We start from the raw sequence: 57,671 nt of genomic DNA on the forward strand, positions 1-57,671 counted from the left end.
ACTGAAGAGGATTATAAAAATTATAATTTTGAGAGCTTAAAACCTAACACAGAAAACGGTTACACAATAAATATATGAATAGTAGTTATAACTTAAATATTAATCAAGAAGAACTTTTAAAAAGTGTAACTGTAAAAATTATAACAACTTTTAAAGGGCAATCAAAAGAATCAGTAGGAACTGGTATTTTATATAAAACATCTAAAAAATGTGGAATAGATTATGTTATTACAGCACTACATTGTGTGTTTGGGAATAGAGAAATTGAAAATTTTCCAGATGAAAAAGATGTTTTAGAAATAAGCGTTTTAAGACAAAATGATGAGGGGCAAATTGATAATATTTTTGTAATAAGTAAAGATAGAATTATTCCACTTTATGATCACGATATTGCTATTTTATTAGTTGATTCTATTGCTGCCACAGAAGATATTAAAGAGTTTATTTTAGGTAATATTACTCAAAAAGGATATTTTAATTCATATGGATATCCGAGTTTTGCAAATGGAAATCCGGAAAGTTTTAATTTCAAAAGAAAAATAAATCCATCAAAAACGAAAGATTTCAAAGTAGAATGTTTTACAAATATGGTTGGTGAAGATTCGTATGAAAAAATTTCTGGATTTTCAGGCTCAGGATTGTTTTATAGTAATCGTTCTATTTTAGTGGGATTAATTACTCAAGTTACAGATGAAACAGGTTTTGCAAATTCATTTGTAGCAAAAAAATTAGATGCGAAAATTTTGAATTTGCATTTAGATAAATACAATTCTGAATTAGAAAAATTTAAATCTACTAATGATTTAGCTAAGATTGGAATAGATAATGACGGTTCAATAATAAATTTTGAATCTATTATTGTTAATGGTGTTGAACTTAACATTTGGCGTGCGATAAAAAGACTTAGGAATGATTTGAGAGATGATTGGTTTCAAGATCCTTTAAATTTTAGATTTATTCTATCTAAGAAATTCTTTTTGAAAAGGATTTCTGCCAGCCTTGATAATTCATTAATAAAGTATAAACCATCTGCTATTGCAAAACATTTTACTATTCCTAAATCTGGGTATTCGACAAGGCCATCTATAGAAGTTAGTTTTATTGATAGAATAATTTATCAGGCATATATTGATAAACTGGCAGAAAATCTTGACTTGGCATTGGACAGGAAAGTTTATTCTTTTAGATATAATACTGGTAAAGGAAATGATAAATATATGTTTCACTATTCTATTGAGCAATGGAAAAAATATATATATAAGACAAAATCTGTTTTAAATGAAGATCGACCATTTCTTGTTGTTGCTGACATAACTAACTTTTTTGAAAACATAAACATTAAATTGTTGTTTGATTATTTAGAAGAATTGGTCCACGATTATGATAGTAAAACATCTGAAAAAAAGAATAATTTATATAAGATTATTGAGAATTTAAAAGAATTAATAATCCATTGGAATGACAAGTTAGTTAATTCAGAATTTGGAATACCACAAAATAGAGACGCTTCTTCTTTTTTGGCAAATTTATTTTTGAATAAACTAGACAATATAATGATAGATTCAAATAATCATCTTTACTATTATAGATATATGGATGACATTAGAATTGTATGTAAAACAAAATCAGAAGCCATAAAAGCAATTTATGATTTGTCTGTAGCTATGAGAGATTTAGGTTTAAGCCTAAATTCATCGAAAACAAAAATCTTAAATTTTAATGAAGATTTGATTCCAATAGCAGAATATTTGCCGGAATCTTTGACTGAAATTGAACAAATAAATAGTCTTTTATCAACTAAAAGAAAAAGAGATGTGCAAAAGGCTGTACATATTACTTTTAGAATGTTTAAAAAAACAATTGATGATAAAAATGACGAAGAGAATTATCTTAAAAAGAGAAAATTAGGGTTTTGTATTGAGAAATTACATCAGTTTGCTAGAACTCCAGGCCTAAAGGATATTATAAATTTTAAAGAAGTTATTGACTATGTTTTGAAAGAATTAATAAATCAACCTTGGCTAACAACAAGTTTTATAAAACTTCTTAGAGCAATTGATAAAAGTTATTACGATGAAAGCACTTTTAAAGTTTTAGAGGATATAATTTTGGATAGATATAAAAACATTTATCAGGGACAAACTTATTATTTATGGATGTTTTTAAGTAATAATAACTTTAAATCTCAAAAACTGATTACTTATGCTACAAATATTATTAAAAGTACTAATCAAGAAAATCAGGCAGATACTGCCGGAGCATTTTTATATTTAGCATCAATTGATTGGAGAAAACACAAAACAACAATGCTTAAATCATTAAATACAGGTAACCTTTCTGATAATTATTTTATTCAAAGGAATGCTCTTATTGCTCTAAGAATGGTTAATCCAAAAGAGATTAAAGAAAACGTGATATTAGAAGATTTGAAAGATTTTCATGAAAAATTATACGGAGAGAGTAAAGAAGTTTTCGTTTCAGATTTACCTAGTCTTAAATATTCTGATATTATTAGAGATACCCCTAATTTAATTTCATTATAAATGGAAATAATTATTTTAAAGCATTTATTCTATTCAAAAGGTAAGAAAAATGTCTTCTATTACTGTAAAGAAATAAAAGGAGAAATAAAGACTTATAAAAATTTGGATTTTTTAAGAAATGGAGAAGAGTATAGTATAGTGTCGTTTGATTTTCCTAACATTATTGATGCAATAGAAATAAATGAAAAAATACATTTTGTTGATATTGAGCAAATAAAAAAACAAATTATAGGGCACTCTAAAAACGAGTTTGGAAAAAATGAGAAGCCATGGCATTTTTGGTATTTATTAAATCAACTTCATAAAAATGATAGTAGTGAAGAGATGGTCCAAAAATTAAATAAAGCAAGAAGAATATATTTTGGATTTAATGATGGTAATGACAATAAAGAAATTAAGGACATTTTTATTTTTTTGCTAAAATCAATTGAAGATTTATTTGTTACTATAAATCAAGATTTAATTGATAAAAATGAATTACAAAGGTATTTATTGATAGAAAAAAAAATGAATTCTATTTTATTAGAGAGAACAAAAAAAGGAATATCAATTGACACAACCCTAATTACTTCTCTAATACAAAATGTTAATGTTGAATATTATAATGTTAAGAATAGACTTCAATTAGATTACGGAATATTTTCAAAAACGGATTTTCAAAATATTAAGAAAGAAATAGGAGCAATTTTACCATTAGTGGTTGATACAATAGGTACTAATGAATATGCTCAAAAACTTAAATTTTATAAGGATGATTATGATTTGATTAATCTCTTATATAAAGAAAGAAGATTTTCCAGAAATAGAAATATATTAACGAGAATAGGTTCTCTTGACAATAAAAAAGTGTTTCCACAATTCCAGTATTTTGGGACAGTTACGAGTAGAATATTAGTAGATTCTCCTTCATTTCAACAGTTGAATAGGGAGTATAGGAAGGTAATTGTGCCAGAAGCGAATATGGAGTTGTTGTATATTGACTATTGTCAGTTTGAAGCTGGAATATTGGCTTCGGAGGCTAATGATTTAAAATTAATAGAAATGTATAATAACGAAGATATTTATACGCAGATGTATGAAGTTTTAAAAGATGTACCTAATATTTCTCGTGATAAATGTAAACAGCTTTTTTTTAGTTATTGTTATGGAATGAGTAAAGAAAATATTAAAAAAGAGACTGAAATTGATTTGGATATTTTTTTTAATAGTTTTCCTAATATTGAAAAATTTAATTTAGAACTAAAAGAAAGTTTTAAATTGAATGGATTTATCGAAACAACTGAAGGTAATAAGAGGTATAAAAATTTAGAGCAGAAGTATAATATTGAAGAGAACTGGTTAATTAGTCAAAGAATTCAAGGAAATGCTTCTTTAATATTAAAAAAAGCTATTGCAAAAGTTTATGAATTTGATAAAGAAATAGAATTTTTATTACCAATGCATGATGCTGTATTATATCAAATTCCAAAAGGAAAAAGAGATGAAAAAGTAAAAATATTAGAAACTTTCTATAAAGAGGCCTTTAAAGAAATTTGCCCGAAAATTAATCCTAAAGTAGATTTTAAGGATTTTTCAGAGTAAATAATATGCAGAGGAGAATAAAATGAATTGTTATAAGGAAAAACTAACCCACAATATTACCTTTATCTTTGTTTTAAACTTAAACTTAAAACGCAAAAGTTAAAAAGTAAGTTATTTCTTTCTTTTTAAAATAAAAGTATATCTTTGCGATGCAAAACAATCAAAGGAGAAATCCTTAAAACTTTTTTAAGTTAACATAAACGAATACCTCGTCATGGTGAAGGAACAGGAAACTGTCCTAAATCATTCCTTTGAATGTTTTGCACACCTAAAGCGAGGTATTCGCGCATCTAAAATTTTCTATTATGCAAAAAGAAAATCAAAAACCAACACATCGTGATGTAGTGCCATCCGTAATTAATTTCCTTTCAGATGAATTGTTTGAGGGAGATTACAAAGAACAGCCCCTGTATTTGCAGGAAATCTTCGAGCTCTTAATGCATACAGAGTTTGGCGACGATATCAATTTAAGGCAAAAAATCCTGAGCTGTTTAAGAACCAGCCGAAATCTGGCAGAAACGTTATCGCCATTTTCAGAGAAGCAGATTTATAAGGCTTGTAGTAGCAACCGTAAATTATTTCAATAAAAACTCAAATCCCGACAATAACCAATTGTCGGGATTTTTTGTTACAAAAAATATATTTTGGCTATATTTTGTTAAATTAATCTAAAATATAGTACATTTGTATCTGTAATTAATAATAGAAAAAATACATATGAAATATTCATCAAGCCAATTTTTTGAACCTTTAGCAGGAGATTTTCCAGCTAATAGCTCAGGATGCGTATGTATTTTTATGAAATTATGATTTAGTATTTAGAGTCAAACTCATCATAAAATAGAAAAGCGTCCTCATTGTAGGACGTTTTTTTTGTTTTGGAGCAATTTAAATTCGCTCAATATGCTAAGAAAGCCGTTTAAAATGATAAAGAAAACAAACCAGAACTAAAAAAACTAAAAAAATAATTGACCAAAATGTTTAATGATTAATAAAAATAGGAAGATATAGTCTTGGAAAGTAATCTAATGAGTAACAGTCATTTGATACAAAAGTGAGATCTGCACCAGTTTGTGGACAGGAATTCCTTTGTCTAAATTTTAAGCATAACTAATTGATAGTCAGAAAATTAATCTTAAAAAATATTTGGAAATATGAATTTTTCTATCATATCTTTGCCAAACAAAATTGAAACAAATTGAAATATCAATATCAATTGCAATTGCAATAAATAATAATAACAACAACAATTATAAAAAATAAATAAAATGAGTTTTAAATTATACATACACAACCCAGGATTAGTAGCCGCGACTTCGTTTCGTGAATGCTTTTACATGTCGGTGCATCAATATAGGCAATAGGATAGTTATATCGTATTTGTTATAGAAGCACCTTTAATTGGGTGCTTTTTTTGTGCCGGTCGTTTAGCCACAAAGGCACAAAGTCGCAAAGATTTTTAAGAAAAGATGAAAAGAAAACTTAGTGTCTTAGCGCCTTAGTGGCAAAAAAAAGTTTAATAATAAAAATTTAAGGATGAATCAAAAAATAGGACTTAGGTCAGACTATAGTGGTCAAACAGATAAAGTGGAATTTAGTGAGTTGCCATTTGCCTCGAGTAGAGAGGTGGATTTAGAACTTATTAACCTATGGAATGGAAAGGTGAATTTTAGGAAAATTATATATATCATTTAGAGATATTTCTCTGGTAAAGCAATGGTGCTTTTGAACTTGTATGATATTGGATTTCTTAGAAAAACCTTCAATTTCCTGAGATTCCCAAGAACTACAAAATCAAAATACCATGCAAAACAATACATTACAACAATATAAAAAAGCAATTAGAAAGAAATACGAGATAGAAAAGGAAGGTAAATACTTTGATTATTTGTACCAGCCTTCTCGTGGTAAACTTCGTGATTTGTGCTGGTTGATTTTCGAAAACAACCCAACCAAAGATGATTTGAATGTTTTCAGTAATCTTTTGGGTTTAGATTTCGATCACAGCAAAAAGAATAAATTTAAGGAGAAGAAAGATAAGTTTAGACCTATCGAGACTTTCTTTAAAGGTGAAACGGATCCATCAAACATTGACGCTATAAATATGGCTGCAATTTTGGTTGATTTTGAACCGCGTCCTTTCAAAAAGTTTTACGAAAATTCTAAAACAGAGGAAATAAAACCGGCTAAACGGATGGAGAAAGCTAAAGAGGTTCTCAAAAAGAAAAGAAGCGAAAAAAAAGAAAAGCTTGAAAAGAAAGCTAAGAAAAGAAGTTTCTTCCTAGATTTTAAAAACTTTTTCTTCTAGAAAAATAGAAATCATTTTGATAATTATAATGGCATTAGTCATTGAGGGATATACTCATAAATTAAAAACGGCTGTCAATTGACAGCCGTTTTCGTTTGGTTATATTATTCTGATTTATTAATTGTTTCCGTAGATTTTTCCGTAAAGATCTTTGTAAATTTCTTTAATAATTTTACGTTTCAATTTTAGAGTAGGAGTAAGCTGTCCGCCATCTATAGACCAAACATCTGGTGTAAGCTCAAAACGTTTTACTTGTTCCCAGTGTCCGAATTTTTTGTTGATGCTTTCCACTTCTTCGTCAATGCGTTTAATAACATCTGGATTAGCACTAATTTCTGCATCAGAACTTCCTAAAGTAATTTTATGGATTTTAGCCCATTCTTTTACAAATTCGAAGTTTGGCTGAATAAAAGCGCCTGGCATTTTTTCACCTTCACCAATAACCATAATCTGCTCAATAAAACGAGATTGTTTCATTGCATTTTCGATCATTTGCGGAGCAATATATTTACCGCCAGAAGTTTTAAACATTTCTTTTTTACGATCTGTAATTTTTAAGAAACCTTCGCTGTCAATTTCTCCAATATCTCCTGTATGGAAATAACCATCAATTACAGCTTCAGCAGTTTTTTCTGGGTCTTTATAGTAGCCTAACATTACGTTCGGACCTTTTAATAGAATCTCTCCGTCTTCGGCAATTTTCACTTCCACATTACGGATTGGTTTTCCAACAGTTCCAATTTTAAATCCTTTGTTTCTTTGATCGTTTACGGCAATTACTGGAGAAGTTTCAGTTAAACCGTAACCTTCCATAACCGGAATTTCTGCAGCAGCAAAAACTCTTGTTAAACGTGGCTGTAAAGCGGCACTTCCAGAAACCATTAAATCTAAATTTCCGCCCAAACCTTCTTTCCATTTACTGAAAATAAGCTTGCGGGCAATTTTTAACTGAAATTCATACCAAGCACCATTTGCCCCGTATGGTTCATATTTTAAACCTAAATCGATAGCCCAGAAAAACAGTTTTTTCTTGATACCTGTCAATTCAGCTCCTTTAGCATAAATTTTATCGTACACTTTTTCTAAAAGCCTTGGTACAGCAGTAATTACAGTTGGACGGACTTCTTTTAAGTTATCACTGATTTTATCAATAGATTCTCCAAAGTAAACTGAAACGCCATAATATTGATAGATGTACAAAATCATTCTTTCAAAAATATGGCAGATAGGCAAGAAGCTTAATGCTGTACTTTTTCCTGGATCAAACGGAATTCTTGGCGAACTGTCTAAAACATTTGACACAATATTTTTGTGCGAAAGCATAACGCCTTTTGGTCTTCCTGTTGTTCCAGAAGTATAAATAATAGTAGCTAAATCGTCTGTGTGGATGCTGTCTTTTCTAGCTTCAACTTCGCTTTGATTGCTGTCATCTTCGCCTAAAATCAATAAATCTGACCAGTGTTTACAGCCATCAATTTCATTAAAAGAATAAACTTCTTTTAATGAAGGTACATTGGCCTTAATTGCATTTACTTTCTCTAAAACTTCTTCATCAGAAACAAAGCAATAGATACTGCCACTGTGGTTTAAAATATATTCGTAATCTTCTTCTGCAATAGTTGGATAAATGGGAACATTCTGAGCACCAGTCTGCAAAATACCAATATCCATAATATTCCATTCGGTACGGTTATTTGAGCTTATTAAAGCAATTTTATCATCTTTCTGAACGCCCATACGCAATAATGCTCTCGAAATAGCATTTGCTTTTGCAATATATTCTTCACTGGATGTTTTTTCCCAGACTCCATTTTTTTTGGTTGCAAGAGCAACTGGAAGGTTGTAAGTTTCTTGTTGATAATAGGGAAAATCAAAAAGGCGTGTGATTGAAACCATGTTTAATATATTGAATTTTATCGCAAATTAAATAAAATTTAGGTATGATTTTTTATTTAATGAAATTTTATGGGAAAATTTATAGAGACTATTAAAAATCAACGAAAACGTTTTCTTTTTTGCGGTGAAATTTCCTAAAAATCAAGAAAAGTTTAATTTGGATTCTTTTTTTAATGCTTATTGTACGTTGTAATCGACATATTCTTTTACTCTTTCGCCCATCAAAAACATTTTTTTCTTGGCAAAATGAATAGAAAATTGAGAGTAGTACCATTCTTCACTATCGTTTGGTCTGTACCAAAACGTATAAGAGGCACTATTGAATCCTTCTTTAAATACAGGAACACCTTCTTCGTTACATTCTATTCCCCAATTGATTTTTTGTTTGCTTAAATCTTCGGCCTGAATAAAACCTGTTCCGTCTGGATTTAATACCGTTATAGGCTGTTTTTGATTTAAAGGTGCGTAAGTTCCAGGAACTGGATAACCGATAGTTGTGGTGATGTAGCGTTCTTTAGAATTGTGAATAATCTGATCTACGTGAACTTGTGAATGCGATGGTGTAACAGCAAAGAAGATGCTGAAAATAAAAAGTAATTTTAATAATTTCATTCGATGTAGGTTTAAGTGTTTTTGGGCCAAAAAAATCTAGTGGCTGATTTTTTGTTGGGCGAATATAATCCATTTTTTTTATAGAATGGAAGCTTAAAAATACAAGAATGAAATTTTTATGTTTTATTTATTTTAGATGAGTTTTTACTCTGTAGAAAACTGGTTTTCGAGTAGTTTTTCTTTAAAATCAGATCTGAAAGTATAAGCAAAAGTTACCATTAAAGCGCGTGTATCAGATTTATTGGTTCGATGATTGCTAAACAAAAGTGTATTGTTTTTATAACCGCTTTCTAAAGTGTTGAACATATCGGTTACAACCAAACCTAGTCGAGCATTTCCTTTTCCTAATTTTTGCTGAAATCCCATATCAACATTATAAATCGGAATTCTTTTTCCTTGCGGAGTTGCAACAGCCGAATTATAGTTGCCAATAATTTGAAGTTTTCCGCCTTTCCAAGGAACAAAATTATTAATGATTTTTCCGTACCAGCTAAAAGCACTGCTTACGACATCTTCGGCCTGTGGCAAATTGTCTGCATTAATGTTTTGCTGAAAAGCAGTTAAACTAATATTGGCATCATAAAAAGAAAATGGTTTAAGACTGAAAATTGTTTCTAAACCGTACGTAACAGTACTTCCAATGTTTTGTGGCTGAAGTAAAATTACACCATTGTCTAAAAGCTGTGCATATTGCCTAATGGCATCGGTTGCATTTCTGTAAAAAGCATTGGTCGAGAAAGAATAATTTTTCCAGTTTTTATTATAACTCATTTCGGCAATATGAATGATCTCTGGCTTTAAGTACGGATTTCCACCATGCGGATTCAGTGCATCTGTAATATCAATAAACGGATTTAAATCATCTAGATCAGGACGGTTAATTCGTTTGCTATATCCTAACTTTATAAATTCATCAGGTTTTAAATTCAATTGTATGGAAGCTGACGGAAAGAGTTTTAAGTAATTATTACTGAATCGATCGCTATTATTTTGCGTTGCTCCAGTATTGGAAACATTTTCGGCACGCAAACCTAAATTGTATTTCCATTTTGGATTTTCGCTATCACCAATGTAAGAATTCATCAAACCATAAACAGCGTTTATCTGTTCATTGAATTCAAAACTATTACTAGCTAACGGATTCACTACATAATCGCCATTAATCATATCGGCACTTTCAAAATCTGAATTGAAAAATCTGAAGGTTCCCTTGTAGCCTGTTTCTATAATTGATTTTTCTGAAATTGGAAAAGCGTAATTTACAATGGCATTCGAAATATTTTGATTTTCGTAATTATGTGTTCTCTGTAACAAAGCGTCACCAATCTGCTGCTGATATTCATCGTAATTATAAGTGTCAATATCGGTATTTTCTCTGTGTTTTCCGAAAGAAGATGTAATTGAAGTATTTAAACTTTTTCGGTCATCATCAAATTTACGATCATAAGTAAAGGCAAGTTCGCCAACTTTTGAACGTTCCAATTCCAAAGAATGTCTTTTATTGCTAGAGAAAAATGCATTAGAACTTGTATTTACCTGCGTGTATAAAGTTTCATCGTTGTCTTGAGTTTCAATATTTCCTAGTGCCTCAAAAGAAAAGCTGTTTTTTTCATTTGGAGAAAAGTCAATATTTAGTTTTAAGTTCTGAAGGCCTTCGGTTCTTTCATCATTTCTATTTTGATGAATATAATGTTCGTCATCAATGAAATAATTGGTTCTATCGGCATTTATTTTTTTTGTTCTTCCGGCAAAACGATTGTCGTATCCTAAACCAAAGTTCCATTTTTCAGTTTTATGGTTTAAAAGTACCGAACTATTCACTCTTCCTTTTGCGCCAAAACCCGCACCCAAAGCTACAGCGCCATTTGTACCGCTAAGATTGTTCTTTTTCAGTTTAATATTAATGATACCACTTTCAGCATTAGCATCGTATTTCGCCGTCGGATTGCTAATTACTTCGATACTTTCAATACTGCTCGCTGCAATCTGATCCATATTGGTAATAGCAGAATTTTTACCGTTTATCAAAATCATTGGAGATTTTCCTCTTAAGGTAATACCACCTTCAGCATCTACAGCAACTGTCGGAATACTTTTCAGCATATCAGTGGCGGTTCCGCCTGTTTGTGAAATATTCGAAACGGCATTAAAAATAAAGCCTTCGTTTGTTTTCTGAATTTGTTTTTTCTGAGATTTTACAACAACGTCATTGAGTAAATTGGCGTCATTTTGTAAAACGATAGTTCCAATAGAAATTGGACTTTCAGCAACTTTTATTTTTTGAGAAACCGTTTTAAAACCAATTAATTTAAGCTGAAGCTGATAGTTGCCAGACGGCACATTTTCTAAAGCAAAATTTCCCATAACATCGGTTACGGCATAACTGGCTACTTTAGTAGAATCGCTGGTATTTTTTAAAACCACATCGACAAACTCTACAGGAAGTTTCCCGTCGGTGACATTTCCTTTTATGGCTGTAGTTTTTTGTGCGAATGAAAATTGGCTTATAATAAATAAGAAAATCGGAAGGTATATTTTTTGGATCATATTTTTCATGAGACAAAGATATTTATCCGAAGGTTTATGCTCGCTTAAGCTGTCTTAAGATACCATTAAATTAATCTTAGAATAGTTTTAAATAGTTTTGTTAGCCAGGAATTACACGAATTTCCACGAATGCATTGTATGTAAAAGTTTGCCACAGATTAAAAGGATTCTCACAGATTTTTTTTTGACAATGAAAAAAAATCATTCTAATCCTTATAATCTGTGGCTTAAAAAAATCATTCGTGAAAATTCGTGAAATTCGTGGCTATAAAAAAAACGCCCGATAAATTCGGGCGTTTTAATAAAAATATATTTCTTAGTTTTTCTCAATCCATTTTCTCGCATTGACAAAAGCTTCGTGCCAAGGAGAAACCTCGTCATTTCTATCTTTTGGATAATGAGCCCAGTTCCATTGGAAAGTCGAACGCTCAATATGAGGCATCATAACCAAATGTCTTCCTGTTTTATCACACATCATTGCTGTGTTATAATCAGAGCCATTTGGGTTTGCAGGATAGCCTTCGTAAGCATATTTTGAAACAATATTGTATTGGTCTTCTGAATAAGGCAATTTGAACTTACCTTCTCCGTGAGAAACCCAAACTCCTAAAGTACTTCCAGCTAATGTAGATAACATAACCGAATTGTTTTCTTGAACTTTTACAGAAGTAAAGATACTTTCGTGTTTCTGGCTTTCGTTGTGGTGCATTTTTCCGTGAACTTCATGTTCTGGATTAATAACTTCTAATTCCATAAACAACTGGCAACCGTTACAGATTCCGACAGATAAAGTATCTTCTCTTTTGAAGAAATTATCTAAAGCAGTTTTTGCTTTTTCGTTGTATAAGAAAGCCCCAGCCCAGCCTTTAGCAGAACCTAAAACGTCAGAATTAGAGAATCCTCCAACTGCGCCGATAAACTGAATATCTTCAAGCGTTTCACGACCTGAAATTAAATCGGTCATGTGAACGTCTTTTACGTCAAATCCTGCTAAATACATTGCATTTGCCATTTCACGCTCAGAATTACTTCCTTTTTCACGAATAATAGCTGCTTTTGGTCTTGGTTTAGAATTGTCAATTTGTGGTTTCTTTCCTGTAAAATGTGCAGGGAAAGTATAGTTTAAAACCTGATTTTTATAGTTTTCAAAACGTGCCTGAGCTCTTCCGTTTTTAGATTGTTTTTGATCTAATAAATAAGAAGTTTCGAACCAAACGTCTCTGTAGGTTGGAATATCTAAATTCCAATTTCCAATTTCTAAAGTTGCAGTAGAAGTTACAGAACCAATTTTGAAGAATTCAATATTGTTTGCGTTTAATTTAGCTTCAACAGCTGCGTCAGATTTTGCTTGGAATACGATTCCAATGTTTTCTGCGAAAAGGATTTTCAACAAGTCTTTTTCAGCAAATGCAGAGAAATCAATTTTAGCTCCCAAATTCACATCAGCAAAACACAATTCTAATAAAGTAGTGATTAAACCACCGCTTCCGATATCGTGACCTGCTAAAATTTGGTTTTCACCGATTAATTCCTGAATGGTATTAAAAGCATTTTTGAAGAAAGAAGCGTCTTTAATTGTAGACGTTTCGTTTCCGATTGTGTTTCTAATTTGTGCAAAAGATGAACCTCCTAATTTGAAATCATCTTGAGACAAATTGATATAATAAATTGAATCTCCGTTTTTCTGTAAAACTGGTTCAACTACTTTTCTAATATCAGTACAGTTTCCAGCAGCTGAGATAATAACTGTTCCAGGTGCAATTACTTCGTCATTTGGATATTTTTGTTTCATCGAAAGTGAATCTTTTCCTGTCGGAATATTGATTCCCAATTCGATTGCAAAATCTGAACAACCTTGTACAGCATCATATAAACGAGCGTCTTCACCCTCATTTTTACACGCCCACATCCAGTTTGCAGATAATGAGATTCCTTTTAATTGATCTTTAATTGGAGCCCAGATAATGTTTGATAACGACTCAGCAATCGCATTTCTACTTCCTGCAACAGGATCAATCAAAGCGGCGATAGGAGCGTGCCCAATAGAAGTTGCAATACCTTCTTTTCCTAAATAATCTAGAGCCATAACTCCAACATTATTCAATGGCAATTGTAAAGGTCCAGCGTTTTGTTGTTTAGCCACTTTTCCTCCAACACAACGGTCTACTTTGTTCGTCAACCAGTCTTTTGAAGCAACAGCCTCTAAACGTAAAACGTCTTTTAAATAACTTTCGAAATCATTTGCTGAATAAGCAACATCAGCATATTTTCTGTCAACAGTTTTATCGGTCATAACCGTTTTTGGGGAACTTCCGAAGAAATCTTCTAAAGCATAATCCATCGGTTTTGAACCATTTGATTTTGATTCGAATGTAAAACGGTGATCTCCCGTTACATCTCCAACCTCATACATTGGTGAACGCTCTCTGTCAGCGATTCTTTGCAACGTATCAATATCTTTTTGACCAATAACCAATCCCATTCTTTCCTGAGATTCGTTACCAATAATTTCTTTTGCAGAAAGTGTTGGATCTCCAACTGGTAATTTATCCAAATCGATTAAACCTCCAGTTTCTTCCACCAATTCAGAAAGACAGTTTAAGTGTCCACCCGCACCGTGATCATGAATAGAAACAATTGGGTTATTGTCGCTTTCAACCAAGCCACGAATCGCGTTTGCAGCACGTTTTTGCATTTCTGGGTTTGAACGCTGAATTGCATTTAATTCGATTCCTGAACCGAAAGCTCCTGTATCTGCAGAAGAAACCGCAGCACCACCCATTCCGATTCTATAATTTTCTCCTCCAAGAATTACGATTTTATCGCCTTCTTTTGGTTTGTGTTTGATTGATTGGTCTAATTTTCCGTATCCAATTCCACCCGCTTGCATGATTACTTTGTCGTAACCAATTTTACGGTTTTCTTCTTCGTGTTCGAAAGTTAAAACAGAACCTGTAATAAGCGGTTGGCCAAATTTATTTCCGAAATCAGAAGCTCCGTTTGAAGCTTTGATCAAAATATCCATTGGAGTTTGGTACAACCATTTTCTTTCTTCAACTGCATTTTCCCATTTTCTGTCATCGTTCAAACGAGAATATGAAGTCATGTAAACTGCAGTTCCAGCTAATGGCAATGAACCTTGTCCACCTGCTAAACGGTCACGAATCTCTCCTCCAGAACCTGTTGCAGCTCCGTTGAAAGGCTCAACTGTTGTTGGGAAATTGTGTGTTTCGGCTTTTAATGAGATAACCGAATCAAATTCTTTTATTTCGTAAAAATCAGGTTTGTCTGCTGATTTTGGTGCAAATTGCTGCACTTTTGGTCCTTTTACAAAAGCAACGTTGTCTTTGTAAGCAGACACAATATCGTTAGGATTTTCCTGAGATGTTTTTTTGATTAATTTAAAAAGAGAAGTTTCTTTTTCTTCACCGTCAATCACAAAAGTTCCATTAAAGATTTTGTGACGGCAGTGTTCTGAATTCGCTTGCGAGAAAGCAAAAATTTCAGAATCAGTTAATTTTCTTCCTAGTTTCGTCGAAAGATTGTTTAAGTAATCTACTTCTTCTTCGCTTAAAGCTAAACCTTCTACTTTGTTGTAAGTTGCAATATCATCAATTTCCAAAATTGGTTCTGGTTGAATATTGATAGTGAAGATTTCTTGATCTAATTCGTTGAATTTTTGAGAAAGCATTGGATCAAAATCTTTAAAATCTTCCGTTGCAGGATGAAATTCTTCAATTCTGATAATGCCAGAAATTCCCATGTTTTGAGTAATTTCTACAGCATTTGTACTCCAAGGTGTGATCATAGTGGCGCGTGGACCAACAAAAAATCCTGTCAATGCAGATTTTTCGATCTTGTTTGCGTCGGCAAAAAGCCAGTTTAATTTTGAAATGTCTTGAGCTGAAATTTCGTTTTGCGTTTGTACTGCAAAAACAGTTTTGCTTTGGTTTTCAAAGAAATGGATCATTTGTGTAGTTTGTTGTATTGAGGTGCAAATTTAGTCAATCTAAACCGAAAAAAAAAGCAAGAATCTGAGCCTTTTTAATTATTTATTTTTCCACTTTTTTGCCCTGAAAATGCAATTTTTTTGCTAGTTGAAACATATGAAATTTAACATTTTTTGATCATCAAATTTTCGCTGTAAACTATTGTTGTTTTTCAAATTTGAATCAAAAAAGGACTTCTAGATAAGAAAGAGATTCTTAAAATTTAATTACAATTTTTTTTAAAGGAAATCCAATAAAATTGCAAGATTGAGGAAATTTAATCTCGCAAAGACGCAAAGTCGCAAAGTTTTTTTATTAAAAAAAAGAAAATTTTTTCTCATTTTATGTCATTTCGACGGAGGAGAAATCTCCACAAGTAGCTCCGCACAGAAAGTCGCCAATTTTTGTAGAGTTTCTTGCGGAGATTTCTCCTGCGTCGAAATGACAAACGGCATGGATACTTTGTCAAAATACTTTGCGTCTTTGCGAGCAAAATACACAAGCAAAATTCTAAAAAAAACTTTGCGCCTTAGCGCCTTCGTGGCAAAACCATTACTTTGGAAACTCCTGACTTTGATATGCGCCCAAATCTGGCGGCGAAGTTCTAGTAATTCCTAAAATATCTGTTGTAATGATATAAGCCTGATTCCCTTTCGCAAAAGCGGAAGAAGTTTTATCTATATTGAATTTGTTTTCAGAAGGTTTATAAAATTTTGGATTTTCGTTTAGAATAATATTGGTATAATGTTCTGTATCAGTTTTAAATTGATATAGTGGATTTGCTGATGAACTGCTGAATTTTAAAAGACAATTGTTTAATTGATAAACAAATGGCGCATTAGCATTTTTGTTTAAATTAAATTCGTTGGTATTTGAACCATAAATGATACAGTTGTTAAAAGTAGCCTGTGTCAGCGGATTGGTTTCTGGAGTTGCTCCTGCCAATGAGTTACTTAAGCTAACAGCAAATTGAGATGAAGATGACCAATTATTATTGAAAGTACAATGTGTAAACTTGTAATTTCCGCCATAAACACAAGACAAACTAGCCAAACCAGCGTAGTTAATTACTAAGTTTTCTCCGTTAATTTGAGTATTTTGAGCTAAAATTCCGTATTCAGCACAATTGTAAATCTGTGAGTTTTTAATTTGAATCGTGCTTGCTGTGTTTCTGACATCTAATCCGACAACAGCATTTTTCAGCGTTAAATTTTTGATCGAATGATTATTGCTTCCGTTTTCCAGAATAACCGATTTCCATTGTCCCGGAATATCAGAATAAAGAGATTCTAAACGATCGCCTTCAAAAATCACCTCATTTTCAAGTTTTTCGGTTGTCGATTTTGCGCCATTAATTTGTAAAGAAGCATTTTTGCCAACATACAATCCAGAATTGTTGTGAAAATGAACTCTGGAACCCGCTTCAAAAGTTACTGTTTTATTTTCTGGAACTCCCGCGTAACCGTAAATTACGTATGGTTTTTGTTTGGTAAAAAGAAGTTCGTTTCCGTTTGCAGGATCAGTTTCGCTTAAATAAAAACCGTCAACATCTTTACCGTCAATTTTGATTTTTTCTTTTGTACCGTCAGGATTTTGATTTGGATAAAGAAAAACAGCGTCCTGAATCAAAGTTACTAAAGCGACTTCTTGCAGATTCGCGCCGCTGTCAAATTGGATTTCATCGGTATAAAGAAAATCAGTCGGATTTGCGTCTGTAATATCTGCCGTAGTTTCGATAAAGATGTACAAACTATCTTTTGCTAAAAGCGTAACATCTTTGAAGATTTTTCCGTTGTTGCCGCTCATTCCGTCAACTGTCATGCGGTATTTTGAGCTCAAGCCTTTTTTAAATTGTACAATCGGAATCGAAATATCATTTTTACTTCTGTTGTAGACTTTTAATTGATAAGTGCTCGAACCGATATTTTTAAAAACGGTATCCAGATAAACGGTATCTTTTGAAAACTTCAAATCTCCAGTGCTGGCAACAGTATCAAAGTCAGTTCGGCAAGAACTGAATGCTAAAATTAAACCTAGAACAAAGATTGTAACGTATTGACGCATTTAAAAAGTTTTTTTTAGCCACAGATTAAGAGGATTAAAATGATTTTTTTTCCGCCATGACTCTACCGAGGGGACTGACGAAGTAATTACACAAATTTCCACGAATTAAATTGAAATAAAATTCGTGGAAATTTGTGTAATTCGTGGCAACATATTTTTTTAAATCCTTTTAATCTGTGTAATCTGTGGCAAAAAAATAACCAAAGATTAATATGTGATTGTTTTTGTAAAAATAGCAAAAAACTGACAAGTTCATAAATGATTTTTAATTTTAGAATCGGATTTTAGATTTATGTCTTATCTTTCTTTAATTTTACGATTTTAAAGTTTATTTGAATGAATTATACAAAAGAGCAGATTTTAGCGCGCTGTAATGAGTTTTCTAAAAACACATTGATGGAAACGCTGAAAATTGAATATATCGATGCAGGAGAAGATTTTTTAACTGCAAAAATGCCAGTAAATCCTAGTGTTCATCAGCCAATGGGATTACTTCATGGCGGTGCTTCAGTAGCTTTGGCAGAAAGTGTAGGAAGTGCGGCTTCTTTCTTTTTTATCAATCCGAAAGAGCAGGAGGTAAGAGGTATTGAAATCTCTGCAAATCACTTGAAAAGCATTCGCGAAGGTTATGTTTTTGGAACAGCCAGAATTATCCACAAAGGAAGAACCGTTCATTTGTGGGAAATCAAAATTACCGATGAAGCAGGAAATTTGGTTTCGCTTTGCAAATTGACGAACATGGTTTTGGACAGAAAGAAAAGTGAATAAATTATGAATCCATTTTTCTTAAAGATTAAAAGTCATAAAGAGCAAAACTTGCCTTTTGTACTTTATTCAAAACCCAATACTTCAAATCTTGTTGGGATTTTACAGCAGAATAATACTTTATTCACCGTTTCAGATTATAGTGAAAAAGGATTTGTTTTTGCTTCTTTTGATGAAAAACAATTGATTCTGATTCCAGAAAATGAATCTGAAATTATTACTTCTGAAAAAGAAACTACTTCATTTGAACCAATCGAAATTGACGATTTAAATTTTGACCCTGAAGCTAAATTTCAATATGAATATTTAGTTGCCCAAGGAATTCAGGCGATTAAAAATGAAGAATTCAAAAAAGTAGTTTTGTCGAGAAGTGAAGAAGTACCTTTGTCTGAATTTGATTTCATTGAAACTTTTCAGCATTTGGTTCAATTATATCCTGCAACTTTCTGTTATTGTTTTTTTCATCCAAAAATTGGACTTTGGATGGGTGCAACTCCAGAAAAACTTTTGAAGGCAAACGGAAATGTTTTTGAAACTATGGCTTTGGCAGGAACGCAGAAAGACAATCAAGAAACCGAAATTGTCTGGCAGCAAAAAGAAAAAGACGAACAGCAATTTGTGACTGATTTTATTGTAAAAAGACTTAGAGAATTTACGGCTTCGGTTGTAGTTTCTGAACCTTATAGTTTAAAAGCAGGATCGATCTGGCATATTAAAACAGATATCTCTGGAGTTTTGAAAGATAACTCAACTTTAGAAGAGGTTATTGATACGCTGCATCCAACACCCGCAGTTTGCGGACTTCCTAAAAAGAAATCGAAAGCATTTATTCTAGAAAATGAAAATTATGATAGAACTTTCTACACTGGTTTTTTGGGAGAGCTAAATAGCTCTTATGAGGGTAGCAATTCAAGTTCTGATTTATTTGTAAATTTACGATGCATGCAGATTCAAGAAAATAAAGCGATTTTATATTTGGGTTGTGGTATTACCAAAGAAAGTATTCCCGAAAAAGAATGGGAAGAAAGCGTCAATAAATCGATGACGATGAAAAGAGTTTTGAAGAAATAGTTTATAAATTGTTTCAAGTTTCAGGTTTCAAGTTTTAACATAATTTTAACCGCAAAGTTCGCAAAGATTTACGCTATGAACGCTATTTTTTTTGCGAACCTTGCGCTAAACCTTTGCGAACTTTGCGGTTAAAATTATGTTCAAAGTCAAGCAACTTGAAACTTGAAACCTGAAACAAAACAAACAAAAAACAAAAAGTAATGAAATTAGACATATTAGCCTTTGGCGCACATCCAGATGATGTAGAATTGGGTTGCGCGGGAACCATTTTAAAAGAAGTATCACTCGGTAAAAAAGTAGGTATTGTTGATTTAACTCGCGGTGAATTAGGAACGCGCGGAACAGCTGAAACGAGAGATCAAGAAGCAAAAGATGCTGCGAAGATTTTGGGAGTTCTTGTTAGAGAAAATTTAGCCATGCGTGATGGTTTTTTCGTTAATGACGAAAAACATCAGTTAGAAGTCATAAAAATGATTCGTAAATACAAACCTGAAATTGTTTTATGTAATGCAATTGACGATCGTCATATCGATCACGGAAAAGGAAGTAAACTGGTTTCTGATGCTTGCTTTTTATCTGGTTTGATGAAAATAGAAACTTCAATAGACGGAGTGCAACAAGAAGCGTGGAGACCAAAAGTGGTGTATCATTATATTCAGTGGAAAAATCTAGAACCAGACTTTGTTGTAGATATTACAGGATTCGAAGAAAAGAAAGTAGAAGCAATTATGGCATATAAAACACAATTTTACGATCCGAATTCAAGTGAACCTGCAACGCCAATTACAAGTAAAAACTTTTTTGAAAGTCTAAATTACCGTGCGCAGGACTTAGGAAGACTAGTTGGGAAAGATTTTGCAGAAGGTTTTACAGTTGAAAGATGTTTGGCAGTCAATAGCTTAGAAAATTTGATGTAATTTTTATGAAAATTTTTCATTTTTTTCTTTGTAGAACTCAACCTTTGTTCTATATTTGCACTCGCTAAGCAGAAAAATGGTGGTTGTAGCTCAGCTGGTTAGAGTAGCGGTTTGTGGTGCCGCGGGTCGCCGGTTCGAACCCGGTCAGCCACCCAGATTTAAAGCCTTGAAGAAATTCAAGGCTTTTTTTGTACGTTTAATTTTTTTGAACCATATAAGTTATATAAGTTCAGTTTAGATTAAGGCTGAATAATAAGGTTTAACAGAAGATTTAAATAAAGAAACTAATATTCAAACTATAGCCCGTGGTTTCAGCCACGGGATGCTAATAAAATAGATATAGAAATAAATCGTGATATGTGTTCCGCTCCAGCGGTTGAAACCGCTGGCTATGTTTTCTAATATGACCTCTAATTGATTTTTTATTGAAATATAACCAAAGTCTAAAATGACCTTATATCACTTATATGGTTTAAGAATAAAAAAAGCATGACGTTTACATCATGCTTTCTGGTGGTTATTATATTTGGTTTATGTATTATCGAATTTCTTCAAATGTAGTTCCTTGTTTAATATCGCCACTTTTAAAACCTTTGTTGAACCAATACATTCTTTGTTCTGAAGTTCCGTGTGTAAAAGAATCGGGAACAACATGTCCTTGCATTTTACTTTGAATAGCATCATCTCCAACAGCATTTGCGGCACTTAAGGCTTCTTCAATATCTCCAGTATCTAGATTGGCTTGGTTATAGTGTGCCCAAACCCCAGCATAAAAATCGGCTTGCAATTCTAATGCTACTGATAGTTTATTGGCTTCGGCTTCACTTTTTCCTTGTTGCATTTGACGCATTTTAGAAGAGGTTCCTAACAAAGTCTGAATGTGATGTCCAATTTCATGCGCAATTACATAAGCAATGGCAAAATCGCCTCCTTTTGCGCCAAATTTAGTTTTCAGTTCTTCAAAGAAATCCAAATCCATATACACTTTTCGATCGCCAGGACAGTAAAACGGCCCAGAAGCAGATGATGCGCCTCCGCAGGCTGTTTGTACAGCGCCTTTAAAAAGCACTAATTTTGGTTTTTCGTATGTCATGCCATTTTCGGCAAAAATTTTACTCCAGATATCCTCATTATCAGCCAAAACAACTCTCACAAAATTTCCCATTTCTTCGTCTTCTTTACTTAATGGAGCTGCAACTTCTGTCTGCTGACCTTGTCCGCCTTGCATCTGTTCAAGAATTGGTGCTATTTGCTGGCCAGTTTCACCACCAAAAACATTCAGAAGCAAAACAATGATCCCAATAACTCCTCCGCCAATTATCGCTTTTCCTCCGCCGGAAATAGATCTTCTGTCTTCGACATTATCACTTTGTCTTCTGCCTTGCCATTTCATATTGAATTGTTTTTTAATTTGTTAATTGAAAGGTTGTACGAATTTATAGATTTTTTATGATAAATTTTGAAATTGAATCGTTTATGTTTAGTTTTTAGTTGCAGTTTTCAGTCTCAGCTAAAAGTGAGCCACGACTTAAAACTAAAAATCATCCCAGCCATTTAATTAAAGCTTCTTCGACAATTCCTTTCATAATTGGTTTAGAGATATAATCATCCATTCCTGCAGAAAGACATTTGTTTCGTTCATCTTTTTCTGCGCCGGCGGTAACTGCAATTATTGGAACATCACGTCCTTTGGGAGTATTTCTAATGGCTTTTGCGGTTTCGTAACCATTCATAATTGGCATCTGAATATCCATGAAAATAAGGGTTGGATCTATTTTTTCAAATTGCTGAATGGCTTCGTAACCGTTTTCACACTCGACGATAAAAGCGTTCTTGTATAAATTTTTTATAATTGTTTTAAGAAGAAGCATATTTACCTTATTATCTTCAACAATTAGAAAAGTAATAGGATTGCCATTTGTTTGTGTCTTATAAGAATCTAAATCAATATTTAGATTTTTAAGTTCGACGTTGTATTTATCAGTGATACTTTGGTTGCTTGTTTTTAAATTTAAGTCGAAGAAGAAAGTGCTTCCTTCATCAATTTTACTTTCCAGTTGCAAACGGCTTTCCATTAAAGCAAGCAGCTGATTGGATATAGTTAAACCTAAGCCAGTTCCTCCAAATTTTCTTGTTGTAGAACTATCTTCCTGAGAAAAAGCTTTGAAAATTTTCTTTTGATTCTTTTCTAAAATACCAATTCCAGTATCTATTACAGCAAAACGGATAATACAGTTGTTGGTTTGCTTTTTTTCTAAAACAGAAACATTTAATTTGATCGAACCTTCAATCGTAAATTTGACGGCGTTAGAAAGCAGGTTAATCAAAATCTGTTTAATACGAACAATATCTGTCCAGATGTATTTTGGAACGTCTGGATCAATATTCAATTTAAGTTCCAGATTTTTTTTGTTGGATTCAAAAACAATTAAATCAAAGACTTGTCCTAGAACCTTTTTAATGTCATATAAATCAATAAACAATTCTAATTTCCCAGCTTCAATTTTAGAGAAATCTAAGATGTCATTTATAATTTCAAGAAGCGAATGAGCAGATTGGTTAATCGTGGTCATGTATTTTTCTTGAATTTCCTCCAAATCTGTTTTCATCAATAAGTGTGTAAAACCAATAATTCCGTTTAGTGGAGTTCTGATTTCGTGAGACATATTGGCTAAAAAGTCAGATTTTGATTTGCTAGCAGCTTCTGCCAGCTGTTTGGCTTTTATAGCATCTTCGATTTCTTTTTTGCTTGTAATGTCAAAATAAATTCCGCCGACAAATTCAATTTCGTCATCTCGTTTAATTACGTCTCCAAACTCTTCTATCCAAATAAACTCGCCACTTTTGCGCTTAATGCGGTATACATTATGCAGAGGCATTCCGTTTTGTAAATTATCAATTTGATTGTTAATTACTTCTTCTTTATCATCTGGATGTATTAACGAAAGAAAGGATAAGTTATTTTCAATAAACTCGGATTTTGAATATCCGGTTAGGCTTGTGACTTCATCGTTTAGGAATATTTTGGTCGAAAAAGCATCGAATTTGGATAAATAAACCGTTCCAGGTATATTGTTAGCAATCAGTTTGAATTTTTCTTCACTTTCGATAATTTTAGTTTCATTTCGGTTTCTTTCTAATGCAGACGAAATATTATTTGCCAATACCTGGAAGATGTTTATTTCATCTTCAGACCATTGTCTTTCTATTGTACAATCGTCGAAACCAATAAAACCAGTAAAAATATCATTTATGTAGAGCGGTAAAATTAAAATCGATTTAATTTCATTGTCAATAAGAAGTTTTTTAAAAAATCCTTCATTAAGATTTTCAGTTAAGGTGTTTAAGATTTTTCTCTGCGATGCAGCCTCGTAAATTTCCTTCAGATTTTCTTCAGTCATATTACGAAGTGGTGTCATCTGATGGATGACTCCTTCTCGCGACCATTTGTATTTTTGACTGACAGTATTGTAGATTGCATCTTTTTCGTAATAATACATATGATCTACTTTGGCTGCTTTTCCAATGATATCGTATGTCTCCTGAAACATCAGGTGAGTAGTTTTGCTAAGCAGGAATTTTTCGGTGCATAAAGAAAGTGCTGACAAAAGCTGGCTCTTAAGTTCTAGTTTTCTTTCTGCTTCTAAACGCATTTGAGAAGAAATGGCAAGCGAAATTACATCTGAAATAGTTCTCGCATAATTAATGTCTTCATTGTCCCATTCTCGTTTTTGTTCCGTATTTTCAAAACAAACAACTCCTGCTAGTTGTCCTGTTAAGAAAATCGGGACGTCCAGCATTGATTTTATATTGTTTTTTGTAAAGTAAAGTTTTTCAAATTCAGATGTTTCCAATTTATTAAAAACATCTGGAGCATTAATAATGGCTTTATTGTTTAGTGTTTCAAAGTAAATAGGATAGGACTCTTTGTTTAAAATGTTTTTGTCGCTTAAACTTTGGTTATCAAGGCTGAAAAGATTTTTGCAGCTAATTAAGTCACTATCGTATTTCCAGAAGCTTACGCGGTTGGCATGACTTATCGAAGCGGCTTCCTTTAATATTAAATCGATAATCGTGTTTAATTCGTCGTATTTGCTAAAGTCTGTAGTAGATAATTTTTTGGTCGAATTATTATAGGCTTCAATTTTTTTAAGACGCTTTTTTTTCTCGTTCTCAATATTTTTTTTCTCCGTAATATCTCTTGCAATTCCAGAAAAACCAGTTGTTAATCCTAAATCATTTTTGCGGACGATGATTTTTTGCGAAATCCATATTTCTTCACCATTTTTCTTTAAAATAGGGATTTCAATAATCGGATAATTACTTTCATTTAGTACTAAATTTTCATAAAAATCTACTGCACTGCTGATATAATTTTCGTGAATAAAGTTAGAATAGTGTTTATTTATAATCTCATTTTCAGTGTAGCCGAGTACTGAAATTCCAAATTCATTTATAAAAGTAAAATGACCTTCGGCATCAATTTCGAAAATAATATCGGTTGCAGTCTGGATTAAATTTTTGTATTGATCTTGAACGATAACCTGTTCCGTAACATCTTGCCCAATGCTGATGATTAAATCATCTGAGAACTTTTTATCTTTCCATTGAATGTATTTGTATTCGCCGTTTTTAGTTTTTAATTTCCTGATGTAAAGTCTGTTTTCTGGATTATTGGCAAGGTTTAATTTTTCCTCTGGCTCTGAATCGTGAGGTAGCTCCCAGAATTTTAATCCCATAACGTCTTCTGGCTGATGTCCTAGAATAGAAGTTATAGTTTCGCTGCAAAATAGTATTTCGCCTTTCTGATTGGATGCTATTGTGAGTGAATTTCCTTTATGAACAATTTCGCTTGCAAATCTAAAATTGTCACGATTATTTAGTAAAACAGCATACTTTACTTGATTGATGATGAAAATAAGAATGCAGAAATTGAGCAGTAAAATGGATGATTTTATGGGGATAAGATGAAACGCTAATGCCGAAATAAGAAAGGCAAATGTTAGTGCAACAAAAGTCCAGTAAATTTTTATGGGTTTAAGGATGCTGTACGAAAAGAAAAAAGAAATCAGAAAGACAATGATTGGTACAACATCACTTTTTAAAGTGACAATGTTATACGCTACGTAGCTTATATAAATGAAAAAACAAGATATAAAAATCTGCTGAATTTGTTCTCTAACCCATCTGATTTTGTTTGTTATCATATAAATAACAAGCACAAAAACACCAATTAGAACATTTACAATTAATAGACTTTTGGGTCTAATCTTGAAAATTTCATTAATGATTTCAATGACAATGACGGCAATACCAAAAAATAAAATGTAAAGCTGGTATTCTTTGCCTGTAGTGTCTATTTCTTTCTTCTTTTCGATGAAATATCCAATTTTAGCTTTGATCCTAAAAAACTGGTAAACTAAAAGCGAAAGAAAAGCAATAAGCGATAACCCTAAAACAATAAGTTTATGGTTGTTGTAATAAATGATGTCAGAATTAAACACATACCATCCGGTCATAATTGATTCAAAGGCACTCCCTATAGCGGAAATTCCTGAGATAACCGAATTGAAAAAACTACAGTTTGCGGCCATAGAATTTGGGGTATGTTGGTTAAGTAAATAGCGTTTTGAAAATTCTTAAAAGAAGTGGTTAGGTTCTCTTTAATTAAGAAATCTCTATTTTAATCTACATTATATTTTCCGATTGAATCAATTGAGTCTTCTTCTTCAGATGGTGTTCCAAAAATGGCAAAATAGGTGGCATAAATCATAGAGCTGTTAAAAACAACCGTGAAAATAATTCCGACGCAACAGCCTATAAAGCCTACCATCGAACCAAGAAAACCTATAATAAAAAAAGCAAATATGTTAAGCGGATTTTTAGTAACGATAATTAAGCTTGATTTTATGGCATCAATTGCATTAAGGTTTCCAAAAACAATTAATGGAATTGATAGATACATAAAGAAAGAGACAGTAAATGAAATCAGATTTCCGACAAATAAAATTCCTGAACTTTCTACTAAAGTAGCAAGAGCTGTTCCTAGTAAAGCAGGAATAAAAGCAGCAACAAAAATTTGTCCAAAATAGGGCGCTTTGTAATAGCTGAAAATAGTTGAAACATTAAATTCTACATCTTTATCTGCAGAATCTGCCATTTTAAGAAAACCTGCGCCAAAGGGAGCTGTAATTCCAGCAAGCAGAGAAACAGCAACGGTTTGTATTACAAGCTGAACAGCAGTGAATTGTTGGTTTTCTATGTTTTGAATAAAATCTTTTGTCATGGCTTCAGCTCCAAAATAGGCAATCATAATGCCCATAAAAGCCACAGCGGCAATAATTGAAAATACTAAAATGATTAGCCCAGAATAAAGTGCTATTTTTTTATAGTTTTCGAAAGCGTGATTAAAAACTGTAGCAAAATCAAGGGAATAGCCATTTTTTTTAATGTCCTCAATTTGGTTAAGTGTAGATTTCATTTGTATGTAAAATTGTTTTATAGACTTGTACTATTTGAAAGGTATCTTGACGTAAATATAATATTTTTAATCAATTCAGTATAAAAATCTATAAAACATTCCGAAATGTTTTTAACTGATTTATAACCAGTCTAAAATTCGTTTTATTGAAACCAGTTTGTCTTTGTAAGGCGCATAACGCATAGGTAAATCCAACCAGTTTCCTTTTTTTACAATTGCTTTATGATGAGAAAAAGTGTCAAAGCTTCGTTTGCTATGATAAGCGCCAATTCCGCTATGGCCAACACCGCCAAAAGGCAATCTATTGTTAGAAAAATGAATCACAGTGTCGTTGATACAGCCACCTCCAAAGGAATATTTTGAAAGTAATTGTTGAACGAATGAATTATTTTCGCTAAAAATATAAAATGAAAGAGGTTTCTCATATCGGCTGACAATCTTCTCGATATCATTTTCATTTTCGTAAACTAGAATTGGAAGAATCGGGCCGAAGATTTCTTCTTTCATAACCGGACTGTCCAAATCTGGCTCTTCAAGAAGTGTTGGGGCAATATAAAGTTTGTTGGCATCGCTTTCTCCTCCAAATAAAACATGTTCATTTTGAATCATATTGGTTAGTCGGTACCAATTTTTTGTATTTATAATTCTAGCGAAATCGGGAGATTTGTTAATTTTTTTGCCATACGCTTTTATGATTTCCTCAATTAGATAAGAAATGAAATTAACCTTCATGTTTTTCTGAATCAGAATATAATCAGGAGCAATGCAAGTTTGACCAGCATTGATAAATTTTCCCCAGACAATTCGTTTTGCGGCGAGCTTTAAATTGGCAGTTTCGTCAATTATACATGGATTTTTCCCTCCTAATTCGAGTGTAACTGGAGTTAAATTTTCTGCTGCGGCTTTTGCAACAATTTTACCGACAGCGACGCTTCCAGTAAAAAAGATATAATCCCAGCGCTGTGCAAGCAGTTTATTAGAAACTTCAATTCCGCCTTCAAAAACTTCTACATGATTAACATGAAAAGTTTTTTCTATAATTTTTGCAATTACTGCAGATGTGTGAGGTGTAAGTTCAGAAGGTTTCAGAACAACTCTGTTTCCTGCGGCAACTGCGGCAACTAAAGGGCATAAAGCCAGCTGAAAAGGATAATTCCAAGGCGCAATAATCAATACATCTCCGTAAGGTTCTTTGTAAATATAATCGCTAGAAGGGAAATTGAGAATGGATGGAAAGACACGTTTGGGTCTTGCCCATTTATTGATGTTTTTTATAACATCTTTAAGCTCTGAAATGACATAATTGGTTTCGGTCAAAACAGCTTCGAACTCTGGTTTTTTAAAGTCATCGTACAAAGCTTTTACAATTAAATCTTCACTTTTCTGAATATTGTACAATAACTTTTTTAGAGTTTCCTTTCGATATCCGATGTTACTTTTATAATCCATTTTCCGATTAGCTTGTTTTTTACTCCATGCAAGTTAATCGATAAAATTTAAAAATTTAACAATTAAATCATAAAAATCATACAGCATTCCAAATTGGATCGTCTGGTGTAGGAGCAATAATTGTAACGTTTTCTTTAGAAACAGGATGCACAAAAGTGAGTTTTCTGGCGTGAAGATGAATTCCTCCATCCGGATTGCTTCGATCTGCGCCATATTTAAGATCTCCTTTAATTGGCGAACCAATTGCAGATAACTGTGCACGAATTTGATGATGACGCCCTGTATGTAAATTGATTTCGAGCGCAGTATAATTTTGAAGTTCTTTAATTATGGTATAATCTAAACTTGCTAGTTTGCTATCAGGAACTTCTTTTAAATGTGCTTTTGAAGTATTATTTTTTTCATTTCGTTTTAAATAATGAACCAGTTTAGCAGACGCTTCAATTGGTTTATTCTTTACAACAGCCCAATATGTTTTTTTTGTTTCGCGATTACTAAACAATTCATTCATTCGCGATAAAGCCTTACTGGTTCTCGCAAAAACTACAATTCCAGTTGTTGGTCGATCCAAACGATGAATAACACCTAAAAAAACATCTCCAGGTTTATTGTATTTGGCTTTAATGTATTTTTTTACAACGTCAGACAAAGGTTTGTCGCCAGTTTTATCGCCTTGTACAATATCGCCCACACGTTTATTGACCACAATTATGTGATTGTCTTCGTGTAAAACTTGGAGATTATTTTTATCTGAAACAATTTTCATATTAGACTTTCTTAGATTTTTAGACATGCTTAGACTTCTTAGATTTGACTTTTTTTGATTTTACAATAATGTCGCTCTAAATCGGGATGTCATTTTAGTGATCTCTTCCAATAAATTAATTAACTCTGTTGTATTCTCTTCATTTATAAATCCTAAATCAGATGAAATTAAGAGTTGTGTCTCAACTTCATAGGCTGATCCAATTGCAATTTCTAAAAATCGAGCGAAATCTTTATTTGAATTTCTTGAAGAACCTTCTGCAATATTTGAAGGAATTGATACCGCTGCTCTTCTTAATTGATTAATTATTCCAAATTTTTCCTCGCTAGGAAATGTGGCTGTTATAGAATAAATTTTAGAACAAAATGATCTGCTTTTCTTCCAAATCAAAAGCTCTTTAAATTGATGCATGGCTAAAATTAGTTGATTATTTTTAGTAAGAGCTTAAGATTTCAAAAAGTAGACTTCTTAGAGTTTAAGCAATTAAATAAATTTAAGCGTGAGATCTAAGAAGTCTAAGTGTGTCTAAAAATCTAAGCCAGTCTGACTTTAGTATTGTTCGCTAGCGTTCGGAAAATCGCTAGACTTAACATCTGCAGCATATTGACCAATTGCTTGTGTCATTTGCTCGTATAAATTTAAATAGCGGCGTAAGAAACGCGGACTAAACTCATTATTCATTCCTAACATATCGTGGATCACTAAAACTTGACCGTCAACACCGCCTCCGGCACCAATTCCGATAACAGGAATAGAAATGCTTTCTGCTACTTTTTTAGCAAGAGCAGCTGGAATTTTTTCCAAAACAACAGCAAAACAGCCTACTTTTTCAAGCATTTGAGCATCTTCAATTAACTTGTCTGCTTCTTCTTCTTCTTTGGCACGAACAGTATAGGTACCGAATTTATAGATAGATTGAGGAGTTAGACCTAAATGTCCCATAACTGGAATTCCAGCATTTAATATTTTTTTGATAGATTCTTTAATTTCTTTTCCACCTTCAAGTTTCACAGCATGAGCACCACTTTCTTTCATGATCCTGATAGAAGAACGTAAAGCTTCTTTTGAATCTGACTGATAACTTCCAAAAGGCAAGTCAACTACAACCAAACCTCTTTCGACAGCGCGAACTACAGAAGAAGCATGATAAATCATTTGATCTAAAGTAATTGGCAGGGTTGTTTCGTGACCAGCCATTACGTTTGATGCCGAATCACCAACTAAAATTACATCGACACCAGCGGTATCAACAATTTTAGCCATTGTATAATCGTACGCAGTAAGCATAGAGATTTTTTCTCCATTGCTTTTCATTTCAATTAATGACTTTGTTGTGATTCTTTTATAATCTTTTTTTGCTACTGACATTTTAATGTTTTTTTGATGTTGTAAAAGTATTGAATAATTGTAAAAAGGGAATTAGCAATTATAGAATATTTCGAGAGAAAATGGTTTTCGGTCTTTAAATCCTAATAGAAATGGACTGTTTCCTATTACAATAGAGTAATTGTGTAGTGATTTTAATATTTTTTGCCACGAATTTCTCCAATTTTCACGAATTACTTTTGTATTTAAATTAGTGTTAATTCGAGGAATTCGTGGCAAACTTTAAATTTTAGCAATCAGCCATATTTACAGCGATTGCAAGACCTCCTTCAGAAGTTTCTTTGTATTTTGAATTCATATCTTTTGCCGTTTCCCACATTGTGTTGATCACTTTGTCTAAAGGAACTTTAGCATTTTTAGAATCAGTTTCTAAAGCTAATTCAGCAGCATTTATCGCTTTAATTGCACCCATTGTATTTCTTTCGATACAAGGAATCTGCACCAAACCGCCAATAGGATCGCATGTTAAACCTAAATGATGTTCCATTGCGATTTCAGCAGCCATTAAAACCTGAGCAGGAGTTCCACCCATTAATTCGCAAAGCGCCGCCGCCGCCATAGAAGACGAAACGCCAATTTCGGCCTGACATCCGCCCATTGCAGCAGAAATAGTGGATCCTTTTTTGAAGATACTTCCAATTTCGCCTGCAACCATCAAAAATTGTTTGATTTCTTTTTCACCTGCATTATGGTTTTCAATTACCATATAATACATTAAAACGGCTGGAATTACACCCGAACTTCCGTTGGTTGGAGCAGTAACCACACGCCCTAAAGATGCATTTACTTCATTCACGGCAAGTGCAAAACAGCTTACCCATTTTAAGATTTGACGGAATTTAACTTCAGTCTTTCTAATTTCTTCTAGCCAACTTTGCGGGTCAGTATAATTGGATAATCCGATTAGATTTTGGTGCATGTCAAAAGCTCTTCTGCGTACATGAAGCCCGCCAGGAAGAATACCTTCAGAATGGCATCCAATGTACATACATTCCAGCATAGTGTTCCAGATGCGCATTAATTCGGAATGCACTTCGGCTTCTGGACGCATCGAAATTTCATTTTCATATACAATTTCAGAAATCGATTTGTTTTCCGTAATCGTATAATTCAATAATTCTGCTGCGTTTTGAATTGGGTAAGGAAAGGCGCATTTTATTGCTTTTTTTTCTTTAGCATTTGTACGTTCTTCTTTTACGACAAATCCGCCACCAATAGAATAAAAAGTAGATTCGTATTCTGAATCATCAGACTTGTAAGCCGTAAATTTTAAGCCGTTTGCATGAAACGGAAGAAAGTCTTTGTTGAAAACAATGTCTTGAAGAAAAAAGAACGGAATCACTTTTTGGTTGCCCAAATTGATTTCGTTTGTGGTTTCGATTTTTTTAATAATTCCTGCGATATCTTCAACAGGAATATATTCAGGATCTTGTCCGCTCAATCCGAGCATAACGGCAAGATCTGTTGCGTGGCCTTTTCCAGTTAAAGAAAGTGAGCCATATAAGTCGACTTTTACTCTTGTAATATCGTCTAAAATTGCTTCGTCTTTGAGCTCTTCCAAAAAACGTTCGGCAGCACGCCAAGGACCTAAAGTATGTGAGCTTGAAGGGCCAACGCCAATTTTAAGCATATCAAAAACAGAGATACATTCTTCCATTGTTTAGTTTTTGTTAAGACAAAGATAATCGAATAATGCAACGATAATTTATTTTTTAATGTTAATATTGCGTATTTGTTAAAAATTATATTAAAATTTAATAATTCGGCAACGAAATAAATTTAAAACCTTAATATGCGGTTTCCGTTAAAAGTTAGTGTTTTTTCGGTATTTTTGTAAAAGAACGAGTTGCATTTAATGTTTCGCTCTTTAATTATTAATACTTCATGGATTTTGTTTGAATTCTGAAAATGTCTTTTTACAAATATGAATACCACAAGAAGATAAAGTTACCATATGATAGAATTTTTCAGACATCTATTACAAGAATTCGAATTACCTTTAAGCAACCCTGTATTGATTTTTTCGTTAATACTTTTTATAATTCTGCTTTGTCCAATTTTACTTAAAAAGATTAACATTCCCGGAATTATCGGACTTATTATTTCAGGGGTTATTATCGGTCCGCATGGTTTAAATATCTTGGCAAAAAACTCTGCGGTTGATCTCTTTTCGACTATTGGACTTTTATACATTATGTTTATTGCTGGACTAGAATTGGATATGAATGAGTTTAAAGCCAATCGAAATAAGAGTTTGCTCTTTGGTTTTTTTACGTTTATTCTACCACTTTCCATCGGATTTCCAGTTTGTTTTTATTTGCTTCAATATGATTTTAATGCCAGTTTCTTAACAGCAAGTATGTTTGCAACCCACACATTGGTTGCTTATCCGATTGTGAGTAAATTGGGAATTGCCAAAAATCAGGCGGTTGCCATAACAGTTGGCGGTACTATTCTGACCGATACAGCAGTTTTGATTATTCTGGCCGTCATTATGGGAAGCGCTCAGGGGAATTTAAATCAGGCATTTTGGATTAAACTAACAATTTCCTTAGCGATTTTCTCAGCTATTATGTTTGTGGTTATTCCGCGTATTGCAAAATGGTTTTTTAAAAAATTAGAAAGTGAGAAACACGCCCATTATATATTTGTACTTTCAGTTGTTTTCTTCGCAGCCTTTTTGGCCGAAGTGGCAGGAGTAGAGCCAATTATTGGAGCTTTCGTAGCAGGTCTGGCTTTAAATCCGTTAATTCCGCATTCATCTGCTCTGATGAATAGAATTGAATTTATGGGAAATTCGTTATTTATCCCGTTTTTCTTGATTTCTGTTGGAATGTTAGTAGATGTCAGCGTTATTTTGAGTGGACCTACAGCTTTGATTGTGGCAGGAACTTTAAGTGTTGTGGCGATATTTGGAAAATGGATCGCTGCATTTTTTACTCAAATTGTTTTTAAATACACCAAAACCGAAAGACAGCTTATTTTCGGATTGAGCAGTGCGCACGCTGCTGCTACTTTAGCTGTTATTTTGGTAGGTTTTAAAGCCAAAATTTTAGATGAAAATATCTTAAACGGAACCATTATCCTGATTCTGATTACATGTATTGTGGCCTCATTTGCAACTGAAAAAGCGGCTAAGAAAATTGCAATCTGCGAAGAAGAGTTTTCGCATGAAGATACTGGAAGAGATCAGATTTTAGACGAACACATTCTGATTCCGCTGGCCAAAACTTCTGCAGCGGCAAGTTTACTGGATTTTGCCCTTTTGATAAAAGATAAAAAATCATCTAACCCGATTACGTTATTGACCATTGTTCCCAATAATAATCAGGCAGAAAAGAACATTTTAAAATACAGAAAAGCGGCCGATAAATTTGTTATTCAAGGCTCAGCTTCAGAAGTTAAGATCAATACTATTGCCAGAATTGATCACAATCCGGCAAGTGGAATTGCGAGAACTTCTAAAGAAATCATGTCTGATATTGTGATTGTAGGCTGGCCAAGAAAAACTGGTTTTATTGATAAAATATTTGGAGAAAATGTCGATTCAATAATTAATAATGTTGATAAAAGTTTGTTTATCTGTAGATTCCAAAAGAATTTTATAGAAGAAAAAAGATTGGTTTTTGTCTGCCCGCCATTTACTGAAAGAGGCGTTGGTTTTCATTTGCTGCTTCAGAAAATATGTCGTTTATCACAAGAATTGAGTATTCCAATTGTGGTTTATGCTGAATACAAAACGCATGAATCCATTCAGCAGATTGCGAATAATTTGAAATTAAACGCCAAATTAGGATTTAAAAATGTTTCTGACTGGGAAGATTTTGAAAGCATTTCAGACGAAATAAAACCAACAGATTTGGTCGTATTTAATCTTTCTAGAAAAGGTTCTGTTTCATACCAATCTATTTTTGATAAACTGCCACAGAAATTCGAAAAATACTTCGATAGCAACAACGTAATACTTGTGTACCCGCAAGACGATCGCAAAGAAAGCGCAATGGATGCTTACGAAGATTTTACGGCATCGCCTCTCGCAAAAGGAATTGAGGCAATAGAACAGATTGGTCGAGGTATTGGAAGTATTTTGAAAAAGAATTAAATTTCATTTTAATGAAAATCTCGAGCGTTTTATTAATTTTTGCTTTTGCACTCTTTTCTTTGAATTGTACTAACAAAGCAAAACAGGAATCAGATTTAAATTCTAAAATACCTGATATTGATAGCGTTGCAAGATTTGCAAAAAGAGAACTTCCTGAGAATTTTGATGAGTTCAATAAAAAATTCCACTCAGATTCAATTTTTCAGGTTTCTAGAGTTGATTTCCCTATTGAAGGAAAGCATATCACTGGTTTTGAGCAGAGCAATTGGACGCGAAAAAACTGGCAGTTTCAAGTAATTCCGGTTGCTGAAAAAACTGAAATAGGAGAGTATCAACATTCAATAATAAAAACGGATACATTAATTACGGAGAAATTTTGGATTGATAACAGCGGTTTTGAAGTCGAAAGACAATTTAAACTGATCAAAAATAAATGGTTTTTAATTTATTATAACGACATAAATTTGTAATCTTTCAGAAGCGAATAAGTTTTTCAATAGTATATCAGAAAAAATAAATGAGAGAAAAAATAGTATTAATTGCATTGTTGTTTTTGTCAGGTTGTGCTTTTGCACAAAGAAACTTTACTCATAAAGTTCGTTTGCCATCAGACTTTACAACACCTTCCAGCTTAAAAGATGGTAAAATAGCTACACTTACTAAAAATGATAGTGTAGAATTAATTGGGAAATGTAAAAAAGGATGTGATTTTAATATTATTAAGCTTAAGAAATATAAAGATGAATCTTTCTCAGTAACACAAGTTAGATCATTTGATAAGGAAGTTGTGCTGGAGATTTTGTTTGATAAAAATGATATTGATAATTTAACTACGAGGCAAAATTATTTGCTGAGCGATACTCTCGATACCAATAACTATAAAAATATTGATTTTGTTATTCCTGCAGGAAAGCGAATCGAGTTGCTATCTAAAGGAAGTAAATACTCGAAAATTTCTGTGTTTAAAGATAAAAACTGTTTTGTTGGATTTGTTGAAAATGAAGCAATAAAGGATGTCAAATTTAATAATAAATCTAAAATTGTTTCTGTCGATTGTAGAGATAATTCATTGGTAAGAAAAGAAATGTATGACGATTTTGTGGAAGGTACTTACAAAGCAGTTGTGCATTATGGAAATCAAGTTACACAAGAAACACAATTTGACGTAAAGTATGATCAAAATTTGCTTAAAGTTAAAGGCATAATTTTTAACGAATTTTACAATGAAAAGAAAACGGACAATTCGTCAAAATATGATTCCTTTATCTCTATTCTGATTTATGATAGAAAAGACAAAACATTAAAGTATAATGATTTTGTTTATCAATTTGGTGTCGTAAATGATAGAGAAACGAGAGATGGTTTAAAATATAATATTGTGAAAGTTAAATAAAGAATTTTATTTCTTTTTAACTTGCTGAAAATATGAATCTTAAATAAATACTGAGATGAATCACAATGCTAAGTCAATACGTCCTTTTATTGGTTCTAAAAATTTTGAAATCTCAAGAAGCTTTTATCGCGATTTAGGATTTGAGGAAATAGTTTTAGAATCTAATTTCTCAGTTTTTAAAACGGGAGAAATCGCTTTTTATCTCCAAGATTATTACGATAAAAGCTGGAACGAAAATACTATGATTTTTCTCGAAGTTGATGATGTGGATCGTTATTATAGTGAATTAGAAGCACTCAATTTAACTGAAAAATACGGTGTAAAACTAACCCCAACTCGCCATTTAGATTGGGGAAGCGAATGTTTCCTGCATGATCCTTCGGGAGTTTTATGGCATTTTGGAAAATTTAAATAAAGTTGGGATTCTGGTTTTCGCCACGAATTTTCACGAATTATTTTTTTATTCACTTCAATAAAATTAGTGGCAAGCAAAAAATCACTTCAATCCGAAATCGCCTAACACACGTGTTGTACTTTTTCGCTGATACCAGTCGTTATAAACCAATTCTAAGTTTTTAACCTCAAATTCTCCGAAATCATAATCACGAAATTTTTCTGCAATTTCCATCAGTTTTTTAGGGTCATGAAGTTTTTCCTGAAAGCGCATTATGGTAGAGTGTGCGGTAGAAATTTCATATCGGCTGTCTATCGATTGCTGTAATCCTGAATTCTTGAAATTTTCACGAAGTCTGTTTCGTAAATTATGCAGTGTCTCATCACTTGGAAAACCCTGAATCATAATTGCCGATGGAGAAGCAGTTACACCTTTATAATGAATTTTAATTTTTTCAACATCAACAAGACTTCTACAAATTACCTCAATATACTCGTTCGTTGAAATCTGATTCAAAGTAAATTTATCCGAACAAGAAATAATTGACATTACTGTAATATGAATATCTGAATCGGGATAAAAATACTGCTCACGTTCCACTTTTTTTAGTGCATTGATAAATTGCTGAATATTAGCTTTAGTTTCCTCATTTGGGCGAATAAGCAGTGTGATTCCAAAACGGGAATCTGATTCATTTTTAAGTTCAGAATCGATTGAATATTTTCCTGCCGAAATGATTTCAGAAGATGTTTTGTAAAGCTGATTGTAATGTTCGGTTAAATTCATTGATGTATATTATTCTGCTTCAAAAATCGATTTTAAAAGCTTTTGTAAATCATGTTTGTTGCTTTCTCCGCTCCCTTTCCATTTCCCAATAATAATGCCGTTTTTATCGATAAGAACTTTATGAGGAATTCCGTTAACAAAATAATCTTTATCAATAGAACTATTATTCTCTAAAATTGAAATATGTTTCCAAGACTCGATTTTATCTTTAATGATAGCCTTTTTCCAGGCATCTAAGTTTTCATCTCTAGTAATGCTTATAATTTCAAAGCCAAGCGATTTATAATTTTTGTATAATTCCTTAATATAAGGTAATTCTTCGCGGCAAGGAGCACACCAGCTAGCCCAGAAATCTATTAAAACATATTGTTTGTTTTTAAAATCAGCAAGCGAAATGGCATTGTTATTAATATCTTTCAGATTAAAATCGGGAGCTTGACTTCCAACTTTACTTTGTTTGAAATATTTTAGTTTCTCGGACATTTCCTGCCCTTTTTCTGAATTCCTTATTTCTGGAGTGAAATTTTCAAAAACTTCCACAAAAGTGTCATAAAAATTCATTCCAATAAAACGATTAACAGGAACTCGTATTAGTTGTAAAGCACGGTATGAATTAGGATGGTTTTTAGCAAAAACAAAATCAAGTTTTAATTCTTCAATATCATTTTGATCTTTTGCGTTTTCTAATTCATCTAATCGAAGCTTTAATTGATTTTTAATTATGGAGTCTTTTTCAAATTCAATTTTTAAATAAACTTCTTTTTGCAGTTTGAGGATTGAATCGCGAACTTTTTTTGTGGGTTTATGAAGTTCTAAAATTTCTTTTTCAATTGTAGTTTCGTATTGAGCAAAACTAGAATAGCTTACAAAAAAGGTAAAAAGTAAAAAAAGAAGATTTATTTTTTTCATTAAATAAGACTTTGTAAATGATAAGAAAATAGATTTTAGAATTATTTCTTTTTGGCTTTTTCAAGATTTTCTTTGACTCTAAACTTTACAATTTCAGTAATCAAATCATAAGGCATTGGATCTTTTAATGGAAATTGAACAGATCCCTTTCCTGATTTATATTTAGAAAGTTTTGCGGCAAAAGCTTCATGTCCAGAAGGTAGAGCATAAAGTCCGATATGGTTTTTGAAAGCAGCAAAATAAACGACAATACCATTTTGCTCAAAAGCTGGCATAGAATAGCTAATTTTTTCCTTTGCATCGGGCGCTGCTTGCTGAATCGTTGCTCTGACATTTTCTAAAACTTCCTGAACGTCATTAGGAAATCCGCCAATGTATTCGTCTATGTTCTCTGGCTTTTTAACTTCCATTTTTTTTTGTTTTTTAATTGTTTCAAGTTCCCCTTCTTTACAGTTAAATTTTACCGCAAAGTGCGCTAAGTTTTTTTTAATACGAAGACTAAGCAAAATCTATATTTTAAGTTCGCAAAGCTTTGTGTAGAAAATGCTTTGTGAACTTTTCATTTTAATGACTCTCAAAAAACTTTGCGCCCTTTGCCGTTAAATTATACCATTAAGCAAGACCTTTCGGAAAACGATCCAAAACCAAATTCAATTGTAAACTATGCTCTAAATAAGCTTTTGCACCCGCTAAAACCAAAGTAAAACCTTCAGTTGAATTGCGAACCTGATCAATTATTTTGTCTGAATCTCCATGAAAACCAGAATTGGTAATACTTACAAAAGTTTCATTTTCGTTTAAAGGACTAAAAACCCATTCTACCAAAGTGATTTCATCTGGATTTCCCCATTCAATGACAATCTTTTTATTTTCCTGTAAAACAAGTGTGGTAACCGAAAGCGAAAAACCATACATTTCCCAAGTCCATTCGGTTTTTTGATTTTCTTCTAATTTTCCGGATCCTTTTGTAAACCAAAATTTACTCGTAATCTGCGGATCAATAAAAGCCTGAAAAACTTCTGAAACAGGTTTTCGAATCAGCATTTCGGCTCTTGCGAATTTGTTATTTTCTGTTTTCATTTCTTTTGAAGTTAGATGTTGTTTGTTAGAAGCGAGATGGATTTGTAAATATAACTCTAAATTTTGTAGTTTTTATTCTGAACAGGCAACTCTTAACTCATAATTCACAATTTATAACTTTTTCTTATCGATCCATTTTCCAACAGTTGGCGCAACATAATTCTTCATTTGCTCCAGCAAATCGTCAATATTTTCACTAACTAAAAGCATTTCTCGATTGACTTCTTTGAGTAATCCTTTTTCTGTCATGGTTTGCAATAAATTTATTAGCGAATCGTAGAAACCGTTTACGTTTAAAATAGCAATCGGTTTTTTATGTAATCCTAATTGTGCCCAAGTTAACATTTCGAAAAGCTCTTCAAGTGTTCCAAAACCTCCAGGAAGAGCAATTACGCCATCGCATAAATCATTCATTTTGGTTTTTCTTTCATGCATGCTTTCTACCAAAATTAATTCGGTTAAACGCAAATGAGCAATTTCTTTAGATCTTAAAAAGTTTGGAAGTACGCCAATTACTTTTCCGCCTGCATTTAAAGCTCCATCTGCAACTGCGCCCATCAAGCCTACATTTGCACCGCCGTAAACTAATTCTATATTTTGTTCGGCCAAAGTTTTCCCTAAAGCTGAGGCTTGTTCTTCGAAAATTTTTTCAGTGCCGAAACTAGAGGCGCAGAAAACAGTTATTCTTTTCATTCTTTTTTGTAAAATGTTAGATGTGAAATGTTAGATGTGAAATGGTAAATTAGAAACATTTTACTTTTTTTTCAATTCATATTCGAAATAAGGAAAATCAGTGCCGTTAATAATAAATGTCAGTTCGTTGATTTTTTCCGCTCCTAGCTTTAAAACGGCTTTTTGAGAACGGTAATTTTCAGCTCCGATATGAAAAAGCACCGAATTAACATGCTGGAAAGCATAATCCATCATTAATTTCTTATTTGAACTATTATATGGTCCGCCCCAATATTTTCTTGTAATGAAAGTATAACCAATTCCAACATTCGATTTTTCTGGATTGTAGTCATAAAAACTTGTTGTTCCCATAACTTCATTGGTTTGTTTATCGAGAATTAAGAATGAACTTTTTGTTATTATAATGTCAAAATAAGTTTTAAAACCTTCTCTTGTATATCGGTCTTTTACAGGATTCTGTTCCCAAATTAAAGGATCGGAAGCTGCTTTAAACAATGCTTCAAAATGTTTTTCTTCTAGCGGAATTAATTTTGAAATTTCGTTTTCTAAAAAATCTGGCTGTAAATTGAAGTTTGATATTTGCATTTTTTATGGTTTTTTGATTAATGGTTTGTGGTTAAATTTTCTTAATCTTCACGCAGGAAACACTCTCCATTTTTACTTCTTTACCTACTTTCTTTAATAATCCCGTTTTCAGATTTCTTTTAAAAACGATAATATTACCCGTTAAAACATTCGAAGCAACTAGAAATTTTCCGCTTTCGTCAATAGCAAAAATACGAGGATGTTTTCCTAAAGTAGATTGATAGCCAATGTTTTTCAAAAGTCCGTTTTCATCAATAGAGAAAATTGCGATATTGTTTTCTTTGCCTCGGTTTGTGGCGTAAAGAAACTTTCCGTCGGGAGAAATATGAATATCAGAGCTTTCAAACCCTTCTTTAATTTTGTCGGGATGTGTGGCAATGCGCTGAACTTTGTTCAAAATACCATTTTCATAATTGTAAACGCTTATCTGTCCAGCCATTTCTTCAATACAATATCCCCATTTTTGATTTGGATGAAAGGTAAAATGTCTTGGCCCTGCTTCTAGATCAGTTTTTGTAAATGGATTTTGAGTTTCTATTAAAGGTTTTTTCTGATTTTCATCAAAAGCATAACAGCGAATTTTATCGGCGCCTAAATCGGGTAAGAACAAATAATCGCACTGTGGAGAAAACACTGCCGAGTGCACATGAGATTTGGTTTGTCTTTCTTTATTTACGCTTCCGTCTGTATATTGAAAATTCTGCGCAATCGAATCGATTCTACCGTTTTCTAAAATTGGATAAACCGAAACGCTTCCTTCCGTATAATTGGCATTTGCCAGCCATTTTCCGTTTTTATGCACACTGACATACACAGGATTTTCACCACCGCTTCTCTGGCTATTTAAAAAAGTCAAAGTTTTTGCTGTTGTGTTAAATTCAAAACTGCTCACGCTTCCTGCATTTGGAGTTTTAGTATCTGTGCAAGCATAAACATATTTACCGTTTGGAGAAACCGTTAAATATGATGGATTCACAATATTTTTAACCGAAGTGAATTTAGTCAGTTTTCCGCTCAAAGTATCTAATTGATAAACCTGAATTGTTTCAGCCGTTTTATCACGATTATAAGAACCCAAAAAGACGTAAGTGCTTTGAGAAAAGACACAAAACGAAACTAAAAGATTAAGCGTGAGAAATAGATTTTTTAAATTCAATTTTTTAAGGATTAAAAAGATCATAAAATTGTACTTTTTTATTCTTGTAAAGTACTGCTTTTTAATCCTTAATTTTGAACTTATTTGCAAGTTTTATCAAATTCTAAAAGAAGTTTTTTGTTAAATTTAATAGGTATCAAAGTATCTTCGGCAACATCATATTTGTATAACTCTTTTTCGGAAGGATCAAAGGTATATCTTGCAATTGTTGTAATTCGATCAGGATAAGATTCATGCAGGTTAAAATCATATGTTTTTGAAAAAGTATCTGCATCATCCTCTTTTGGATTAGGACTTCCTTCTACAATGATTCCATAAGATGTCCCTCCATTTTTCCTGATTGCTTCATTTAGTCCTTTCGTCATATCTACAAAAGTTGGAGAAGTGGTTAAAATGTCAAACACAACATCAAGACACGTTTTAGATTTTTTATTTTCTTTTAGTACCAGAGGTTGAGTAACATCTTGTTTTATTTCTTTCTTAATTTTTGCATCTGGTATTTTTGGAGTGTCTTTTTTTTGGCAGGAAACTTCAAAAATTAAGATAATTACAAATGAAAGTAATATTCTATTTTTCATTTTTTCTTTTTTCAACAAAAGTAGTATATTTCTTTCTTTTTGTTAAGCTTTCTGGACCAAATAAATATTAAAATATATTTTTATTTAATTGTTTTCCACCATTGTTGAAAAACTTGTTTGTCGTTTTTTAATTCAACAGCTTCGCCAATCATTGGAGTAATTAACGGAATCGGGTTTTCAGATAAATTATTTAATTCAGTCACTTTATTTAAAGGTTCGTCCCAAGAATGTAGCGATAAAGCAAATTTAGAAGAATGTACAGGAAATACCCTTTTAGCTTTCAGGTCCTTCATCGCTTTTATTACATCTTCTGGCATGTTATGAATATATTTCCATTTCTCATTGTATTGGCCGTTGTCAAGCAAAGCAATGTCAAACGGGCCGTACTTCTCGCCAATTGCGGCAAAATGCGAATCATACCCGCTGTCTCCACCCAAATACATTTTAAAATCGTTGGTTTCCAGAATAAAAGAAGTCCAAAGCGTGTTACATCTTTTAAAACCTCTGCCAGAAAAGTGACGGGAAGGAGCAGTATGAATGGTTAGATTTTGATCTAATTCGATTTTTGAATACCAATCTTTTTCAATAATAATTTCGGGAGAGAATCCCCAGAATTCCAAATGAGAACCTACGCCAAGAGCTGTGATTATCTTTTTGGTTTTAGGTTTTAATTTTAAAATTGTATCATAATCCAAATGATCATAATGATCGTGTGTAATCAATAAATAGTCAATTTCTGGAAGATCTTCAACTGTATAAATATCAGAACCTTTAAAGGATTTTGTTGTTCCAGGAATAGGAGAGGCGTTACCGCTGAAAACGGGATCAATCAAAAAACGTTTTCCTTCCAACTGAATAAAGTATGACGAATGCCCGAACCAAACTAAAATATCTTGATCTAAAGAAAGTTTCAGTAAATTGGTTTTTACTGACGGAATCAAATCTGTTGGGATTTTTCGATCTACTTTTTTAAAGAAAAATTCAAATAAAACTCCAGCCATACTTGCTCCTTCAGCTAAATCTGGCGTAAAACTCTGATTTTCGAATTTTCCATTTTTATATTGAGGTGAATTTTGAATCTGAATTAATCTTGCGCCCGAAGGTGCTTTTCCGAATTTTGGATGCTGCAGAAACATATAAATTGCCAAAACAATTAGGCATAAAAGAATTAGGAATGTTATCATTTATTTTGTGGATATAAATTTTGGGTATATTCAATTGAAAGTAAAATTATCTTTTTTAAGGTTTCGATATCAATATCAGCCAATTTTTTAATGTAAATACAGGCTTTTGACGAAGTATGTTTTCCAAGTTTAGATAAAAGCGCTTCCCTTTTTTCTTCTGGCAGATAGAAATAAACAGTCATTGCTGTTTTTCTAGGCGAAAACCCCGCAAGTGGCGCATCGCCTTCATGTCCGCTTTCATATTTATAATGATAACTTCCGAAACTAATAATGCTTGGCCCCCACATTTTGGGTTCAAAACCTGTTATCTCCTCAATTATTTTTAGAAGTTCAAAAGCATCGTTTCTTTTAACTTCATTTTCGACAGCGTTAATAAAATCAGTCACGCTATTTTGAGTTTCTGTGGTTTTATTTTTTGCCATTTTAACTTATTTTTTCTTTAATAAATTACTTTTTAAAAGAATGTTTTTGATTTTAAACTCAGTAGCATAAAACAAACTGGCATCTTCAGGCATCTGATTTTCCAATGCAATCAAACTTACATCACTTTGTGGGAAATACAAATTTACGCCAGAAAACCCGTCTCCCAAACCTGTATGTCCAAGATATTTAACGGACTCTTCTTCTACAATTCGAATTCCGTATCCATAAGGTTGCTTTTCTTTTCCGAAGAAATTATGCTGAGATAAAATGGTGTTTTTAGTTAATAACTGATACGATTCTGGTTTTAATATTTTTCCTTTATGAAGATTATTGTTCCAAATAGCAAGATCAGAAGCGGTTGAAATAATGCCGTCTGCACCTAAAGTTTCATCTGTGATTTGTCTTGAAGTATCAGCTTCCAGTTGATTTTTTATGTTATAATAGCCTTTTGCCAGATTTTGTTCTTTATTTTTCGAATAACAAAAAGTATGATCCATCTTTAATTTCTTAAAAAGTGATTCGGCAACTTCTGTGTAGCTTTTTTTAGAGCTAAATTCGACAATTTTTGCAACCAGATTAAAACTTAGATTTCCGTATTTAAAATCGGTTCCCGGTTTAAAAGCCAATGGTTTTTCTAAATCGATAATTCCATGAGAATGATTTAAAAGTTGATGAACCGTTACCGAATCTGCCCAAGTTTGATTTAGTTCTGGCAGGTATTTTTTGATTGGATCATTCAAATCTACTTTTCCTTTTTCTACTTCCAATAACAGTAAAACGGCAGCAATTAATTTACTATTGGACATGATTTCAAATTGGGTGTCCATTTTCATAGGTGTTCTGGTTTCGAAATTCGAAAAACCTTCTGCTTTAGAATACAATGTTTTGCCATTTTTCGCAATCAAAATCACACCATTAAATTTAGGGTGGGTGTTTTGAAGTAAACTATCAATACTTTTTTTATAATTGTCTTTTTTTTGAGCAGATGAATTGCAAGAAACAAAGATTAAAACTAATAATAAAGAGATTTTGGTGATGAAGTTCATTGGTTGTTTATTGTGAAATGTATACTGTGAAATGTGAAATGTGGAATATGAAATGCCTGAATATGTCTTAGCTGTTATTTTAAATTTTGTTTTTGAATTAACAATTCACAATTAACTAAAACATTCCGTTTTCGTTAATAGAATCTTTAGGGACAGGCTGTCCTAAATCCCAAAGCTCTACAATTTTATCGTCTTTGAATTTTAGAATATGCACTACTGCAAAACCTATATCTGATGGCGTTTGTTTGAGATGAGAATGAACAGCAACTAAGTTATCGTCTTCTAGAATATGATGAATTTTAAAAACTTTATTTGGATTTGTTCTGGCAGATTCTTCCATGGCAAGCATTAAAGTGTCTGCATCGCCTTTGAAGTAAGCATTATGGTGTTTGAAATTCTTTCCGACATATAATCGAAAACCTTCGTGAGGATGTCCTTTTGCTGCTAGTTTCAGGAAGTTTTTAGCGATTTCTTTCTTAGTCATAATTCAGGTTTTTAAAGTAAACTAAGTTATGAAATTAAGCGCTATAAATTTTGTAGAAAATAGCAGTGAATTTATAAAATTAAATGGCTTCCGATTTGATTTTGGTAAGATCGATACCCAATTTGGCAAATTCTTTTTCGCCCAATTCGGTGATGTAAAAATGCTTATCTGAAGCCTCATTTTTGGCAATCCATTTTTTGTCTGCAAATGTTTCCAAAAGAAGTTCGCCGAGTTTACCGCCAATGTGGCTGTAGCATTTTTTAGCGGGTTTTAGAGCGTTTTTGGTTTCCATTTTTCTTTAGATTTTCTTTTTTGAAGCGATTTTAGAAGCGAGATAAGCCATTGGAAGATAAGCAAAAACCAAATCGACAATGCTGAACCAGAGTGGAGAAGGGAGTGTAAATACCATTGTTATGCCACCAAACAGAAAGAAAGCTCCAATGGTAAAAGCTAGTTTCGTTTTGTGTGAGGCCGCCGCCAATGCAGTTGTAAATGCTCCAGCGAAAGTTCCGATTGCGTGGGCTAAAAAAGGAAATAAAAAATGCTTTGGCTCGAATAAGTGCATGGTTGCCTGTAAGCCTTCTGTAGTGGTAACATCGGCACCATTTGGAGGCGGAATTATAGAACCGCTTATTAAAATGATACTCATGTTGACAATACTTCCGATAACAAGACCTGCAATTACGGCCAAAGTATTTCTTAAAATAGGATTCATAATTTTCGTTTCTTTATTGTAACGAATTTATGAAATTTATTCTTTTGATGATAATGCTCTTTCGGTTTCTATTTGAGGTTTTCCGGTTGCATTTGGCTGTCCTTTTCCTGTCTCTATTAGCTTTTTCAAACTGTTCTCGATATAGTTGCTCCAACCAGCTTTGCAGACCTCAAAACATTCGTATTCTGGAACAAGTCCAACATGCGTGAAAACAAGTTTTGTTTTATCGCCTTCTTGCGAAATATCAAAAACGGCTGTTGTGTTGGTCCATTCCTTATCGTCTTTGGTAAAACTGAAGTAATTTTCTTCAATCAGCCAGACGATTTTCTGATTCGGAATGACTTCGATCAATTTTATTTTACAGCGATGAACATCTTCATAATGGTATTTAAATTCATCACCTTCGTTTGCTGTTTTGCCTTCAATTTCTTCTGACCACCAGCCTTTAACGTTTTGTATGGCTTTAAAAACTTCTTCTGGTGATTGATTGAAAAGTATTGTTGTGGTAAAATCGTGAGTATTCATAATCAATTGATTTTTTAAATTAGTAAAGTAAAATTACAATCTAAAAATCAATTGGTTAAGGTGTTTTAGAGACAAATTTAAGGGGTGTTTCGGACAGAAAAATTATGAGGCGTTTTCAGTTAAGAGAACTACACTCATAATAATTCCAAAAAATATAAGTATGCTCAACAAACCAATCATAGTTACTCGCCATCCGCCGAAAGTTTCACCGCCATTTTGAATATGTTTTTGAATGTTCTGTTCCTGGAATTTTTTCAAGAAATAAGAAGCCACAGCTGAATAAAGAACAGGGAAAAGAACGCTCGGGAAGTTATCGGGAATGATAAAAATAAGCCCAATAATTGCTATCATTGATAGTGTGGTAATAATCCATGTGTTTTTTGCTTTTTCAAAATCATTAAACGCTTTAAAATTTTCTGCAATGCAATACCCCGCAACCAGCGGACCAGCAAAAAATGTTCCTATTCGTATCGCTTTTTCTGAATATATTTTTTCGGTTGGAATTTCTTCAAAAACTGATTTTTCTAAATTATTTTCTTCTAGCATTTTTTATAAAGTAAGATTTTGTGATCTATTGTATTGCTTTAATTTTTTCTGGAATTTTATTTATCAGTTCAAAATGTTTTGCCATTACATTCTCAAGTTCTAATGTTCCACCTAGAATGATCATTTCTTTGTGTGTGAAACGCTTTCCTAAACGGTCTTCGAGCATAATTTTTTCCATGCTTTGAGTCATTTCAATTTCAAGCAAAAATTCATTCGGATGCCCTGCAGTGCAAATTACAAGTCCGTACGGAATGGTTTTCATCTTTCTTGAAGATTCATTTTGCCCGTAGGCATATCCAACTGAATACACACGATCAAACCAGCCTTTTAATTTTGCTGGACAATCACTCCACCAAACAGGATACAGGAAAATAATACAATCTGCTTTTTCTATTTTTTCCTGTTCTGCTAAAACATCTTGAGAAATTGGGAGCTGTGTTTTAGCAAAACCTTCACGCTCATATTCTGCTTCAGACATATCACTAACAAAATTAGATGCATACAAATCGGAGACTTCAATATTCCAATTTTCATTGCCTAAAACTGATTTTAATCTTTCTAAAACCTGAAAAGTATATGATTTTTTGCTGGGATGTGAGTAAACAATTAGAATGTTCATTGTTAGATTTTTTAGATTAGAAATGCTCTTAAAAACTACTTTGATTTTGTACGAAAATACAAATTAAAGCAAAACAAAATTAATCTTCAGAAAATTCTAAAATATCTCCAGGCTGACAATCCAGAACTTTGCAGATGGCTTCAAGTGTACTGAAACGGATTGCTTTTGCTTTGCCCGTTTTTAGAATGGAAAGATTGGATAATGTTAAATCTACTTTTTCTGAAAGTTCATTTAATGACATTTTTCTTTTTGCCATCATGACATCTAAATTTACTATAATGGGCATAATTTTTCGTTTAAATGGTTAGGTCAATTTCAGATTGGATTTCGATTCCTCTTTTAAAAATCTGCCCGACAACAAACATTACAATTGCCATAAAAATCCAAATGCTGTGCCCTTCAAGATTAAGTGATTCTAAAGAAGGAAGTTGGACTCCTTTAATAATTAGCCAATTGTTGAATTTGAAAGCCCAAAAAGAAAACAATCCGATCCCAAAAGCCAAATAGGAGAGATAGGATATAAAACGCCCCATTTCAGCAGTAAAAGGCTGTTCTATATTTAATTTTTTCTCGTGCAGCATTTTTACAATCAGATAAAACATAATCGCTTTTAAGATTGCCACAATACTGATAAAACATATTTCTTGAATATAAAAGCTGGGACTGTAATGGTATAGAGCAAGTAAGTTTAGAAAACGGGCATTGTAGGAATTTATCGTCATCGTGTAAACTCCATTAAAAAGATACATACCAGCTTCTACGCATAAGCCAATAAAAATAATCCATGATAAAATATTTAGGATTTTTAGAATCTGCGGTGTTCCGATTTTAATTTCCATGCTATTTAAGATTAGAAGTTATGCTGCTAAAATAATAAAAATTTATTGATAAACGATAAATAAATAGTTTTTATCAAAAAAAAATAGCTTCATCAATTTAATGATGAAGCTATTTTTGTAGGTTTAGAGATTTTGTTTATCGAAGCATTTTCTTTTCGTTTTCGAGCATTTTTTCAATGTTAAAATAAATTCCGTCTACATTATAAACGCCCTTTTCGAAACTTAGGTAATCACAATTTTCAACGAGTGATTGACCTTTCGATTCAATTTCAAAAAGATTGAGCAATATGTATTCGTGATCAACCATTAAAACATGAAAACCAGTTTCGCATTTTTTGCCATCGCCAGAAGAAAGAATCACATTCATGATGCTGTGAAATTTGAAAGAAGTAATTTTCGCAGCAGTTTCGTCGCCTTTTAAGTGATAAATATAGGCTAGGTAATTAAGCTGTCGTAAATCAAATGGAAAGTCTTTTAAAGAATTATTGGCCAGTTTTATAATTTCGTCATAATCTGAAGCTTCGAGTTTTTCTTTAGCATAAAAAGTACGAAGTTTTTCGTCATCGGGAGAAGTCCAAAAGGCGTTGTATTTGGGCTGAAAAAAGTAACCTAGATATAAATGGCGGTATTCGTCGTGGGTTAAAAGCGTATCATTTTTCACTAGCCTTTCCATCAATTTCGGATAAAAGAATTTGGAGTTTTTATCACTGATTTCTTTTTCTATTGCTTTGTAATCTGGTTTGGTAAAACCATTATCTTGAGCATTTAAATGGATTCCGAAACAAAAAAGGAGAAGAACAAAAGTTTGTTTTAGCATGATCAAGAAGGTTTTAGATTGTAGTTCTGGTCTTACTAAAATACAAATTATTTTAAAGCGAAACGTTCTTTTAAAATCCTAATTCAGCATGGCAAAATACGTTTTCATCATGTTTCATCTATTATCCATTTTCCTTTTTCTTTTGCTATATCAATTAATTTCTGACCTTGTTCTGTCATTAAATTCTGCTGAATCATGCGTTCGGCTCTTTCGATATTTGGTTTGCTCCATTTACTGGTTTTTGGATTTCGGTGAGAGAAAGTGAGGTAATAGCTTTCTGCATCTCTTTTTTTGCAGAGACTGTCAATCCAGCCAAAACAAAGCGCTTCTTCGGTTGCTTCAACTAAATTGACACTTTGCATTTTACTTTTTTTATGATACAAAATAAGCCAAACCGATTTTTCTGTCTGACTATTTTGCTGTAGCCAATTGCGCCAATCTTGTCTTGTTTGGGCATAAACGGCTAATTTTCCGTCTTTAGTTTCCATCTTTTTAATTTTACTTTATAAAGGTAAAATGACCTTATGACAACTGTATGTCAGTAATAAAATTAAAAATAAAGTTTGAAAATTAAATCTTTAAGCTATTATAATTTATTTTAACCGAAGTAATTCGCCTTTTCGTTTGACAATGTTTTTATAGTCCCATTGAATTTCCCTGCTTTTTTTGAGCCAGCGTTTTAAATCTTCTTCGTTTATTTGACTGGAGTTTATGTAACGCATTTCTGCTGCTTTAAACGAACCTTCGTTTTGCAGTTTTTCTTCATCAAAAGATTGTCCGCTCCAAAATAGTAATCTAACCGAATCTTTTAATTTGCTGTAGCCCACAATCGGATTTCCGTCTAGAAACCAAACAGGATGAGCGTGCCATATTTTGTTTTCGGCTTCGATCAAGTTTTTATTTATAATAGAATAAAGTAGATTACAGATTTCTTTGTTTTCTGCTGTCTGAGAATTGTTGTATTCCTGAACCTGATTCATAGCTAAAACATTTAGGTTATTTTACATCTTTTGTCAGCTCAAATAAAATATAAGTTCCGTTGCTTGACTGCCCTTTAGATTTTTCTCTGAATCCTTTTTTAAGATAAAATTCAGTTGCTTTTGTGTTACTCACAAGACATTTTAACGTAATTGGAAATGTTGTTTTTTGTATGGCGGCTTGTAATAATTCGGTACCAATATTTTTTCCCTGATATCTACTATCAACGTAAAGATGATGAATAAAATTGTTAGGCGTCCAGATTGAAATAAATCCGACAGGAACATTATCTATGAGGGCAGTTAGGATATATTCTCCTTGAGTCTGCTTATCGAAATCTTCTAGTTTAAATTCTGATGTGTCTTGCTCCGTAAATGTTTGCTGTCTTTCATTTAAGAAAATGGTTCTTAAACGTGGTAAATCGACCTTTCTAGATTCTTCTACAACTATCATTTCGAATTTACATTTATTGTTTATTAAGCGTAAACAAGATAAATAAAAAATCCGATTGGTTTACACAAATCGGATTTTGATTTTTTATTAGAGTTGAAGCTTTTTCATGAATTCATTTGATGCCAGCTCTAAAGCCTTATAATAGTTTCCTTTTTTAAGTTCTGGAACAGAATAAGTAGCAATTATGTTTTGGGTGTCTTCATTACTTAATTTGTATCTTATAAAATCGACACTTATTACCTGAATTTGTCTTAACGTTTTGCTTACAATTATTAAAAGAGTAGGGTCTAGTCTAGGGTCTTTTGATAGAAATTTATCGAGTTCTAATGTATATTCTTCCAGTGACTTAAATGGCGCATAAGAAGGAGTCGTGATCACAACAATTTTATAAAGATATTTTTTTTCAAAACCGTTTAGTGTGGTATTCAATGATTGAAGTTCGGCTGGTTTCAGTATTTTTTCGAAGTCGTTTACACAATCTGTAGATCCTGAAAATGAGTTTTTCAGTTGAGAGGCAAAATCGGTGTCGTTTTTTGTCTGGGCAGATATAAGAACTGAGGTTAACAGTACGAGCGTAAAGATTACTTTTTTCATTCTGTGGCATTTTAGATTTGGAGCAGCAAAAGTAGTACATTCTTTAATTTTAACAGATGAAAAATAGAATAGTTTTGGACTTGAGTTGAAAAAATATATAAGACTTTACATAAAAATAAAATCCGATTTACAGAAGCAAATCGGATTTTGAAGTTTTTACTGTAATAGGGGAAGTAAATGATCCCATTTTAATTCTTTAGCAAAATCTAAAGGAGTTTTGCCAGTTTCTGTTTTTATATTTTTGTCTGCTCCAGATTCCAGTAAGACCTCTACAGAAGTCTGATTTCCTGCAATGGCCTCTCGATGCAGAAAAGTATAGCCTAACTCGTCTTGATTGGTTACTTCCTCAGGATTGTTTTTTACAAATTCAATAAGACTTTCTCTCATGTTTTTGCTCATTGGATGTTCTATTAGATTTTCGGGTTTTTCTTTTTGCTCATTTACAACCAGAATGTCATTAAAATCACCAAAATCCAATCCCCATGCTTCGTCATGCGATTCTCTTTCTTCATCGCTCATTTCAGAACGCATTGCCTGAATTGTAAATGCTCCATAAGTTTTGCCGCCAATAGCAAATAACCAATCACTTATTTGATTAACTGGAATTGCAATTTCGTCTCCATTATTTACATTGGTCAGCTCATCGGGATCATTTACTAAAATTCCGTATATATTTTCGCCATCAAAGTTGACGTCGTTAATCCACATGTGCTCTACAATTGTTTCGTTGTCTATTTCTTGAGTAAAAGCTAGTTTTACACAAGCAACATCCAATCCTGGAACTATTCTTCTGTATTCCCAAGATAGTTCTCTCCAGAAATATTTAAAGGTTTCCTGAGCTCTTTTGTAAGCTTCAATCATTTTTTGGTTTTCTCCGTCGGCGTAGAATATTTTTGTTTCTTCCATAACAATGCTTATTTATATTGATCTGTAAAAGTAATCTTTTTATTACTTTAAGAGCGGTGTTGCATAATGAATTTTGAGATTTGTTTGAATCCTTTTTTTTGAAATCATAGTATTGTCATTTCTCTCTTCGGTCGAAAAGACAAAGCTATAGGCATAAAAAAATCCGATCTGTTTTCACAAGTCGGATTTTATAAAATAATTTTTAAACTCTCTTAAAAAACATATCCAACTCTCAAATGTAAATAAGGAGTGTATTGGCTTTCAGTTGAATTAAAGCCATCTACATTTTGTGCGTGTCCATTGTATGAATTTGCTTTTAGGAATACAAGTCTGTAGCCTAATCCAACCGCGGCTTCATAAGTAAAATGATTGCCAATTGAACGCTTTATTCCCCAAGTTGGAATAATAGATAAATCTGCTGTTTTAGTGATATTGTCGTCTAGATTAATTACAAACCAATCTGGGTGGTAACTTGTTTTTAAAGAAAGATAGTTTCCGCTATTGTTAGAAATTTTTCTTCCATTTGCATTTCTTTTCTTCAAGTTGTAGTAAAATCTTGGTTCAAGAGCTATAACAGGCTGTAGGATAAAACCAGCTTCATCATAATGGTCTCCAACAGCAAAATCATATTCTATACCAATTTCGCTTCGTAACGCAATTGAATTTGAAAGTTTTAATTCGTTATTGAGCCATAATCCTGCAAATCCGGTTTGAACTGAGAAGATTGATTTTTCGACGCTGACATCTTGGGCTTTTAAAGTAATTGATATTCCTAGAATAATAAAAAGGAAAATTTTTTTCATACTATTTTCTAATTTTTTTTAATGGGTTAGGTTAGTTTTTTTGCACGAAAATAGTATTAAAATATTAAAAAGCTAATTTCTAAAATGGTAAAATTTGTACCTCTAAGATTGGAATGGGAGAAAGCAAAAAAAATCCGATTTACTAAAAGCAAATCGGATTTTATAAATTGAAAATTATATATAACTCCGTAAAGACATTTAGTCTCTACTTTGTATATTTTTACAAGTGAATTACTTCGCCGTAAGCATCAGCTACAGCTTCCATAACAGCCTCGCTCATTGTTGGGTGAGGGTGGATAGATTTAAGGATTTCATGACCTGTAGTTTCTAGTTTACGAGCTACAACTGCTTCAGCAATCATATCTGTAACACCAGCACCAATCATGTGGCATCCTAACCATTCTCCGTATTTAGCATCGAAAATTACTTTTACGAATCCGTCAGCATTTCCAGCAGCTTTTGCTTTTCCAGAAGCTGAGAATGGGAATTTACCAATTTTTAATTCGTAACCTTTTTCTTTAGCTTGTTTTTCTGTTAAACCTACAGAAGCAATTTCTGGAGTTGCGTAAGTACAGCCAGGAACGTTTCCGTAATCGATTGGGTCTACGTGTAAACCTTTAATTTTTTCTACACAGTTAATTCCTTCAGCAGAAGCCACGTGAGCTAAAGCTTGACCTGGAGTAACATCTCCAATTGCGTAGTATCCTGGAATATTAGTTTCGTTGTAAGCGTTTACTAAGATTTTATCTCTGTCAACAGCAATTCCAACTTCTTCTAATCCGATGTTTTCAATGTTTGTTTTAATTCCAACTGCCGAAAGCACGATGTCAGCTTCTAGAACTTCTTCTCCTTTTGCAGTTTTAACGAAAGCTTTAACTCCAGCTCCAGTTGTGTCGATACGCTCAACAGAAGAGTTAGTCATTACTTTAATTCCTGATTTTTTCAAAGAACGCTCAAATTGTTTTGAGATATCTTCGTCTTCTACAGGAACTACGTTTGGCATAAATTCTACGATAGTAACATCTGTTCCCATTGAGTTGTAGAAGTGAGCGAACTCCACTCCAATTGCTCCAGAACCAACAATGATCATAGATTTTGGCTGAGTTGGCAATGTCATTGCTTGACGGTATCCAATTACTTTTACACCATCTTGAGGTAAGTTTGGCAACTCACGAGAACGAGCACCAGTTGCGATGATAATATGATCAGCGCTATATTCTGTAACTTTATTGTCTTTATCAGTAACGTCAAGTTTTTTTCCTGGTTTTAGTTTTCCAAAACCTTCAATAACGTCAATTTTGTTTTTTTTCATTAAGAATTGAACACCTTTGCTCATTCCTTCAGCAACACCACGGCTGCGTTGAATAACAGCAGGGAAATCTTTATCAAATTCAGAAACTTTCAATCCGTAGTCAGAAGCGTGTTTAAGGTAATCAAAAACCTGAGCAGATTTTAAAAGCGCTTTTGTTGGGATACATCCCCAGTTAAGGCAAACTCCACCTAGATTTTCTTTTTCTACTACAGCAGTTTTAAAGCCTAATTGTGAAGCTCTAATCGCTGTTACATATCCTCCAGGACCACTTCCTAAAACAATAACGTCGTATTTCATTTTTTTTGCTTTTAGTATTAACAATCGAATGTGAAGTTTATATTTCCGAAACTCATCTTTCGATTTCTTCTTTTGTTATTTGTGATTGCGAATTTAAGGATTTATTTTATATGAACACTTGAAATTTTGTTTTTAAAGACATAGATTTTGGTCTTTTCACAGAAACCGAATGAATTGTGAATTGTAAATTGTGAATTATGAAGTGATTTTTGTTATTTGGTGAGTAATTGTTGATGGTTGATGGTTTGTGGTTGATGGCGAAAAAAAATAAGCCACAGATTACACAGATTAAAATGATTTTCAAAAAATCTGTGTTAATCTGTATAATCTGTGGCTTATATAATTATGAGTTATGAATTTTGAATTAATAATTAACCATTCACAATTAACAATCCATCATTAAATTTTCACGTGTCCCCAGTTTTCTCCGCTGGCAATTCTTCTAATTTGCATTTCGCTTACACCGAATTGTTTGGCAATCATTTTAAGACGTGTTTTTTGTTCTGGTCTTGCGAGGATTTTTTTTATTAACATCACTTTTGTAGTGGTTAATTTTCGTCCGTCAGCTTTTAAGTTGTGTTCAATTAAGTTCTTCTTTGCCTGAATCACGCGCGGACTTTTACGGCTGTGTGCCATCATTTCTTGTTTGGTTGCCCAGCGCAAGTTTCTTACATCATCGTTGGCTCTATTGTAATCTAGATGCAGTACATAGGTTTGTTCTTCCGATTCTTTCGGAATAAAATATTGGGCAACTAATTTGTATAAGAAAAGATATTTATTTACGATTTTATCGTCTTTTTTAACCTTAAAACGGAAAGTTGGATATCCGTCGCTTAAACCGCCTTTTAAGATGCGTCCGTTTTCAATATCGTCGGTAAAACTTATTAATCTTCCCCTGTTTGAAATGGCATATCTTAATTGTAATGAGGCATTTATTTCTATTTCTTTGAATTTTTCATCAGGATAAAATCTATTTTGTGGCATTGTCTTTTACATTTGATTTCTATACTCTCAAAGATAAAAAATAAACCAAAAATTTCAGCTATCTCATTGATTGTGAAAGGGCAATTTTATGATTTCTATAACGCTAATTTAACGTTTTAAAGTGTTTTTGATAGTTTTTAGTCGGATTTTAAATCACAAATTATCAAAAACGCAGTTTTCTTGTTTTTTGAATCTGGATTAATTTATAGCTAAATAATTATTAAATTATTGATCCAGCCAATTTTTGAAGTTGTTAATTTCTTTTTTACTGATATAAATTGCGTCAGATTCAGCTGCAGGAACCGTCAAAATCAATTCGACCTTCTGGTTGGAATGTTTTATCACTTCTTTAATAGTGTCTCGGCTAACGATATATTTTCGGTTTATTTTGAAGAAATTGAAAGGGTCGAGACTATTTATAATATCAGTCAAAGTACTATTGTACAAATAGCTGTTTCCAGATTTTATATGAATAAAAAGATGTTTTCCAGTCGCTAGAAAATATGAGATTTCGTTTTCATTAATAGAAATCATTTTATAACCGTGATTTACTAGGAAATGACGCTGTATTTTACTGCTTTCAGGATTTTCAATTGCAACTAAAGATTGAAGTGTAGCATTGCTGTTAAAGCTATCTTTTATTTTTTTGAATTTTTGAAGCGCTTCTAGTAATTCTTCTTCTTCAAACGGCTTTAAAAGATAATCGATTGTAAAATGTTTGAAGACAGAAATGGCATAAGAATCGTAGGCGGTTACAAAAATAACAGGGCAGGAGATATCTGTTTTTTCGAAAATTTCAAGACTTTTTCCGTCGCCCAAATGGATGTCCATAAAAGCAAGATCTACTTTGTTTTCGCTAAAAAATGCTACAGCTTCTTTTACCGATTTTAAAACGTTGATTGCATCAATCGATAAAACGTCCTGCTGTTCTAAAATAGATTTTAGATAGCTGGAAGCAAGATGTTCGTCTTCGACAATAGCAATTTTCATTTTACGGACTTTAAATAATCAGTATCTTTTGCAAAGATAAATCCATTCGTAATAAACAGGCTCTTTTGTTGGTAGTTTTTTATAAAAAAAGGCCTAGCTGTAAAAACTAGACCTTTTAAAAAAAACAATTAGGTAAAATTATAGATTGGGATTGTTCAATCTTGCGTTTGCTGGATAGATAATAGTATAACGCGGATCATTTTGTATTAAAGTGCTTTCGGTGCTCAAGAATTTATGAACGATTTGTTTTTGAGTTGTTCTTCTTAAGTCAAACCAACGGTGACCTTCTACAGCAAATTCTCTATGTCTTTCTTCGTAAATGAAGTTCGTCAAATCTGCAGTATTCATTGCTTTAACTTCACCTTCTAGCTGCGTATATCCAGTTGCCGAATATCTGTTTTTAATGAAATTTAAAACTGTTGCTTTTGCATCGTTAATATTGTTTAATTTCAATAAAGTCTCGGCTTTTGTTAAAAACAATTCTGAAGTTCTAAAAGATGATTTTTGATTATCATTTCCTCCTTTTAGAATTTTGAAACGGCTTCCGCTTGCTGAAAAATAAAGCGAGAAACGTAAATCTGTTGTTTTGTTATACGCTGCAATTAAATCTGGAGAAGCAAATGAAGCTCTTTGAATACCCACTATATATCCATCTTCTAATGCTAAAATCGATTCTTTTCCGTCAAATTTTGTAGCCAGAACTGGAGTTGCTTTTAGGTCAATTAAAGTATTGTTGATTTCTAAAGCTTTGTTTGCAGCATCTAATGATTTTTGCCATTGCTGCTGATACAAATACACACGGCTTTCTAAACTGAATAAAGCAACTTTTGAGAAACGATAGTTTAATCCTGTCGCCTGCTTGTTTATGTTAATTAATTTCTCTGCTTCTTTAGTGTCAGAAATAATTTGATTGTAAACTGCTTCAACGCTGTGTGGCACAAAAACTTGTTCTAAGTCAATTTCTAAAGCTAACGGAACTCCTTTGTCTGTAGCTGCAGTTGAAGGATTGTAAGGTTTTCCGAAAAGGTTAACCAAATCAAAGTTTGCCATTGCTCTCAAAGCATAAGCTTCTCCTAATAATTGATCTTTTTCCTCAGATGCTTCT

55 protein-coding genes and 1 tRNA gene (2 of these 56 running past the window's edge) are annotated in these 57,671 nt (G+C 32.6%); 13 read left to right on the plus strand and 43 right to left on the minus strand.

Annotated elements, in window-relative coordinates; translation table 11 throughout:
* From AC5ZCW_RS08220 to AC5ZCW_RS08240, 5 genes are all read left to right on the plus strand, one after another.
* On the plus strand, positions 1 to 78 hold the 3' portion of the coding sequence (locus AC5ZCW_RS08220) for a ComEC/Rec2 family competence protein (protein WP_496119022.1). It extends 972 nt beyond the left edge of the window; the window shows 78 of its 1,050 coding nt (coding positions 973-1,050); its start codon lies off the left edge, out of view; its stop codon occupies positions 76 to 78.
* Positions 75 to 2,543 carry an RNA-directed DNA polymerase gene (locus AC5ZCW_RS08225; protein WP_496119024.1) on the plus strand — a complete coding sequence of 823 codons (2,469 nt, stop codon included), beginning with the start codon at positions 75 to 77 and terminating at the stop codon, positions 2,541 to 2,543. The genes AC5ZCW_RS08220 and AC5ZCW_RS08225 overlap by 4 nt, the downstream gene beginning before the upstream one ends.
* Entirely contained in the window at positions 2,544 to 4,124 is a 1,581-nt protein-coding gene (locus AC5ZCW_RS08230) for a DNA polymerase (protein ID WP_496119026.1), read from the plus strand.
* Between the two features lie 305 nt (positions 4,125 to 4,429).
* A complete protein-coding gene (locus AC5ZCW_RS08235) occupies positions 4,430 to 4,711 on the plus strand; it encodes a hypothetical protein (protein ID WP_343541686.1) in 282 nt (93 codons plus the stop codon).
* 1,217 nt (positions 4,712 to 5,928) lie between these two features.
* The gene (locus AC5ZCW_RS08240; protein ID WP_496119028.1) at positions 5,929 to 6,432 is read left to right on the plus strand and encodes a hypothetical protein; all 504 of its coding nucleotides are present in this window, start codon (positions 5,929 to 5,931) and stop codon (positions 6,430 to 6,432) included.
* Positions 6,433 to 6,549: 117 nt separating this feature from the next.
* On the opposite strand, the gene AC5ZCW_RS08245 is transcribed toward AC5ZCW_RS08240, so the two are convergent.
* The 5 genes from AC5ZCW_RS08245 to AC5ZCW_RS08265 form a co-directional block, all read right to left on the minus strand.
* Positions 6,550 to 8,328 (minus strand): AMP-dependent synthetase/ligase, encoded by a 1,779-nt coding sequence (locus tag AC5ZCW_RS08245; protein ID WP_343541689.1) that lies wholly within the window; start codon positions 8,326 to 8,328, stop codon positions 6,550 to 6,552.
* A 177-nt stretch (positions 8,329 to 8,505) separates the two neighbouring features.
* The gene (locus AC5ZCW_RS08250; RefSeq protein WP_496119030.1) at positions 8,506 to 8,940 is read right to left on the minus strand and encodes a hypothetical protein; all 435 of its coding nucleotides are present in this window, start codon (positions 8,938 to 8,940) and stop codon (positions 8,506 to 8,508) included.
* A 144-nt stretch (positions 8,941 to 9,084) separates the two neighbouring features.
* The gene (locus AC5ZCW_RS08255; RefSeq protein WP_496119032.1) at positions 9,085 to 11,496 is read right to left on the minus strand and encodes a TonB-dependent receptor domain-containing protein; all 2,412 of its coding nucleotides are present in this window, start codon (positions 11,494 to 11,496) and stop codon (positions 9,085 to 9,087) included.
* 307 nt (positions 11,497 to 11,803) lie between these two features.
* The gene (purL, locus tag AC5ZCW_RS08260; protein WP_496119034.1) at positions 11,804 to 15,457 is read right to left on the minus strand and encodes a phosphoribosylformylglycinamidine synthase; all 3,654 of its coding nucleotides are present in this window, start codon (positions 15,455 to 15,457) and stop codon (positions 11,804 to 11,806) included.
* Between the two features lie 571 nt (positions 15,458 to 16,028).
* Positions 16,029 to 17,540: a hypothetical protein gene (locus AC5ZCW_RS08265; RefSeq protein WP_496119035.1), complete on the minus strand. Its 1,512-nt coding sequence runs from the start codon at positions 17,538 to 17,540 to the stop codon at positions 16,029 to 16,031.
* A 336-nt stretch (positions 17,541 to 17,876) separates the two neighbouring features.
* Here AC5ZCW_RS08265 and AC5ZCW_RS08270 point away from each other — a divergent pair, with 336 nt between their 5' ends.
* The 4 genes from AC5ZCW_RS08270 (at position 17,877) to AC5ZCW_RS08285 (ending at position 20,446) form a co-directional block, all read left to right on the plus strand.
* On the plus strand, positions 17,877 to 18,308 hold the full coding sequence (locus tag AC5ZCW_RS08270; RefSeq protein ID WP_035647170.1) for a PaaI family thioesterase: 432 nt from the start codon (positions 17,877 to 17,879) through the stop codon (positions 18,306 to 18,308).
* A gap of 3 nt (positions 18,309 to 18,311) precedes the next feature.
* Complete coding sequence (locus AC5ZCW_RS08275; RefSeq protein WP_496119036.1) at positions 18,312 to 19,376, plus strand: chorismate-binding protein; 1,065 nt, start codon at positions 18,312 to 18,314, stop codon at positions 19,374 to 19,376.
* A gap of 200 nt (positions 19,377 to 19,576) precedes the next feature.
* The gene (gene bshB1 / locus AC5ZCW_RS08280) at positions 19,577 to 20,293 is read left to right on the plus strand and encodes a bacillithiol biosynthesis deacetylase BshB1 (protein WP_343541703.1); all 717 of its coding nucleotides are present in this window, start codon (positions 19,577 to 19,579) and stop codon (positions 20,291 to 20,293) included.
* Between the two features lie 79 nt (positions 20,294 to 20,372).
* Positions 20,373 to 20,446 (plus strand) — tRNA-His (locus AC5ZCW_RS08285).
* A 385-nt stretch (positions 20,447 to 20,831) separates the two neighbouring features.
* Here the strand turns inward: AC5ZCW_RS08285 and ypfJ are convergent.
* The 8 genes from ypfJ to AC5ZCW_RS08325 form a co-directional block, all read right to left on the minus strand.
* Positions 20,832 to 21,686 carry a KPN_02809 family neutral zinc metallopeptidase gene (gene ypfJ, locus AC5ZCW_RS08290; protein ID WP_496119037.1) on the minus strand — a complete coding sequence of 285 codons (855 nt, stop codon included), beginning with the start codon at positions 21,684 to 21,686 and terminating at the stop codon, positions 20,832 to 20,834.
* 148 nt (positions 21,687 to 21,834) lie between these two features.
* Positions 21,835 to 25,887 carry a PAS domain S-box protein gene (locus AC5ZCW_RS08295; RefSeq protein ID WP_496119039.1) on the minus strand — a complete coding sequence of 1,351 codons (4,053 nt, stop codon included), beginning with the start codon at positions 25,885 to 25,887 and terminating at the stop codon, positions 21,835 to 21,837.
* An 89-nt stretch (positions 25,888 to 25,976) separates the two neighbouring features.
* Positions 25,977 to 26,774, minus strand: coding sequence for a hypothetical protein (locus AC5ZCW_RS08300; protein WP_496119040.1), 798 nt, complete (start codon positions 26,772 to 26,774; stop codon positions 25,977 to 25,979).
* A gap of 120 nt (positions 26,775 to 26,894) precedes the next feature.
* The gene (locus tag AC5ZCW_RS08305; protein ID WP_496119041.1) at positions 26,895 to 28,223 is read right to left on the minus strand and encodes an aldehyde dehydrogenase; all 1,329 of its coding nucleotides are present in this window, start codon (positions 28,221 to 28,223) and stop codon (positions 26,895 to 26,897) included.
* 76 nt (positions 28,224 to 28,299) lie between these two features.
* Complete coding sequence (locus AC5ZCW_RS08310; RefSeq protein WP_496119043.1) at positions 28,300 to 28,989, minus strand: RluA family pseudouridine synthase; 690 nt, start codon at positions 28,987 to 28,989, stop codon at positions 28,300 to 28,302.
* 60 nt (positions 28,990 to 29,049) lie between these two features.
* Complete coding sequence (locus tag AC5ZCW_RS08315; protein ID WP_496119045.1) at positions 29,050 to 29,400, minus strand: four helix bundle protein; 351 nt, start codon at positions 29,398 to 29,400, stop codon at positions 29,050 to 29,052.
* A 138-nt stretch (positions 29,401 to 29,538) separates the two neighbouring features.
* A complete protein-coding gene (gene panB / locus AC5ZCW_RS08320; RefSeq protein WP_281633345.1) occupies positions 29,539 to 30,357 on the minus strand; it encodes a 3-methyl-2-oxobutanoate hydroxymethyltransferase in 819 nt (272 codons plus the stop codon).
* A 247-nt stretch (positions 30,358 to 30,604) separates the two neighbouring features.
* Positions 30,605 to 32,032 carry an L-serine ammonia-lyase gene (locus tag AC5ZCW_RS08325; protein ID WP_496119047.1) on the minus strand — a complete coding sequence of 476 codons (1,428 nt, stop codon included), beginning with the start codon at positions 32,030 to 32,032 and terminating at the stop codon, positions 30,605 to 30,607.
* 297 nt (positions 32,033 to 32,329) lie between these two features.
* Here AC5ZCW_RS08325 and AC5ZCW_RS08330 point away from each other — a divergent pair, with 297 nt between their 5' ends.
* From AC5ZCW_RS08330 to AC5ZCW_RS08345, 4 genes are read left to right on the plus strand one after another with little or no spacing between them, the layout of a single operon-like run.
* Complete coding sequence (locus AC5ZCW_RS08330; RefSeq protein WP_281633343.1) at positions 32,330 to 34,477, plus strand: cation:proton antiporter; 2,148 nt, start codon at positions 32,330 to 32,332, stop codon at positions 34,475 to 34,477.
* Positions 34,478 to 34,488: 11 nt separating this feature from the next.
* Complete coding sequence (locus tag AC5ZCW_RS08335; protein ID WP_343541715.1) at positions 34,489 to 34,947, plus strand: hypothetical protein; 459 nt, start codon at positions 34,489 to 34,491, stop codon at positions 34,945 to 34,947.
* Positions 34,948 to 34,994: 47 nt separating this feature from the next.
* Complete coding sequence (locus AC5ZCW_RS08340) at positions 34,995 to 35,870, plus strand: hypothetical protein (protein WP_496119050.1); 876 nt, start codon at positions 34,995 to 34,997, stop codon at positions 35,868 to 35,870.
* Between the two features lie 55 nt (positions 35,871 to 35,925).
* Positions 35,926 to 36,285, plus strand: a complete 360-nt coding sequence (locus AC5ZCW_RS08345; protein WP_496119052.1) for a VOC family protein — start codon at positions 35,926 to 35,928, stop codon at positions 36,283 to 36,285.
* An 81-nt stretch (positions 36,286 to 36,366) separates the two neighbouring features.
* Here AC5ZCW_RS08345 and AC5ZCW_RS08350 read toward each other — a convergent pair whose 3' ends face one another.
* From AC5ZCW_RS08350 to AC5ZCW_RS08495, 30 genes are all read right to left on the minus strand, one after another.
* Positions 36,367 to 37,050, minus strand: a complete 684-nt coding sequence (locus AC5ZCW_RS08350; protein WP_496119054.1) for a 2'-5' RNA ligase family protein — start codon at positions 37,048 to 37,050, stop codon at positions 36,367 to 36,369.
* A gap of 9 nt (positions 37,051 to 37,059) precedes the next feature.
* Positions 37,060 to 37,959, minus strand: a complete 900-nt coding sequence (locus AC5ZCW_RS08355) for a TlpA family protein disulfide reductase (RefSeq protein ID WP_496119056.1) — start codon at positions 37,957 to 37,959, stop codon at positions 37,060 to 37,062.
* Positions 37,960 to 38,000: 41 nt separating this feature from the next.
* Positions 38,001 to 38,369, minus strand: coding sequence for an iron chaperone (locus AC5ZCW_RS08360; protein ID WP_343541721.1), 369 nt, complete (start codon positions 38,367 to 38,369; stop codon positions 38,001 to 38,003).
* A gap of 202 nt (positions 38,370 to 38,571) precedes the next feature.
* Positions 38,572 to 39,039 (minus strand): SRPBCC family protein, encoded by a 468-nt coding sequence (locus AC5ZCW_RS08365; protein WP_343541722.1) that lies wholly within the window; start codon positions 39,037 to 39,039, stop codon positions 38,572 to 38,574.
* Between the two features lie 111 nt (positions 39,040 to 39,150).
* Entirely contained in the window at positions 39,151 to 39,732 is a 582-nt protein-coding gene (locus AC5ZCW_RS08370) for an LOG family protein (protein ID WP_496119058.1), read from the minus strand.
* Positions 39,733 to 39,792: 60 nt separating this feature from the next.
* Complete coding sequence (locus AC5ZCW_RS08375) at positions 39,793 to 40,317, minus strand: GNAT family N-acetyltransferase (RefSeq protein ID WP_496119060.1); 525 nt, start codon at positions 40,315 to 40,317, stop codon at positions 39,793 to 39,795.
* 31 nt (positions 40,318 to 40,348) lie between these two features.
* Positions 40,349 to 41,497, minus strand: coding sequence for a lactonase family protein (locus tag AC5ZCW_RS08380; protein WP_496119062.1), 1,149 nt, complete (start codon positions 41,495 to 41,497; stop codon positions 40,349 to 40,351).
* 56 nt (positions 41,498 to 41,553) lie between these two features.
* Positions 41,554 to 42,051, minus strand: coding sequence for a hypothetical protein (locus AC5ZCW_RS08385; protein WP_496119064.1), 498 nt, complete (start codon positions 42,049 to 42,051; stop codon positions 41,554 to 41,556).
* Positions 42,052 to 42,131: 80 nt separating this feature from the next.
* Positions 42,132 to 43,235 carry an MBL fold metallo-hydrolase gene (locus tag AC5ZCW_RS08390; protein WP_496119066.1) on the minus strand — a complete coding sequence of 368 codons (1,104 nt, stop codon included), beginning with the start codon at positions 43,233 to 43,235 and terminating at the stop codon, positions 42,132 to 42,134.
* Positions 43,232 to 43,657, minus strand: a complete 426-nt coding sequence (locus tag AC5ZCW_RS08395) for a DUF1801 domain-containing protein (RefSeq protein ID WP_496119067.1) — start codon at positions 43,655 to 43,657, stop codon at positions 43,232 to 43,234. The genes AC5ZCW_RS08390 and AC5ZCW_RS08395 overlap by 4 nt, the downstream gene beginning before the upstream one ends.
* A 6-nt stretch (positions 43,658 to 43,663) precedes the next feature.
* The gene (locus AC5ZCW_RS08400; RefSeq protein ID WP_496119069.1) at positions 43,664 to 44,704 is read right to left on the minus strand and encodes a serine hydrolase domain-containing protein; all 1,041 of its coding nucleotides are present in this window, start codon (positions 44,702 to 44,704) and stop codon (positions 43,664 to 43,666) included.
* Between the two features lie 115 nt (positions 44,705 to 44,819).
* Positions 44,820 to 45,188, minus strand: coding sequence for a nuclear transport factor 2 family protein (locus AC5ZCW_RS08405; RefSeq protein ID WP_496119071.1), 369 nt, complete (start codon positions 45,186 to 45,188; stop codon positions 44,820 to 44,822).
* A 79-nt stretch (positions 45,189 to 45,267) separates the two neighbouring features.
* The gene (locus AC5ZCW_RS08410; protein WP_281633328.1) at positions 45,268 to 45,480 is read right to left on the minus strand and encodes an ArsR family transcriptional regulator; all 213 of its coding nucleotides are present in this window, start codon (positions 45,478 to 45,480) and stop codon (positions 45,268 to 45,270) included.
* Positions 45,481 to 45,486: 6 nt separating this feature from the next.
* On the minus strand, positions 45,487 to 45,903 hold the full coding sequence (locus AC5ZCW_RS08415) for a hypothetical protein (RefSeq protein ID WP_496119073.1): 417 nt from the start codon (positions 45,901 to 45,903) through the stop codon (positions 45,487 to 45,489).
* Positions 45,904 to 45,939: 36 nt separating this feature from the next.
* Complete coding sequence (locus AC5ZCW_RS08420) at positions 45,940 to 46,428, minus strand: SRPBCC family protein (RefSeq protein ID WP_496119075.1); 489 nt, start codon at positions 46,426 to 46,428, stop codon at positions 45,940 to 45,942.
* Between the two features lie 102 nt (positions 46,429 to 46,530).
* The gene (locus tag AC5ZCW_RS08425; RefSeq protein WP_496119077.1) at positions 46,531 to 46,974 is read right to left on the minus strand and encodes a hypothetical protein; all 444 of its coding nucleotides are present in this window, start codon (positions 46,972 to 46,974) and stop codon (positions 46,531 to 46,533) included.
* Between the two features lie 25 nt (positions 46,975 to 46,999).
* The gene (locus AC5ZCW_RS08430; RefSeq protein WP_496119079.1) at positions 47,000 to 47,593 is read right to left on the minus strand and encodes an NAD(P)H-dependent oxidoreductase; all 594 of its coding nucleotides are present in this window, start codon (positions 47,591 to 47,593) and stop codon (positions 47,000 to 47,002) included.
* 79 nt (positions 47,594 to 47,672) lie between these two features.
* On the minus strand, positions 47,673 to 47,879 hold the full coding sequence (locus tag AC5ZCW_RS08435) for a helix-turn-helix domain-containing protein (RefSeq protein ID WP_008468622.1): 207 nt from the start codon (positions 47,877 to 47,879) through the stop codon (positions 47,673 to 47,675).
* Positions 47,880 to 47,889: 10 nt separating this feature from the next.
* Complete coding sequence (locus tag AC5ZCW_RS08440; RefSeq protein ID WP_496119081.1) at positions 47,890 to 48,432, minus strand: hypothetical protein; 543 nt, start codon at positions 48,430 to 48,432, stop codon at positions 47,890 to 47,892.
* A 136-nt stretch (positions 48,433 to 48,568) separates the two neighbouring features.
* Positions 48,569 to 49,249 carry a DUF4919 domain-containing protein gene (locus tag AC5ZCW_RS08445; protein ID WP_496119083.1) on the minus strand — a complete coding sequence of 227 codons (681 nt, stop codon included), beginning with the start codon at positions 49,247 to 49,249 and terminating at the stop codon, positions 48,569 to 48,571.
* Between the two features lie 107 nt (positions 49,250 to 49,356).
* The gene (locus AC5ZCW_RS08450; protein WP_496119085.1) at positions 49,357 to 49,737 is read right to left on the minus strand and encodes a YdeI/OmpD-associated family protein; all 381 of its coding nucleotides are present in this window, start codon (positions 49,735 to 49,737) and stop codon (positions 49,357 to 49,359) included.
* 105 nt (positions 49,738 to 49,842) lie between these two features.
* The gene (locus tag AC5ZCW_RS08455; protein ID WP_343541744.1) at positions 49,843 to 50,229 is read right to left on the minus strand and encodes a DUF1801 domain-containing protein; all 387 of its coding nucleotides are present in this window, start codon (positions 50,227 to 50,229) and stop codon (positions 49,843 to 49,845) included.
* Between the two features lie 16 nt (positions 50,230 to 50,245).
* Positions 50,246 to 50,680: a GNAT family N-acetyltransferase gene (locus tag AC5ZCW_RS08460; RefSeq protein ID WP_496119087.1), complete on the minus strand. Its 435-nt coding sequence runs from the start codon at positions 50,678 to 50,680 to the stop codon at positions 50,246 to 50,248.
* An 87-nt stretch (positions 50,681 to 50,767) separates the two neighbouring features.
* Entirely contained in the window at positions 50,768 to 51,274 is a 507-nt protein-coding gene (locus tag AC5ZCW_RS08465; protein WP_343541749.1) for a TPM domain-containing protein, read from the minus strand.
* A gap of 156 nt (positions 51,275 to 51,430) precedes the next feature.
* Positions 51,431 to 52,180, minus strand: a complete 750-nt coding sequence (locus AC5ZCW_RS08470; protein ID WP_496119089.1) for a DUF2314 domain-containing protein — start codon at positions 52,178 to 52,180, stop codon at positions 51,431 to 51,433.
* Between the two features lie 212 nt (positions 52,181 to 52,392).
* Positions 52,393 to 52,983: a hypothetical protein gene (locus AC5ZCW_RS08475; protein ID WP_496119091.1), complete on the minus strand. Its 591-nt coding sequence runs from the start codon at positions 52,981 to 52,983 to the stop codon at positions 52,393 to 52,395.
* Positions 52,984 to 53,203: 220 nt separating this feature from the next.
* Positions 53,204 to 54,592, minus strand: a complete 1,389-nt coding sequence (gene lpdA / locus AC5ZCW_RS08480) for a dihydrolipoyl dehydrogenase (protein WP_073416603.1) — start codon at positions 54,590 to 54,592, stop codon at positions 53,204 to 53,206.
* 399 nt (positions 54,593 to 54,991) lie between these two features.
* The gene (locus AC5ZCW_RS08485) at positions 54,992 to 55,576 is read right to left on the minus strand and encodes an NUMOD4 domain-containing protein (RefSeq protein WP_111379090.1); all 585 of its coding nucleotides are present in this window, start codon (positions 55,574 to 55,576) and stop codon (positions 54,992 to 54,994) included.
* 225 nt (positions 55,577 to 55,801) lie between these two features.
* A complete protein-coding gene (locus AC5ZCW_RS08490; protein ID WP_496119094.1) occupies positions 55,802 to 56,566 on the minus strand; it encodes a LytR/AlgR family response regulator transcription factor in 765 nt (254 codons plus the stop codon).
* A 138-nt stretch (positions 56,567 to 56,704) separates the two neighbouring features.
* Positions 56,705 to 57,671 carry the 3' portion of a RagB/SusD family nutrient uptake outer membrane protein gene (locus AC5ZCW_RS08495; RefSeq protein WP_496119096.1) on the minus strand. The gene runs 353 nt beyond the window's last position, so 967 of the gene's 1,320 nt are visible here — the last part of the coding sequence; its start codon lies beyond the right edge, outside the window; the stop codon is at positions 56,705 to 56,707.

Source organism: Flavobacterium sp. PLA-DH12 (assembly GCF_059511845.1).

Bases quoted from the DNA above. Each gene is read 5' to 3' on its own strand.
- AC5ZCW_RS08225 (WP_496119024.1), top strand. From the start codon at position 75: ATGAATAGTAGTTATAACTTAAATATTAATCAAGAAGAACTTTTAAAA.
- AC5ZCW_RS08230 (WP_496119026.1), top strand. From the start codon at position 2,544: ATGGAAATAATTATTTTAAAGCATTTATTCTATTCAAAAGGTAAGAAA.
- AC5ZCW_RS08235 (WP_343541686.1), top strand. From the start codon at position 4,430: ATGCAAAAAGAAAATCAAAAACCAACACATCGTGATGTAGTGCCATCC.
- AC5ZCW_RS08240 (WP_496119028.1), top strand. From the start codon at position 5,929: ATGCAAAACAATACATTACAACAATATAAAAAAGCAATTAGAAAGAAA.
- AC5ZCW_RS08245 (WP_343541689.1), bottom strand. From the start codon at position 8,328: ATGGTTTCAATCACACGCCTTTTTGATTTTCCCTATTATCAACAAGAA.
- AC5ZCW_RS08250 (WP_496119030.1), bottom strand. From the start codon at position 8,940: ATGAAATTATTAAAATTACTTTTTATTTTCAGCATCTTCTTTGCTGTT.
- AC5ZCW_RS08255 (WP_496119032.1), bottom strand. From the start codon at position 11,496: ATGAAAAATATGATCCAAAAAATATACCTTCCGATTTTCTTATTTATT.
- purL (WP_496119034.1), bottom strand. From the start codon at position 15,457: ATGATCCATTTCTTTGAAAACCAAAGCAAAACTGTTTTTGCAGTACAA.
- AC5ZCW_RS08265 (WP_496119035.1), bottom strand. From the start codon at position 17,540: ATGCGTCAATACGTTACAATCTTTGTTCTAGGTTTAATTTTAGCATTC.
- AC5ZCW_RS08270 (WP_035647170.1), top strand. From the start codon at position 17,877: ATGAATTATACAAAAGAGCAGATTTTAGCGCGCTGTAATGAGTTTTCT.
- AC5ZCW_RS08275 (WP_496119036.1), top strand. From the start codon at position 18,312: ATGAATCCATTTTTCTTAAAGATTAAAAGTCATAAAGAGCAAAACTTG.
- bshB1 (WP_343541703.1), top strand. From the start codon at position 19,577: ATGAAATTAGACATATTAGCCTTTGGCGCACATCCAGATGATGTAGAA.
- ypfJ (WP_496119037.1), bottom strand. From the start codon at position 21,686: ATGAAATGGCAAGGCAGAAGACAAAGTGATAATGTCGAAGACAGAAGA.
- AC5ZCW_RS08295 (WP_496119039.1), bottom strand. From the start codon at position 25,887: ATGGCCGCAAACTGTAGTTTTTTCAATTCGGTTATCTCAGGAATTTCC.
- AC5ZCW_RS08300 (WP_496119040.1), bottom strand. From the start codon at position 26,774: ATGAAATCTACACTTAACCAAATTGAGGACATTAAAAAAAATGGCTAT.
- AC5ZCW_RS08305 (WP_496119041.1), bottom strand. From the start codon at position 28,223: ATGGATTATAAAAGTAACATCGGATATCGAAAGGAAACTCTAAAAAAG.
- AC5ZCW_RS08310 (WP_496119043.1), bottom strand. From the start codon at position 28,989: ATGAAAATTGTTTCAGATAAAAATAATCTCCAAGTTTTACACGAAGAC.
- AC5ZCW_RS08315 (WP_496119045.1), bottom strand. From the start codon at position 29,400: ATGCATCAATTTAAAGAGCTTTTGATTTGGAAGAAAAGCAGATCATTT.
- panB (WP_281633345.1), bottom strand. From the start codon at position 30,357: ATGTCAGTAGCAAAAAAAGATTATAAAAGAATCACAACAAAGTCATTA.
- AC5ZCW_RS08325 (WP_496119047.1), bottom strand. From the start codon at position 32,032: ATGGAAGAATGTATCTCTGTTTTTGATATGCTTAAAATTGGCGTTGGC.
- AC5ZCW_RS08330 (WP_281633343.1), top strand. From the start codon at position 32,330: ATGATAGAATTTTTCAGACATCTATTACAAGAATTCGAATTACCTTTA.
- AC5ZCW_RS08335 (WP_343541715.1), top strand. From the start codon at position 34,489: ATGAAAATCTCGAGCGTTTTATTAATTTTTGCTTTTGCACTCTTTTCT.
- AC5ZCW_RS08340 (WP_496119050.1), top strand. From the start codon at position 34,995: ATGAGAGAAAAAATAGTATTAATTGCATTGTTGTTTTTGTCAGGTTGT.
- AC5ZCW_RS08345 (WP_496119052.1), top strand. From the start codon at position 35,926: ATGAATCACAATGCTAAGTCAATACGTCCTTTTATTGGTTCTAAAAAT.
- AC5ZCW_RS08350 (WP_496119054.1), bottom strand. From the start codon at position 37,050: ATGAATTTAACCGAACATTACAATCAGCTTTACAAAACATCTTCTGAA.
- AC5ZCW_RS08355 (WP_496119056.1), bottom strand. From the start codon at position 37,959: ATGAAAAAAATAAATCTTCTTTTTTTACTTTTTACCTTTTTTGTAAGC.
- AC5ZCW_RS08360 (WP_343541721.1), bottom strand. From the start codon at position 38,369: ATGGAAGTTAAAAAGCCAGAGAACATAGACGAATACATTGGCGGATTT.
- AC5ZCW_RS08365 (WP_343541722.1), bottom strand. From the start codon at position 39,039: ATGAAAACAGAAAATAACAAATTCGCAAGAGCCGAAATGCTGATTCGA.
- AC5ZCW_RS08370 (WP_496119058.1), bottom strand. From the start codon at position 39,732: ATGAAAAGAATAACTGTTTTCTGCGCCTCTAGTTTCGGCACTGAAAAA.
- AC5ZCW_RS08375 (WP_496119060.1), bottom strand. From the start codon at position 40,317: ATGCAAATATCAAACTTCAATTTACAGCCAGATTTTTTAGAAAACGAA.
- AC5ZCW_RS08380 (WP_496119062.1), bottom strand. From the start codon at position 41,497: ATGATCTTTTTAATCCTTAAAAAATTGAATTTAAAAAATCTATTTCTC.
- AC5ZCW_RS08385 (WP_496119064.1), bottom strand. From the start codon at position 42,051: ATGAAAAATAGAATATTACTTTCATTTGTAATTATCTTAATTTTTGAA.
- AC5ZCW_RS08390 (WP_496119066.1), bottom strand. From the start codon at position 43,235: ATGATAACATTCCTAATTCTTTTATGCCTAATTGTTTTGGCAATTTAT.
- AC5ZCW_RS08395 (WP_496119067.1), bottom strand. From the start codon at position 43,657: ATGGCAAAAAATAAAACCACAGAAACTCAAAATAGCGTGACTGATTTT.
- AC5ZCW_RS08400 (WP_496119069.1), bottom strand. From the start codon at position 44,704: ATGAACTTCATCACCAAAATCTCTTTATTATTAGTTTTAATCTTTGTT.
- AC5ZCW_RS08405 (WP_496119071.1), bottom strand. From the start codon at position 45,188: ATGACTAAGAAAGAAATCGCTAAAAACTTCCTGAAACTAGCAGCAAAA.
- AC5ZCW_RS08410 (WP_281633328.1), bottom strand. From the start codon at position 45,480: ATGGAAACCAAAAACGCTCTAAAACCCGCTAAAAAATGCTACAGCCAC.
- AC5ZCW_RS08415 (WP_496119073.1), bottom strand. From the start codon at position 45,903: ATGAATCCTATTTTAAGAAATACTTTGGCCGTAATTGCAGGTCTTGTT.
- AC5ZCW_RS08420 (WP_496119075.1), bottom strand. From the start codon at position 46,428: ATGAATACTCACGATTTTACCACAACAATACTTTTCAATCAATCACCA.
- AC5ZCW_RS08425 (WP_496119077.1), bottom strand. From the start codon at position 46,974: ATGCTAGAAGAAAATAATTTAGAAAAATCAGTTTTTGAAGAAATTCCA.
- AC5ZCW_RS08430 (WP_496119079.1), bottom strand. From the start codon at position 47,593: ATGAACATTCTAATTGTTTACTCACATCCCAGCAAAAAATCATATACT.
- AC5ZCW_RS08435 (WP_008468622.1), bottom strand. From the start codon at position 47,879: ATGCCCATTATAGTAAATTTAGATGTCATGATGGCAAAAAGAAAAATG.
- AC5ZCW_RS08440 (WP_496119081.1), bottom strand. From the start codon at position 48,432: ATGGAAATTAAAATCGGAACACCGCAGATTCTAAAAATCCTAAATATT.
- AC5ZCW_RS08445 (WP_496119083.1), bottom strand. From the start codon at position 49,249: ATGCTAAAACAAACTTTTGTTCTTCTCCTTTTTTGTTTCGGAATCCAT.
- AC5ZCW_RS08450 (WP_496119085.1), bottom strand. From the start codon at position 49,737: ATGGAAACTAAAGACGGAAAATTAGCCGTTTATGCCCAAACAAGACAA.
- AC5ZCW_RS08455 (WP_343541744.1), bottom strand. From the start codon at position 50,229: ATGAATCAGGTTCAGGAATACAACAATTCTCAGACAGCAGAAAACAAA.
- AC5ZCW_RS08460 (WP_496119087.1), bottom strand. From the start codon at position 50,680: ATGATAGTTGTAGAAGAATCTAGAAAGGTCGATTTACCACGTTTAAGA.
- AC5ZCW_RS08465 (WP_343541749.1), bottom strand. From the start codon at position 51,274: ATGAAAAAAGTAATCTTTACGCTCGTACTGTTAACCTCAGTTCTTATA.
- AC5ZCW_RS08470 (WP_496119089.1), bottom strand. From the start codon at position 52,180: ATGGAAGAAACAAAAATATTCTACGCCGACGGAGAAAACCAAAAAATG.
- AC5ZCW_RS08475 (WP_496119091.1), bottom strand. From the start codon at position 52,983: ATGAAAAAAATTTTCCTTTTTATTATTCTAGGAATATCAATTACTTTA.
- lpdA (WP_073416603.1), bottom strand. From the start codon at position 54,592: ATGAAATACGACGTTATTGTTTTAGGAAGTGGTCCTGGAGGATATGTA.
- AC5ZCW_RS08485 (WP_111379090.1), bottom strand. From the start codon at position 55,576: ATGCCACAAAATAGATTTTATCCTGATGAAAAATTCAAAGAAATAGAA.
- AC5ZCW_RS08490 (WP_496119094.1), bottom strand. From the start codon at position 56,566: ATGAAAATTGCTATTGTCGAAGACGAACATCTTGCTTCCAGCTATCTA.